The sequence below is a fragment of the Streptomyces sp. NPDC001194 genome (assembly GCF_042896985.1).
Lineage (GTDB): Bacteria > Actinomycetota > Actinomycetes > Streptomycetales > Streptomycetaceae > Streptomyces.
The window spans coordinates 1-41,551 of sequence record NZ_JBIAXU010000031.1; the positions used below are offsets into that span (position 1 = coordinate 1).

Annotated in this window: 32 protein-coding genes and 1 pseudogene; 16 read left to right on the top strand and 17 right to left on the bottom strand. The window is 72.9% G+C overall.

The window, feature by feature from the left end; translation table 11 throughout:
* Positions 1–169: 169 nt before the first annotated feature.
* Positions 170–1,030, bottom strand: a complete 861-nt coding sequence (locus ACFY1T_RS34595) for an SDR family NAD(P)-dependent oxidoreductase (RefSeq protein WP_390791718.1) — start codon at positions 1,028–1,030, stop codon at positions 170–172.
* Between the two features lie 78 nt (positions 1,031–1,108).
* On the opposite strand from ACFY1T_RS34595, the gene ACFY1T_RS34600 reads away from it, so the two are divergent.
* Positions 1,109–1,570, top strand: a complete 462-nt coding sequence (locus ACFY1T_RS34600) for a MarR family winged helix-turn-helix transcriptional regulator (RefSeq protein ID WP_030868513.1) — start codon at positions 1,109–1,111, stop codon at positions 1,568–1,570.
* Between the two features lie 83 nt (positions 1,571–1,653).
* The gene (locus ACFY1T_RS34605) at positions 1,654–2,520 is read left to right on the top strand and encodes a DUF4253 domain-containing protein (protein ID WP_390791719.1); all 867 of its coding nucleotides are present in this window, start codon (positions 1,654–1,656) and stop codon (positions 2,518–2,520) included.
* Between the two features lie 14 nt (positions 2,521–2,534).
* Here the strand turns inward: ACFY1T_RS34605 and tesB are convergent, their stop codons facing one another.
* The 4 genes from tesB to ACFY1T_RS34625 all read right to left on the bottom strand — a co-directional run bounded on the left by tesB (position 2,535) and on the right by ACFY1T_RS34625 (position 6,696).
* Positions 2,535–3,413: an acyl-CoA thioesterase II gene (gene tesB, locus ACFY1T_RS34610; protein WP_390791720.1), complete on the bottom strand. Its 879-nt coding sequence runs from the start codon at positions 3,411–3,413 to the stop codon at positions 2,535–2,537.
* Positions 3,414–3,431: 18 nt separating this feature from the next.
* Positions 3,432–4,589 carry an acyl-CoA dehydrogenase family protein gene (locus ACFY1T_RS34615; protein ID WP_030868521.1) on the bottom strand — a complete coding sequence of 386 codons (1,158 nt, stop codon included), beginning with the start codon at positions 4,587–4,589 and terminating at the stop codon, positions 3,432–3,434.
* A gap of 169 nt (positions 4,590–4,758) precedes the next feature.
* Positions 4,759–5,082, bottom strand: coding sequence for a hypothetical protein (locus tag ACFY1T_RS34620; protein WP_390791721.1), 324 nt, complete (start codon positions 5,080–5,082; stop codon positions 4,759–4,761).
* Positions 5,083–5,247: 165 nt separating this feature from the next.
* Positions 5,248–6,696: a helix-turn-helix domain-containing protein gene (locus tag ACFY1T_RS34625; RefSeq protein WP_390791722.1), complete on the bottom strand. Its 1,449-nt coding sequence runs from the start codon at positions 6,694–6,696 to the stop codon at positions 5,248–5,250.
* A 124-nt stretch (positions 6,697–6,820) separates the two neighbouring features.
* Here ACFY1T_RS34625 and speB point away from each other — a divergent pair, with 124 nt between their 5' ends.
* Together speB and ACFY1T_RS34635 are read left to right on the top strand one after the other, a co-directional pair.
* Positions 6,821–7,786 carry an agmatinase gene (gene speB, locus ACFY1T_RS34630; protein WP_030868531.1) on the top strand — a complete coding sequence of 322 codons (966 nt, stop codon included), beginning with the start codon at positions 6,821–6,823 and terminating at the stop codon, positions 7,784–7,786.
* A 25-nt stretch (positions 7,787–7,811) separates the two neighbouring features.
* Positions 7,812–9,497 carry a thiamine pyrophosphate-binding protein gene (locus ACFY1T_RS34635; RefSeq protein WP_390791723.1) on the top strand — a complete coding sequence of 562 codons (1,686 nt, stop codon included), beginning with the start codon at positions 7,812–7,814 and terminating at the stop codon, positions 9,495–9,497.
* Positions 9,498–9,524: 27 nt separating this feature from the next.
* Here ACFY1T_RS34635 and ACFY1T_RS34640 read toward each other — a convergent pair whose 3' ends face one another.
* On the bottom strand, positions 9,525–9,950 hold the full coding sequence (locus ACFY1T_RS34640) for an ATP-binding protein (protein ID WP_390791724.1): 426 nt from the start codon (positions 9,948–9,950) through the stop codon (positions 9,525–9,527).
* Positions 9,951–10,110: 160 nt separating this feature from the next.
* Between ACFY1T_RS34640 and ACFY1T_RS34645 the strand changes: the two genes are divergently transcribed.
* The 4 genes from ACFY1T_RS34645 (at position 10,111) to ACFY1T_RS34660 (ending at position 16,942) form a co-directional block, all read left to right on the top strand.
* Positions 10,111–10,875 carry a GntR family transcriptional regulator gene (locus tag ACFY1T_RS34645; protein ID WP_390791725.1) on the top strand — a complete coding sequence of 255 codons (765 nt, stop codon included), beginning with the start codon at positions 10,111–10,113 and terminating at the stop codon, positions 10,873–10,875.
* 149 nt (positions 10,876–11,024) lie between these two features.
* Positions 11,025–14,903 (top strand): ABC transporter ATP-binding protein, encoded by a 3,879-nt coding sequence (locus ACFY1T_RS34650; RefSeq protein WP_390791726.1) that lies wholly within the window; start codon positions 11,025–11,027, stop codon positions 14,901–14,903.
* A gap of 172 nt (positions 14,904–15,075) precedes the next feature.
* Positions 15,076–15,423 carry a hypothetical protein gene (locus ACFY1T_RS34655; RefSeq protein WP_390791727.1) on the top strand — a complete coding sequence of 116 codons (348 nt, stop codon included), beginning with the start codon at positions 15,076–15,078 and terminating at the stop codon, positions 15,421–15,423.
* 85 nt (positions 15,424–15,508) lie between these two features.
* Positions 15,509–16,942, top strand: coding sequence for a S28 family serine protease (locus ACFY1T_RS34660; RefSeq protein ID WP_390791728.1), 1,434 nt, complete (start codon positions 15,509–15,511; stop codon positions 16,940–16,942).
* 33 nt (positions 16,943–16,975) lie between these two features.
* Here the strand turns inward: ACFY1T_RS34660 and ACFY1T_RS34665 are convergent, their stop codons facing one another.
* Positions 16,976–18,943 (bottom strand): glycoside hydrolase family 3 protein, encoded by a 1,968-nt coding sequence (locus ACFY1T_RS34665; protein ID WP_390791729.1) that lies wholly within the window; start codon positions 18,941–18,943, stop codon positions 16,976–16,978.
* Positions 18,944–18,952: 9 nt separating this feature from the next.
* Entirely contained in the window at positions 18,953–19,909 is a 957-nt protein-coding gene (locus ACFY1T_RS34670) for a LysR substrate-binding domain-containing protein (RefSeq protein ID WP_390791730.1), read from the bottom strand.
* 111 nt (positions 19,910–20,020) lie between these two features.
* On the opposite strand from ACFY1T_RS34670, the gene ACFY1T_RS34675 reads away from it, so the two are divergent.
* Complete coding sequence (locus tag ACFY1T_RS34675; protein WP_390791731.1) at positions 20,021–20,971, top strand: EamA family transporter; 951 nt, start codon at positions 20,021–20,023, stop codon at positions 20,969–20,971.
* Here the strand turns inward: ACFY1T_RS34675 and ACFY1T_RS34680 are convergent.
* Both ACFY1T_RS34680 and ACFY1T_RS34685 read right to left on the bottom strand, forming a co-directional pair.
* Positions 20,922–21,419 (bottom strand): annotated as a pseudogene (locus tag ACFY1T_RS34680) (GNAT family N-acetyltransferase); the annotation flags it as partial. The gene ACFY1T_RS34675 and the pseudogene ACFY1T_RS34680 overlap by 50 nt on opposite strands.
* Positions 21,420–21,471: 52 nt before the next feature.
* A complete protein-coding gene (locus ACFY1T_RS34685; protein WP_390791732.1) occupies positions 21,472–21,993 on the bottom strand; it encodes a DUF937 domain-containing protein in 522 nt (173 codons plus the stop codon).
* Positions 21,994–22,280: 287 nt separating this feature from the next.
* Between ACFY1T_RS34685 and ACFY1T_RS34690 the strand changes: the two genes are divergently transcribed.
* On the top strand, positions 22,281–24,527 hold the full coding sequence (locus ACFY1T_RS34690; protein WP_390791733.1) for an ATP-dependent RecD-like DNA helicase: 2,247 nt from the start codon (positions 22,281–22,283) through the stop codon (positions 24,525–24,527).
* A 182-nt stretch (positions 24,528–24,709) separates the two neighbouring features.
* Complete coding sequence (locus tag ACFY1T_RS34695) at positions 24,710–25,999, top strand: citrate synthase (protein WP_030161574.1); 1,290 nt, start codon at positions 24,710–24,712, stop codon at positions 25,997–25,999.
* 383 nt (positions 26,000–26,382) lie between these two features.
* Here the strand turns inward: ACFY1T_RS34695 and ACFY1T_RS34700 are convergent, their stop codons facing one another.
* From ACFY1T_RS34700 to ACFY1T_RS34710, 3 genes are all read right to left on the bottom strand, one after another.
* Positions 26,383–28,656, bottom strand: coding sequence for a heavy metal translocating P-type ATPase (locus ACFY1T_RS34700; RefSeq protein ID WP_390791734.1), 2,274 nt, complete (start codon positions 28,654–28,656; stop codon positions 26,383–26,385).
* A 97-nt stretch (positions 28,657–28,753) separates the two neighbouring features.
* Positions 28,754–28,990 (bottom strand): heavy-metal-associated domain-containing protein, encoded by a 237-nt coding sequence (locus ACFY1T_RS34705; protein WP_030868575.1) that lies wholly within the window; start codon positions 28,988–28,990, stop codon positions 28,754–28,756.
* Positions 28,991–29,164: 174 nt separating this feature from the next.
* A complete protein-coding gene (locus ACFY1T_RS34710; RefSeq protein ID WP_390791735.1) occupies positions 29,165–29,896 on the bottom strand; it encodes a TetR family transcriptional regulator in 732 nt (243 codons plus the stop codon).
* Between the two features lie 131 nt (positions 29,897–30,027).
* Between ACFY1T_RS34710 and ACFY1T_RS34715 the strand changes: the two genes are divergently transcribed.
* On the top strand, positions 30,028–32,316 hold the full coding sequence (locus tag ACFY1T_RS34715; RefSeq protein ID WP_390791736.1) for an MMPL family transporter: 2,289 nt from the start codon (positions 30,028–30,030) through the stop codon (positions 32,314–32,316).
* 61 nt (positions 32,317–32,377) lie between these two features.
* On the opposite strand, the gene ACFY1T_RS34720 is transcribed toward ACFY1T_RS34715, so the two are convergent.
* The 3 genes from ACFY1T_RS34720 to ACFY1T_RS34730 form a co-directional block, all read right to left on the bottom strand.
* On the bottom strand, positions 32,378–32,578 hold the full coding sequence (locus tag ACFY1T_RS34720) for an AlpA family transcriptional regulator (protein WP_030868582.1): 201 nt from the start codon (positions 32,576–32,578) through the stop codon (positions 32,378–32,380).
* Between the two features lie 229 nt (positions 32,579–32,807).
* Positions 32,808–33,818, bottom strand: a complete 1,011-nt coding sequence (locus tag ACFY1T_RS34725) for a Gfo/Idh/MocA family protein (RefSeq protein WP_390791737.1) — start codon at positions 33,816–33,818, stop codon at positions 32,808–32,810.
* Between the two features lie 20 nt (positions 33,819–33,838).
* A complete protein-coding gene (locus ACFY1T_RS34730) occupies positions 33,839–34,753 on the bottom strand; it encodes a sugar phosphate isomerase/epimerase family protein (protein WP_390791738.1) in 915 nt (304 codons plus the stop codon).
* Positions 34,754–34,833: 80 nt separating this feature from the next.
* Between ACFY1T_RS34730 and iolC the strand changes: the two genes are divergently transcribed.
* From iolC to ACFY1T_RS34750, 4 genes are read left to right on the top strand one after another with little or no spacing between them, the layout of a single operon-like run.
* Entirely contained in the window at positions 34,834–35,745 is a 912-nt protein-coding gene (iolC, locus tag ACFY1T_RS34735) for a 5-dehydro-2-deoxygluconokinase (protein ID WP_390791742.1), read from the top strand.
* Between the two features lie 20 nt (positions 35,746–35,765).
* Positions 35,766–36,605, top strand: a complete 840-nt coding sequence (gene iolB, locus ACFY1T_RS34740; RefSeq protein ID WP_390791743.1) for a 5-deoxy-glucuronate isomerase — start codon at positions 35,766–35,768, stop codon at positions 36,603–36,605.
* Positions 36,602–38,470 (top strand): 3D-(3,5/4)-trihydroxycyclohexane-1,2-dione acylhydrolase (decyclizing), encoded by a 1,869-nt coding sequence (iolD, locus tag ACFY1T_RS34745; protein WP_390791739.1) that lies wholly within the window; start codon positions 36,602–36,604, stop codon positions 38,468–38,470. Before iolB ends, iolD begins: the two co-directional genes overlap by 4 nt.
* A 12-nt stretch (positions 38,471–38,482) precedes the next feature.
* On the top strand, positions 38,483–39,982 hold the full coding sequence (locus ACFY1T_RS34750) for a CoA-acylating methylmalonate-semialdehyde dehydrogenase (RefSeq protein ID WP_390791740.1): 1,500 nt from the start codon (positions 38,483–38,485) through the stop codon (positions 39,980–39,982).
* A gap of 275 nt (positions 39,983–40,257) precedes the next feature.
* Here the strand turns inward: ACFY1T_RS34750 and ACFY1T_RS34755 are convergent, their stop codons facing one another.
* Positions 40,258–41,295, bottom strand: a complete 1,038-nt coding sequence (locus ACFY1T_RS34755; protein WP_390791741.1) for a WxL protein peptidoglycan domain-containing protein — start codon at positions 41,293–41,295, stop codon at positions 40,258–40,260.
* Positions 41,296–41,551 lie beyond the last annotated feature (256 nt).

The following is a 41,551-nucleotide window of genomic DNA, read 5'->3' on the forward strand; positions in this document are numbered from 1 at the left end:
GCTGCACTGGTACAACTACCACCGTCCCCACACCGGCATCAGCGGCCAGACACCCGCCAGCCGCGCCACCAACCTGCCCGGACAACACACCTAGGCGGTCCGTCCGCTCCGGGAGGTCTCCGGCGGGGCGTCGGCCGCGGCCCCGCCGGCCTGCGAGGTGTGCCGTCGGCTAGGCGAGCCAGCCCGTCATCTCGGTCTGGACGGCCGAGCCGTCCAGGTCGGCGAGCTTCATGCCGACGAAGGTGCGCGCCCAGTCGGAGGTCTGGATCCGGAACGGCATCTTCTCGGCGGTCAGCGCGTCGACGACCGGCGCCGCCGCCTGCTCCGGGGTCTGGGCGGTGTCGCTGCCGAAGGACTGCATGGCGTGGTTGATGTAGCCCTGCAGGGCCGGGGCGTACGGACCCGCCTGGGCGAGCAGCGCCGGGATGTCGAGCCCGACGTTGTTCACGAACTCGCTGGAGACGGCGCCCGGCTCGACGACGGACACCTGGACGCCCATGGTCGCGGCGACCGGGGCCAGGGACTCCATGAAGCCCTCGACGGCGAACTTGGCCGCGCAGTAGGACTCGTTGAACGGCTGGCCGACCACGCCGCCGACGCTGGTCACGGTGATGACCCGGCCGCCCGAGGCGCGCAGGTGCGGGAGTGCGGCGCGGGTCAGCTCGACGACGCCGAAGAAGTTGACCTCCATCACGGACCGGACCCGGTCCATGCCGTGCTGCTCGACGGTGCCCACGAAGCCGGCGCCCGCGTTGTTCACGACCGCGTCGAGGTGTCCGTGCTCGGCGACGACCTCGGCCACGCACGCGGCAACGGACTGCGCGTCGGTCACGTCGAGCCGCTTGACCTGGACGAGCTCGGCGACGCCGGCTTCGGCGGCGGCCTTGGTCAGGGCGTCGGCGCGGGTGGTGTCGCGCATGGTGGCGACGGTGTGCCAGCCGGCCCGGGCGGAGGCGACCGCGGCGGCCAGGCCGATACCGGAGGAGGTGCCGGTGATCAGGACGGTCTTGGCGGCGGTGCTGGTGCTCATGGAAGGCTCCCTAGATTTGTGCGTGCACACACACATTAACGATGTGTGCGTGTGCACGCAACCCGGTATCCTTCCCGTATGGCGCACACGAATCTCAACCTGGACGGTCTCACCCCCCGCGACCACGCCTTCTACGGTCTGGTCTGGGCCGGAACCACCCTCACCGCCCGGGTCGACCAGGCGCTCACGCGCCGGCACGACCTGCCGCTGTCGTGGTTCGAGGTCATGCTGTGGCTGAGCGTCCAGCAGGAGCCGGTCGCCCCTTCCGAGCTGGGCACCAGGACCCTGCTCAGCCGCAGCCAGGTCTCGCGCGTCGCCGATTCGCTCCGCGCCCGCGGCCTGGTCGAACGGGTCCCGTCCCCGACGGACGCCCGGTCCGTGGGCATCACCCTCACCGAGGCGGGCCGCCGCGCCTTCGCCGAGGCCGACGCCACCCGCCGCGAGGCCCTCGCCGAGGTCTTCGACGACCGCCTCGACGACGCGGACATAGCCGCGCTGGAGGCGGTCTGGGCCAAGCTCAAGGCCAAGTCCGAGGCGTAGCCGGCCCCGGCCCGGCCCCGGCCCGGCCCCACCGCCCGCTCTCCGCAAGGGCGTTGTCAGTGCTGGGTCGTAGCGTCGAAGGCGTGACGAAGCCGCCGAAGAAGCAGAACGCGCTGTCCCTCCTGGCAGACGACCCGCAAGGCCTCGCCCTGGGGCTGGAGTTGCCGCCGGGCACGCTGGTCGACCGGCCCCGGGGGCGGTCCCTGCTGCGGTCCGGCGCGCGCCGGGAGCCACTGCTGTGGGTCTCCGACGAGCCCGTCGGCGCCGGCGTGCTCGCCGCCTGCCGCTCCGGCCTGCACCGGACCGGCTCCGGCCTTCAGGCGGTGCTGCTCCAGGAGCGGCGCGGTCTGGAGGAGTGGTGGAACCGCGGCGAGCTGTGCCCCGGCTCGATGTCCGACCCCGACGACCACCACGTCGAGCCGGTGCTGCGCGAGTTCTGGGCCGGCGTCGTCCCCGACCCCGAGGAGGGGGAGGGCCCCGACGGCGCCGGGCTCACGGCCCCCTTCGGCCGCGACTGGCCGGGCCTCGCGGAACACCGGAGCCCGAGGGAGGACCCGGAGGCGGTCGCCCTCGCCCTCGCCGACGACCTGATCCGGGACGGGGTCCTGCCGGGCCCGCGGCTCGCGCTGGTCCCCGCCGCCCGGGCAGCCGACGTACCCACCGCGATGGGCTGGCGGGGGGCGGTGAACCACGAGGGCGACACGGCTCTGCTCACCGCCGTGATGCGCTCGTGGGAGGAGCGGTTCGGTGCCCGCCTCATAGCGCTCGGCTTCGACGAGGCCCACCTGTCCGTGGCCGCCCCGCTCCCGACGGCGGTCGCGGCGCTGCCGGTCGCCGCCGAGCACTTCGCCTTCTGCCCCGACAACGTGTGGCAGGGCTCGGGCAGCGTCCGCGCGTACGCCGACGAGGCCGTGACCGGCTCGGAGCACTGGGCGTTCTGGTGGGACTGAGGAGGGAGCGGGCGCTACGCGCGGGGGACGCGTACGACGCCCTCCTGGATGACGGTCACGGCGAGGCGCCCGTCCTGGGTCCAGATCCGGGCCTGCCCGAGCCCGCGCCCGGCCGCGGCCGAGGGGGACTCCTGGTCGTACAGCAGCCATTCGTCGGCGCGGAACGGCCGGTGGAACCACATCGCGTGGTCCAGCGAGGCGCCCACCACGTCACCGACCGCCCAGCCGCCCCGGCCGTGCGCGAGCAGCACCGAGTCGAGCAGGGTCATGTCCGAGACGTACGTGGCCAGGCAGGTGTGCAGGAGCGCGTCGTCGCTCTCCAGCTTCCCGGCCGTACGGAACCACACCTGCGAGCGCGGCTCGACCGGCCTGCCGACGCTGCCCCAGGGCGGGACGGTCGCGTACCGCAGGTCCACGGCGTCGCGCGCCTCGATCAGCCGCTCCACCGTGCCCGGGTCGCGGAAGGTCTCCCGGTACGCGGGCAGCGCCTCGGCGGCCGTCGGCAGGCTCTCCGGATCGGGCGCGTCCGGCATCGCGGCCTGGTGGTCCAGGCCCTCCTCGTACGTCTGGAAGGACGCGGAGAGGTGGAAGATCGGCTGGCCGTGCTGGACGGCGACGACCCGCCGGGTGGTGAAGGAGCGCCCGTCGCGGATCCGGTCCACCGCGTAGACGATCGGCGCGCCGGGATCCCCGGCACGCAGGAAGTACGAGTGCAGCGAGTGCGCGGTGCGCTCCTCGGGCACGGTCCGCCCGGCCGCGACCAGGGCCTGGGCCGCGACCTGGCCGCCGAAGACGCGCGGTACCAGCGCCGAACGGCTGGTACCGCGGAAGATGTTCTCCTCGATCTGCTCCAGGTCGAGCAGATCGAGGAGCGTCGTCAGTGCCTCGTTCATGGAGTGAAGGCCAGGGCCTTACAGCCCCATCGCCTTGGCGATGATGGACTTCATGATCTCGCTGGTGCCGCCGTAGATGCGGTTGACGCGGTTGTCGGCGTACAGGCGCGCGATCGGGTACTCGTTCATGTAGCCGTAGCCGCCGTGCAGCTGGAGGCAGCGGTCGATCACGCGGTGCGCGACCTCGGTGCAGAACAGCTTCGCGGAGGCGGCCTCGGCGGGGGTCAGCTCGCCGGCGTCCAGGGCCTCCAGGGCGCGGTCCGCGACGGCCTGGGCGGCGTCCACCTCGGCCTGGCAGGCGGCCAGCTCGAACTTGGTGTTCTGGAAGTGCGCGACCGGCTTGCCGAAGACGGTGCGGTCGGTGACGTACTGCTGGGCGAACCGGACGGCCGCGGCGGCCTGGGCGTACGCGCCGAACGCGATGCCCCAGCGCTCGGAGGCCAGGTTGTGGCCGAGGTAGTAGAAGCCCTTGCCCTCCTCGCCGAGCAGGTCCTCGACGGGGACCTTGACGTCGACGAACGCCAGCTCGGCGGTGTCGGAGGTCTTGAGGCCCAGCTTGTCGAGCTTGCGGCCGATGGAGTAGCCCTCGGACTTGGTGTCCACGGCGAAGAGGGAGATGCCGAAGCGGCGGTCGTCCTCGCTCGGGGCGGAGGTGCGGGCGCAGACGATCACGCGGTCGGCGTGCACGCCGCCGGTGATGAAGGTCTTGGAGCCGTTGAGGACGTAGTGCGTGCCGTCCTCGGAGAGCTTGGCGGTGGTCTTCATGCCCGCGACGTCGGAGCCGGTGCCCGGCTCGGTCATCGCGAGGGCCCACATCTCCTCACCGGAGACGAACTTCGGCAGGAAGCGCTTCTTCTGCTCGTCGTCGGCCAGCATCTTGATGTAGGGGAGCGCGAGCAGCACGTGCACGCCGGAGCCGCCGAAGTTCACGCCCGCGCGGGAGGTCTCCTCGTACAGGACGGCCTCGAACTTGTGGGTGTCCAGGCCCGCGCCGCCGAACTCCTCGGGGACGTTGATGCCGAAGACGCCCAGCTCGCCGAGCTTGTAGTAGAAGTCGCGCGGAGCCTGCCCGGCCGCGAACCACTCGTCGTAGACGGGGACGACCTCGGCCTCTATGAAGGCGCGGATGGTCTCGCGGAACGCTTCGTGGTCCTCGTTGAAAACGGTACGGCGCACAGCCGCCTCCTCGATCCTGTCGCCCGTCGCGCTGTCGCGCCGTGTCTAAGCGCTTGCTCAGACTATTAAGTTACCGGTGGGTCGGGTGGGCTGTCCAGAGTCGCGGAGGGGTACCGGGTGTGATGTCCGGCGCGGGCCGGCGGGGCGAGCCGCCGGCCCGCGCCGACTCTCACTTGCCGAGCATCTTGCCGGTCCACTGGCCGGCGGCGCCGTGCATCAGGGCCTCGTTGCTCAGGATCCGGGTGCCGGGCAGGGAGGCCATGCCGATGTCGCCGGCCGGCGCAGCGCCGTTGTGGGAGCCGACCGTGTTGTCGCGGCCGGCGTTGAACACGTCGTCGGCGGCGTTCTGGGTCAGGTCGCCGAAGACGATCGAGTAGGTGTTGTCGACCGGCGCGTACACGGTGAAGGTGTCGTCGGCGCAGGCGGCGGAGGCGCCGGCCAGGATGACGCCGCCGGCGGCGAGGGCGGTCAGGGCGAGGCGGATCGATCGCACGAGGGCACTGCCTTTCGAGGTGGGGGTGGGGGAGCAGTGCGAACGTAGGCCGCCGTGCGCCGCGAGACGGCGAGCCCGCCGCCGGAAGCCCCGAGTCCATCCGTACGGCGCAGCCGCCCCCGAGCCGGTCGGGTCACCGCGGACACGCGCTGGGCGCCGGTCCCGTCAGGGCTCCGGGGCCCGGGTCAGCGCGAACCACAGCTCCATCCGGGTGTCCGGGTCGTCGAGGTCGAGGCCGAGGAGGGCGGCGGCGCGGGCGATGCGCTGGCGGACGGTGTTGCGGTGCACGCCGAGGGCGGCGGCGCTGCGGTCCCAGCTGCCGTGGTGGGCCAGCCACGCGCGCAGGGTGTCCCGCAGGGCCGGGGAGAGCGGGCCGAGCAGGGCCTCGGCGTGGGCGCGGGCTTCGGCCGCGCCCACGAGCCCCGCGAGGCCGGGCTCGGTGTGCCGGGCCAGCGGGGTGCGGGCCGCCTCGGCGCGGTCCAGGGCCCGGCGGGCCTGCGCGTCGGCGGTGGGCAGGGCGTCGGGGCCGGCCGGGGCGCTGACCCCGAGCCGCCACCCGGGCTGCGGGGCGGGCTCCCGGTCGGTGAGGAGCCGTACGGCCGGGCCCTCCGGGTCCAGCAGTACGGTGCCCAGCGCGGCGGCCAGGGCCTGCGGATCGGCGCCGCCGCGGGCGTGGACGGCGTACCAGGGCCCCGGCCCGCCCAGCGCCCCCGCGGCGGAGCCGCCGAGCAGCAGCCGGGCCAGCGCGGCGGCCTCGGCCCCGGCCGGCCGCTCCGCGGTGATCAGGGTCAGCAGGACGGCGGCGATGGAGGCGATGGTGTGGTCGCCGGGAGCCCGGGCCGGGGTGGCCAGCGCCAGCACCCGGCCGCCGCCGACGGCGTAGACGGCGAGGTGCGTTCCGCCGGCGGCGTCGGTGGCGGTGGCCGCCGCTCCGCCCGCCACCCGCCGCGCCAGCACCCGTACGGCGCCGAGCACCTCCTCCCCGACCCCGGCCCCGGCGGCCCGTACGATCCCGGCCCCCGCGGTGTCGGGAGCCGCGGCCGGGCCGCTCGAGGGGGCCGGCCCCGCGGCTCCCGGCCCCGCGGCGGCGGAGGGGGTCAGGAGGGCGGCCCAGCCGCCCAGGCTCGCCGCCAGACGGGCCAGGACCGCCCCGACCGGGTCGGGGCGGGCGGCCGCCGCCGCGAGCGACTGCTGGACCTCGGCGACCCGGCGCAGCTCTCGGGTGCGGGCCTGCGCCATCAGCCGCCAGACGCTCCGGGCGACCGCCGTGAACGGGGTCGGCGGCGGGACCTCCACCAGCGGCAGCCCGTACCGCGCACAGGCCGCCGCCAGCGCCGCCGGCACCTCCTCGTGCACGGGCGCCACGCCGAAGCCGAGTGCGGCGGCACCCGCGGCGACGAGCCGGCTCACGTACCCGTCGGGGTCGGCCCCCAGCTCCGCGCCGGCGGTGAGCAGCAGCTCGCCGCCCAGCAGGTAGGGCGAGGGATCGGCCATCTCGGAGGCGTGCACCCCGTGTACGTCGGCCTCGGCGGGCCCCGCGAGGTGGCGCAGCCCCAGCTCCCGGTCGGCGAGCAGTGCGGCCAGGGGGACCGGTGGGGTGGGCGGGGCCTCCATGGATGCTCCGTACATATCAGAGACGGCTAATGGATGAAACGTACACTTCGCGCCCTCCGGGTGGCGGCTTACGCTCGAAGCACCGCACCAGCACCCCCGCAGGACCTCCGGAAGGGCACCCCTCATGAGCACGCAGCCGCGCGGCCCCGTCGACTCCTCCCGCATCCCGCGCTACGCGGGCCCCGCGACCTTCGCCCGGCTGCCCCGCCTCGACGAGGTCGGGTCGGCCGACGTCGCCGTCGTCGGCGTCCCGTTCGACTCCGGCGTCTCCTACCGCCCCGGCGCCCGCTTCGGCGGCAACGCCATCCGCGAGGCCTCCCGCCTGCTGCGCCCGTACAACCCGGCGCAGGACGCCTCCCCGTTCGCGCTCGCCCAGGTGGCGGACGCCGGCGACATCGCCGTGAACCCCTTCAACATCAACGAGGCCGTCGAGACGGTCGAGGCGGCCGCGGACGAGCTCCTCGGCGCCGGCTCCCGCCTGATGACCCTCGGCGGCGACCACACCATCGCCCTCCCGCTGCTCCGCTCCGTCGCGAAGAAGCACGGCCCGGTGGCGCTGCTGCACTTCGACGCCCACCTGGACACCTGGGACACGTACTTCGGCGCCGAGTACACCCACGGCACCCCGTTCCGCCGCGCCGTGGAGGAGGGCATCCTCGACACCGAGGCGCTCTCGCACGTCGGCACGCGCGGCCCGCTGTACGGCAAGCAGGACCTGGACGACGACGCCAAGATGGGCTTCGGCATCGTGACCTCGGCCGACGTCTACCGGCGCGGCGCCGACGAGGTCGCGGACCAGCTGCGCCAGCGCATCGGCGACCGCCCGCTGTACATCTCGATCGACATCGACGTGCTGGACCCGGCGCACGCGCCCGGCACCGGCACGCCGGAGGCGGGCGGCATGACCTCCCGCGAGCTGCTGGAGATCATCCGCGGTCTGTCCTCCTGCAACCTGGTCTCGGCGGACGTCGTCGAGGTCGCCCCGGCGTACGATCACGCCGAGATCACCTCGGTCGCGGCCTCCCACACCGCGTACGAGCTGACGACGATCATGAGCCGCCAGATCGCTGCCGCGAAGAAGGCGCAGTAGGAACCCGAAGGGCGAGTAAGCGCACGTGACGCACGACCACGACCTGGTACTCCGTCCCACCGAAGCCCAGACGGCGGCCGCGCTCGCGCCGCCGCCGGGGCGGACGGGCGGGGACCTGGTCGTGGAAACGCTGCGCGGCCTCGGCGCGACCACCGTCTTCGGTCTGCCGGGGCAGCACGCCCTCGGCCTCTTCGACGCGGTCGGCCGCTCCGACCTGCGCCTGATCGGGCTGCGTACGGAGAACAACGCGGGCTTCGCCGCCGACGCGTACGGCCGCATCACCGGCGAGGCGGTTCCCCTGCTGCTCTCGACCGGCCCGGGCGCTCTGATGGCCCTGCCGGCCCTGGCGGAGGCGGCCGCCGCCTCGGCCCCCGTCCTCGCCATCGCCTCGCAGGTCCCGGTGGCGGGGCTGGGCGGCGGCCGGCGCGGGCACCTGCACGAACTCCGGGACCAGTCGGCTTCGTTCCGCGACGTGGTGAAGTCCGTCCACACGGCCCGCACGCCCTCGCAGATCCCCTCCGTGATCGCGCAGGCCTGGGAATCGGCGCTGACGGCCCCGCACGGCCCGGTCTGGGTGGAGATCCCCGAGGACGTGCTGCGTACGCAGACGGTGATCCCCCAGGTCACCGGCGTGGACGCGACCCCGCACGAGCTCGCCCCGCGCCCCGAGCTCACCGCGCTCGCGGCGCACTGGCTGGGCCGGGCCTCCCGCCCCGTGATCATCGCGGGCGGCGGGGTGGTCCGCTCGGACGCGGCGGGCAAGCTGCGGCAGCTGGCGGAGCGGCTGAACGCCCCGGTGGTCACCACCTTCGGAGGCAAGGGCGCCTTCCCGTGGACCCACCCGCTGTCCCTCCAGTCCTGGCTGGAGGACCGCCACATGACGGACTTCCTGGAGGACGCGGACGTCCTCCTGGTGGTCGGCTCCGGCCTGGGCGAACTGTCGTCGAACTACCACACGTTCTTCCCGACGGGCCGGGTCGTCCAGATCGAGGCGGACCTCGGCAAGCTGGAGTCCAACCACGCGGCCCTCGGCATCCACGCGGACGCCCGCCTGGCCCTCCAGGCCCTCCTGGAGACGGTCCCGGAACGCCGGGACCCCCAGGCACCGGAACGCGTCCGCCTGCTCCTGTCGGAGATCGAGACCCGCCTGTCGGCGCAGGACGTGGCGCTGGAGCGCGGGCTCCTCACCTCGATCCGCGCGGCGCTGCCCGCCCGCTCCCCGTCCTTCTGGGACATGACGATCCTGTCGTACTGGGCCTGGTCGGCGTTCGACGCGAAGCACCCCAACACGATGCACTCGGCGCAGGGCGCCGGCGGCCTCGGCTACGCCTTCCCGGCGGCCCTCGGCGCCTGCGTCGCGGAACCGGACACCCCGGTCCTGGCGGTCTCGGGCGACGGCGGCGCGATGTACTCGATCGCGGACCTGGCGACCGCGAAGCAGCACGACCTCGACGTGACCTGGCTGATCGTGGACGACGGCGGCTACGGCATCCTGCGCGAGTACATGACGGACTCCTTCGAGGGCCGCACGACGGCCACCGAACTCACCCGCCCGGACTTCACGGCCCTGGCCGAGTCCTTCGGCGTCCCGGCGTCGACGACGTCCCCGGAAACCCTCCGCGAGGACCTGAAGAAGGCCCTGACCACCCCGGGCCCCACGGTCCTGGTCCTCCCGACCACCCTGAAGATGTTCGCCCCGACCCACCTGTAGGCCCATCCCGACCCGGCCCTGCACGGTTCATGTGCCGCCGCCGGGCACGGGAAAATCCGCCCAGACCGTCTTGCCGATGTCGTGGGCGCGCCGCTCCACGCCCCAGCGGGCGGCCACGGCGGCGACGACGGCGAGTCCTCGACCGTTCTCGTCGTCCGGCGGCCGGTGGGCCCGGGGCTCCAGATCCGTCCAGGGGCCGGCGTCGGCGACTTCGACGCGCAGGCACGCGCCGTCCCACAGAGCCCTCACCCCGATCTCGCGGCCGCGGGGTGCGCGGGCGTGCCGTACGGCGTTGGTGACGAGCTCCGACAGCGCCAGCTCGGCCGCCTCGGCGATCTGCGGGGCGACGCCCCAGGAGCGGGCCTGCGCCCGGAAGAAGGCGCGCGCCCAGCCGGGGGTGCGCGGGGTCCGGGGCAGGAGCCAGAAGGCTCCGTCGGCGGGGGCCACGTACATCACCTCACCTATCTAGATAGATTTCCAGTGAAGCGGCGGCCTGCGGGTCGGTCAAGGAGATGTCTAGATATGTCTTCCGGGTGCAGGGAGCCGATGAGCCGCAAGCGCTTCTTGACCTGTTCCGCGCCCTAGGCTGTCCGGAGGTGATCAGGAGGTTCGTATGCCAAGTGGCGCCGAAAAACGGCAGCCCAAGTACCAGCGCATCGCCACCGCGCTGAAGGAGGCCATAGCCGCAGGTCGGTATGGTCCAGGGGACCGGCTGCCCGGCGAGAGCGAACTGATGGGCACGTACGGAGTCGCCAGGATGACCGCCCGTCAGGCGTTCGCCGCCCTCCAGGTCGAAAGGCTGGTGGAGGCGCGCAAAGGCGCCGGAGTCTTCGTGCGCGAGTTCAAGGTCGGCCTGCGCCGCCGGGGGATCCAGCGCCTCTCCGTCGAGGTCTGGGGAGCTGGCGGCTCGATCTGGGCCGCGGACGGCCAGGGGCGCGATCCCCAAGTGGAGTTCCTTGGTGTGTCCGAGGAGCGTGCTCCGGCTGGCGTGGCCGCAACCCTGTGCCTTTCGGTGGGGGAGATCGTCCGTGTTCGCCGGAGGAGGTTCCTCCTCGACGGCAAGCCGGTCATGGCCGCGACCTCGTACCTTGACGCCGCCCTCACCGCCGGCACCGCCATCGCGGAGCCCGACTCCGGCCCCGGTGGCATCTACGCCCGGCTGGCGGACCTCGGCCGCAAGCCGGTGCGGTTCCGCGAGGAGGTCCGTTCCCGGATGCCCACTCCGGAGGAAGCCGACCGGCTCGGTCTCGTGCCCGGGACCCCGGTGGTGCTCGTATGCCGTACCGCCTTCACCGCCGACGGTCGCGCGGTCGAGGTCAACGAGATGACCCTCGACGCCTCCGCCTACGTACTGGAGTACGAGTTCGACGCCCGGTAGCCGGAGCGCGGGGGGCGTCACCCGCGTCACCCGGTGGGGTGAAGCCTGCGCGCGGGGGTCCGTACGCCGGTGCGATTGTTGCAGCGGGATGAAATCCGCCGGTCGGGGCGTTGGGGGAGCGGCAGGACTGGACGAACGGGGAGGACCACGTGGCGGCGGCAGCGACGGCAGCGGGCGAGAAACAAGGCTGGGCGAGGCGGCTGACCGCCTACACCTGGCGGTACCGGACCAATGTGCTGCTCGCCCTCGGCTCCTCACTGGCCGGCATGGCCGTCATGGCGCTCGTACCCCTGGTCACCAAGGTCATCATCGACGACGTCATCGGCGACCACACCAAGCCCATGGGCGTCTGGGCCGGGCTCCTCATAGGCGCCGCGGTCCTCGTGTACGTGCTGACCTACATACGCAGGTACTACGGCGGCCGCCTCGCGCTCGACGTCCAGCACGACCTGCGCACCGACATGTACGACACCATCGCCCGCCTCGACGGGCGCCGTCAGGACGAGCTGTCCACCGGCCAGGTCGTCGGGCGCGCCACCAGCGACCTCCAGCTGATCCAAGGGCTGCTCTTCATGCTGCCCATGACCATCGGGAACTTCCTCCTCTTCGGGATATCCCTCGGCATCATGCTGGCGCTGTCCCCGCAGCTGACCCTCGTCGCGCTGCTCATGGCCCCGGCCCTCTGGTTCATCGCCAAGCGCAGCCGCAAGAAGCTCTTCCCCGCCACCTGGTGGGCCCAGGGCCAGGCCGCCGCCGTCGCCACCGTCGTCGACGGGGCCGTGACCGGCGTCCGCGTCGTCAAGGGCTTCGGCCAGGAGGAGCAGGAGACCGGCAAGCTGCGCGACGCCGGGCGCCGGCTGTTCGCCGGCCGGATGCGGACCATCCGGCTCAACTCCCGCTACACCCCCGCCCTGCAGGCCGTACCCGCCCTCGGGCAGGTCGCCATGCTGGCCCTCGGCGGCTGGATGGCCACCCAGGGGCACATCACCCTCGGCACGTTCGTCGCCTTCTCCACCTACCTCGCCCAGCTCGTCGGCCCCGTCCGCATGCTCGCCATGGTCCTCACCGTCGGCCAGCAGGCCCGCGCCGGCGTCGAGCGCGTCTTCGAGCTCATCGACACCGAGCCCGCCATCGAAGAGGGCACCCGGGAGCTGCCCGCCGACGCCCCCGCCACCGTCGAGTTCGACGCGGTCGGCTTCGGGTACGACCCCGAGCGGCCCGTACTCGACGGGTTCTCGCTGTCCATCGCCGAAGGCGAGACCGTCGCGGTCGTCGGCGCCTCCGGCTCCGGCAAGTCCACCGTCTCCCTCCTCCTGCCCCGCTTCTACGACGCCGACCGCGGCACCGTCCGCGTCGGCGGGCACGACGTGCGCGAGCTGACGTACGACTCGCTGCGCGCCGCCATCGGGCTCGTGCCGGAGGACTCGTTCCTCTTCTCCGACACGATCCGCGCCAACATCGCGTACGGGCAGCCCGAGGCCACCGACGCGCAGATCGAGGCCGCCGCCCGCGCCGCCCAGGCCGAATCGTTCATCAAGGCCCTGCCCGCCGGGTACGAGACCAAGGTCGGCGAGCAGGGGCTCACCCTCTCCGGCGGCCAGCGCCAGCGCATCGCGCTCGCCCGGGCCATCCTCACCGACCCCCGGCTGCTCCTCCTCGACGACGCCACCTCCGCCGTCGACGCCCGCGTCGAGCACGAGATCCACGAGGCGCTGCGCACCGTCATGGCCGGCCGCACCACCCTCCTCATCGCCCACCGGCGCTCCACGCTCGCGCTGGCCGACCGGATCGCCGTACTCGACCGCGGGCGGCTCTCCGACATCGGCACGCACGAGGAACTGGAGCGCCGCTCGCCCCTGTACCGGCGGCTGCTCACCGACCCGGACGCGCTCGGCGCCGGCTCGCCGCGCACGCCCGACGCGCCCGCGATGGCCGAGTTCGAGCGGGACATCGACGGAAGGCTCGAACGGGACATCGAGCTCGAAGCCGAGATCGACTCCGAGCCGGTCAACGCCAAGCGGCGGGTCGTGGACGGGGTGACCCCCGAGCTCTGGCGCCGCCAGGAGGAGCAAGAGGAGGAAGAGGAAGCGGAGGCGGAGGCCGCCGGCCGGACCGCGGCGGCGACCGGCGCGCCCGGAACCGGTGTCCCCGGCGCCACCATGGCCGGCGCCGTGGCCGGCATGCCGGCCACGCCCGAGCTGCTCGCGCAGGTGGCCGCACTGCCGCCCGCCGACGACGAGCCCGCCGTGGACGAGGACCGGGCCGCGGCCGCCGAGGAGAGCTACAACCTGCGACGCCTGCTCCACGGCTTCTGGGCGCCGCTCGCCATCAGCCTCGCCCTCGTCGCCGTCGACGCCGGCTCCGGGCTGCTGCTCCCGATCCTGATCCGGCACGGCATCGACAAGGGCGTCGAACAGGCCGCCCTCGGCGCCGTCTGGGTGGCCGCCGTCCTCGCGCTCGGCGTCGTCGTGGCGCAGTGGGCCGCCCAGTTCGCCGAGACCCGGATGACCGGGCGCACCGGCGAGCGCGTCCTGTACGCCCTGCGCGTCAAGATCTTCGCCCAGCTCCAGCGCCTCGGCCTCGACTACTACGAGCGCGAGCTGACCGGCAAGATCATGACCCGGATGACCACCGACGTGGACGCCCTGTCCAGCTTCCTCCAGACCGGGCTCGTCACCGCCGTCGTCTCCGTCTTCACGTTCTTCGGCATCCTGGTCGCCCTGCTCGTCCTCGACGTCGAGCTCGCGCTGATCGTCTTCGCCACCCTCCCCGTGCTGGTCGTCGGCACGATCGTGTTCCGCCGCAAGTCGGTCGCCGCGTACGAGCTCGCCCGCGACCGGGTCAGCCTGGTCAACGCCGACCTCCAGGAGTCCGTCTCGGGGCTGCGCATCGTCCAGGCCTTCCGCCGCCAGCGGGCCGGCGCCGCCCGGTTCGCCGAGCGCAGCGACTCGTACCGCGAGGCCCGGGTGCGCGGCCAGTGGCTGATATCCGTCTACTTCCCCTTCGTGCAGCTGCTGTCCTCCGGGGCCGCGGCCGCCGTGCTGATCGTCGGCGCGGGCCGGGTCGAGGCCGGCACCCTCACCACCGGCGCGCTGGTGGCGTACCTGCTCTACATCGACCTGTTCTTCGCCCCCGTCCAGCAGCTCTCCCAGGTCTTCGACGGCTACCAGCAGGCCACCGTCTCGCTCGGCCGGATCCAGGGGCTGCTGCGCGAGCCCACCAGCACCCCCCGCCCGGCCGATCCGCGCGCGGTGGAGGAGCTGCGCGGCGAGATCGCGTTCGAGGACGTGCGGTTCGCTTACGGCACGGCCGAGGAGCGCGGCGAGAAGGGTGACGCGCTGGCCGGAATCAGCCTGCGCATACCCGCCGGCCAGACCGTCGCCTTCGTCGGCGAGACCGGCGCCGGCAAGTCCACGCTGGTCAAGCTCGTGGCCCGGTTCTACGACCCGACCTCGGGCCGGGTCACCGCCGACGGCGCCGATCTGCGGGAGCTCGACCTGACGGCGTACCGCCACCGGCTCGGGGTGGTCCCCCAGGAGCCGTACCTCTTCCCGGGGACGGTCCGCGACGCCATCGCCTACGGGCGGCCCGAGGCGGGTGACGCCGAGGTGGAGGCGGCCGCCCGCGCGGTCGGCGCCCACGACATGATCGCCACCCTCGACGGCGGCTACCTGCACACCGTCGCCGAGCGCGGCCGCAACCTCTCGGCCGGACAGCGCCAGCTGATCGCGCTGGCCCGCGCCGAACTCGTCGACCCGGACGTGCTGCTGCTCGACGAGGCCACCGCCGCGCTCGACCTGGCCACCGAGGCCCAGGTCAACCAGGCCACCGACCGGCTCGCCGGCAAGCGCACCACCCTCGTGGTGGCGCACCGGCTGACCACGGCCGCACGCGCAGACCGCGTCGTGGTCATGGACCGCGGCCGGGTCGTGGAGGACGGCACCCACGCCGAACTCGTGGCCCGCGGCGGTCACTACGCCGAGCTGTGGCGCACCTTCGTGGGCGAGGACGAACGCGCCGCCGCCTGACCCGCGCCGCCGCCCCGCACCATCCCGCAGACCCCCCGGATCTTGCTGCAAGCAACCTTCCGGGGGGTCTGCGCGTCGTACGTGCGTACGTGTCACGTACGACCGATCGGGGGACAGGGTGGAGCACGGACGGAAAGGGCGCGGCCGGGGGGCCGCGTCGGCGCGGGTGCTGGTGGCCGGGCTGATGCTGTGCGCGGGCGGGCTGCTCGCGGCGCCTCCGGTGCACGCCGCGACCGGCGGCTGCGGCGGTGACCTGGTCAGGACGCTGCCGCTGCAGGCGGGTGAGGTGCGCGTCTACAAGAGCCGTACGCGGGCCTGTGCGGTGACCGTCGCCAGCGATCCGGGCCGGCGCCGGGCGATGGCGGTGAGCATCCAGCCGCGCGGTGGGGTCCCGGTCCGCGATGCCGGGCAATTCACCCGTTATGCCGGACCTGTCACCGTCGGTGCGATCAGCCGCTGCGTGTATGTAAAGGGGAGCATCGAGGCCGGATCTGTCGATTCCGGCTGGATCCTGTGCTGAACGAGCGGCCCAACTAGGTCTGGTCAGCGGCGCGTTGGCCCCGCTAGGTTCACGGGCGACCGAAGTGAACTCAAGGGGAGGGTGAATGCGCAAGACGCTCGGCTGGCTGCTGTCACTCGTGGTGCTGATCGGCACCATGGGAACAGCCGGCTTCACGGCCCAGGCGGCCACCGCCGCAGGGCCGTCCGCCGCGACGGACATCAAGGACCAGATCCTCGGCATCGCGGGGATGAGTCTGATCGAGGAGAAGGAGTACCCCGGGTACCGCTTCTTCGTACTCAACTACGAGCAGCCGGTCGACCACCGGAACCCGTCGAAGGGCACCTTCAAGCAGCGCCTCACCCTGCTGCACAAGGACGTCTCCCGGCCCACGGTCTTCTTCACCTCCGGCTACAACGTCAACACCAGCCCGCGCCGCAGCGAGCCGACGACCATCGTCGACGGCAACCAGGTGTCGCTGGAGTACCGGTTCTTCACGCCCTCCCGGCCCGACCCGGCCAACTGGGCGAACCTGGACATCTGGCAGGCCGCCAGCGACCAGCACCGCATCTACACCGCCCTGAAGAAGGTCTACACGAAGAACTGGCTGGCCACGGGCGGCAGCAAGGGCGGTATGACGGCGACGTACTACGAGCGCTACTACCCGCGCGACATGGACGGCGTCGTCGCGTACGTCGCGCCGAACGACGTCGTCAACAAGGAGGACTCGGCGTACGACCGGTTCTTCGCCAAGGTCGGCACCAAGGAGTGCCGCGACAAGCTGAACGCGGTGCAGCGCGAGGCGCTCGTACGCCGTGAGCCGCTGGAGGCCAAGTACACGGCCGCCGCCGCCGAGAACGGCTGGACCTTCAACACGGTCGGCAGCCTCGACAAGGCCTACGAGGCCGTCGTGCTCGACTACGTGTGGGCGTTCTGGCAGTACAGCCTGCTGGCCGACTGCGCCTCGATCCCGGCCGCCGCGACCGCGAGCGACCAGGAGATCTGGGACTCGATCGACACGATCTCCGGCTTCTCGGCCTACGCCGACCAGGGCCTGGAGACGTACACGCCGTACTACTACCAGGCGGGTACGCAGCTCGGTTCGCCCGACATCAAGCAGCCGCACCTGGGGGGCCTGAGCCGCTACGGCTACCAGCCGCCGCGCAACTTCGTGCCCCGCGACATCCCGATGACCTTCCAGCCGGGGGTCATGGCGGACGTCGACAACTGGGTGAAGAACAACGCCAACCAGATGCTGTTCGTGTACGGGCAGAACGACCCGTGGGGTGCCGAACCGTTCCACCTCGGCTACACCGTCCGCGACAGCTACGTCATGATCGCGCCGGGCGCCAACCACGGGGCCAGCGTCTCCAAGCTCATGGACGGCGAGAAGGCACTGGCCACGCAGAAGATCCTGCAGTGGGCCGGGGTCGCGCCGACCGCCGCGCTCGCCGACGCGGGCCGGGCGACGCCGCTGGCGAAGCCCGACGCGGTGCTCGACCAGAAGGACCTGGAGCGCGAGCCGCAGCTTCGGCCGTAGCCCCGCCGCGGGGCCGCGGGCCCTCGTACGCGCTCAGTCGTACGAGAGCCCGTGGCCCAGCGGGTAGCGGCCCGGCACCGGGACCGGGAGCCGGCCCGCGGGCCGCACCGCCCCGGTGACCACCCGGGCCGCCGCCCGCATCTCCACGTCCGTCCAGGTGTAGGTCGCCAGCTCCGCCGCGCACGCGGGCAGCCGGGCGCAGTCGTACGGATTGCGGATCGCCACCAGGACCACCGGCACCCCGGTGGCCAGCAGCTCCGTGACGAGCGTGCGCTGCGGATCGTCCCCCTCGGGGACGTTGTACGTGCAGACCAGCACCGCCGCGTTGCCGGGAGCCGCGGCCACCGCCCGGGCGGGCGGCGCGGCCGTCGCCCGGCAGCCCAGGGCGGTCAGCTCCCGGGCCAGTACCGTCGTGGGGGGTCCTGTCGTACCGCTGGGGGAGGCGGGGTCGGTCCCGGTGACCAGCACCCGGGGCGCGGCCGCCGGGTCCAGCGGCAGCAGTTCGACGGGATTGGCCAGCAGGGTCGTCGTACCCGCCGCGATCTCGTCCGCGGCCGTCAGATGAGCCGGGATCCCCACCAGCGCGTCCGTCTGCCCGGCGGCGGTGTGCGCCGCGTCGAACAGGCCCCGGCGGGCCTTCAGTTCCAGGATCCGCAGCACCGACTCCTCGATCCGGGCCTGCGTCAGCTCGCCCGCCTCGACGGCCGCGAGCACGCTGCGGTGCGCGAGGCCCAGGTCCGGCGGGTTCAGCAGCTGGTCGCAGCCCGCTTTGAGGGCCAGTACCGGGACCCGGTCGTCCCCGTACTTCTGGCGCACCCCGGCCATGTCGAGGGCGTCGGTGACCACCACCCCCCGGAAGCCGAGGCGTTCGCGCAGGATGCCCGTCACGATCGGCCGGGAGAGCGTCGCCGGGTCCCCCGAGGGGTCGAGCGCGGGGAAGACGATGTGCGCCGTCATCACGGCGTCCACGCCGGCCTCCACCGCCGCCCGGAACGGCGGCTCGTCCAGCTCCTCCCACTGGGCCCGGCTGTGCCGCATCACCGGCAGCCCGACGTGACTGTCGGTCTCGGTGTCCCCGTGGCCCGGGAAGTGCTTCGCGGTGGCCGCGACCCCGGCGCCCTGGTAGCCGCGGACCTGGGCGGCGACCAGGGCCGCCACCGCCTGCGGGTCGGAGCCGAAGGACCGTACGCCGATCACCGGATTGGCCGGGTTGACGTTCACGTCGGCCACCGGCGCGTAGTCCTGCCGGATGCCCATCGCGGCCAGCTCGGCACCCGCGATGCGCGCGGCGCGCCGGGCCTCGGCGGTGGCCGCGGAGTCGGTGTCGGAGCCGGAGCCGGAGCCGGAGCCGGTGTCGGATCCGGCACCGGCGCCACCCGCGGCCGTGCCCGTACCGCCTGCCCCGCCCGTACCGCCTGCCCCGCCCACCCCGTGGCGCGCCCCCAGGGCCATCGCCCCCGGCAGCAGCGTCGCGGGCTTGCCGATGCGCGCCACGGCGCCGTGCTCCTGGTCCGTGGAGAGCAGCAGCGGGACGCCGGAACCGGTTCCGGCCGCCGCCCGCTGGAGGGCGGCGGACAGCTCCGCGATCTGCTGCGGGCCACGGGTGTTGTTGGCCCAGGCGAAGTAGATGATCCCGCCGAGGTGGTAGCGGGAGACGAGCTCCGCGGCCGTGCGCACCCCGAACAGCTTCAGGTTCTGCTCGGCGTCCGCCGGGTCCGGATCGGTCGCCGAGTGCCCGTACGCGCGCGATACGAAGAGCTGCCCGACCTTCTCGGCCAGGCTCATCCCGGCCACCAGCCGGCGAAGCCCGGCCCGGTCGGGGGCCCCGCCCGGCGGCCGGTCGCCGGGCCGGGCGTCGTCGGGGTGCGGCCCGGCGGGACGCGGCCCGCCGCCCTCGCCGTCCGGCCCGCCGACCGCGGCGTACGAGGCCACCCCGGCGGCCGTGACGGCGGCCAGGGCGGCCGCGGTGAGCAAGGACCTGCGGGACGCTTGGTACGACACGGCCGGACCCTACTGCCGCACCGCGCCCGCGCCGGGGCGGACACTCGGGAGGTCCCCCGGAAGGGGTGCCGCGTACGCCCAGTGCTCCTGCAGGGTCCGTACGGCCTCGGTGATCGCCGGCCGGCGGGCCGCCCCCGTCCGCCACACGGCGTACAGCCTGCGTACGGGGCCCGGTTCCAGCGGCACGGCCACCGCCCCCGGCGGCAGCGCCCCCGTGCCCAGCCGGGGTACGACCGCCACCCCGAGCCCGGCCGCGACCAGCGCGACGATGGTGTGGTTCTCCTCGGCCACGTGCGCGATGTCGGGCTCGAACCCGGCGGCGCGCAGCGTCCGCATCAGCCAGTCGTGGCAGACCCGGCCGGGCGGCTGGCAGACCCAGCGCTCGCCGCCGAGATCCGCCCGGCGGATGACCGCGCGCCGCGTGAACGGGTGGTCCTGCGGTACCACCAGGTCGCAGCGGTCGTCCCCGATGACCGCCTGCTCGATGCCCTCCGGGGCCGGCAGCGGGGCGATGTCCCAGTCGTGGGCCACCGCCAGGTCGGTGACCCCGCGGGCCACCAGGTCCACCGACAGGTGGGGGTCGACCTCGGTGAGGCGTACGTCCAGCGCGGGATGGCGGCGCGCGAGATCGGCGAGCACCCCGGGCATGAGCCCGCGCGCCGCCGAGGCGAAGGCGGCCACCCGCAGCAGCCCGCTCGGCTGCCCGCGGCGCTCCTCCAGGGTGGTCTCGGCGCGCTCCACGATGGACAGCAACTCCTGCGCGGTCTCGGCGAGATGCCGGGCCTCCTCGGTGAGCGCGACCCCGCGCCCGCGCCGTTCCAGCAGCGTGGTCCGGGTCTCCCGCTCCAGCTTGGCGATCTGCTGGGACACGGCGGAGGGGGTGTAGCCGAGGGCGGCCGCCGCGCCCGCGACCGAGCCGTGGACGGAGACGGCGTGCAGGGCGCGCAGCCGGGAGAGGTCGAGCATGCGGCCCATCGTAGGCACCGCCGGGCCGCGGGGCACGCGTAAGAGATGCTTCATCCATCCCGGAAGAGATCCGCGCTGGTGCTACATGGTCACCGCGCCGATGCTCGAAGCATGCGTCCCGTTCACACCGCACTCGCCGTACTCGTCGCCGCCGTCTGGGGCTTCAACTTCGTCGTCATCGAGATCGGCCTCGGCCACTTCCCGCCGCTGCTCCTGTCCGCCCTGCGCTTCCTCGTCGCCGCGCTGCCCGCCGTGTTCTTCGTCGGCCGGCCCAAGACCGCCTGGAAGTGGATCATCGCGGTCGGGGCGGCCCTGGGCATCGCCAAGTTCGGCCTGCTGTTCACCGGCATGGCCGCCGGGATGCCCGCCGGACTCTCCTCGCTCGTGCTCCAGGTGCAGTCCGTCTTCACCGCGGTCCTCGCCTCCCTCGTCCTGCGCGAGCGGCCCGGGCGGGTCCGGATCGCCGGCATGGCCGTGGCCCTCGCCGGGATCGCCGTCGCCGCCGTGGACGGGGGGACCTCCGGGCCCGTGCTCGGCTTCACCCTGGTCGTCGCGGCCGCCGCGTGCTGGGGCGTCTCCAACGTGCTGACCCGCAAGGCGTCCCCGCCCGACGCGCTGAACTTCATGGTCTGGGTGTGCACCGTCCCGGTGCTGCCGCTGTTCGCCCTCTCGCTGCTGCTGGAGGGGCCCGAGCGCGACCTGGCCGCGCTGCGCGGGCTGGACTGGTCCGGGGCCGCGGTCATCGCGTACGTCGCCTGGGTGTCCACGGTGTTCGGGTTCGGCGCCTGGAACCACCTGCTCAAGCGCTACCCGGCCTCGTCGGTCGCGCCGTTCTCGCTGCTGGTGCCGGTGTTCGGGATGTCCTCGGCGGCGCTGGTCCTGGGCGAGAGCGTCTCGGGGCTGCGGTGGGTGGCGGCGCTGCTGCTGGTCGGCGGGGTGGGCATGACCTCGCTGGCCCCCGCCCGCGCGGGCGCCCGTACGAAGGCGGCGGCGGAGGGCGGTGCGGCGGCCGTCAGTGCGGGGAGTCCTCCTGCAACGGCAGCCGCCAGTCCTGCCCCGTGAGGCTGACGCCGTACGAGCGGTGCGGGCGCTCGGCCACGAGGGTGAACCCGGCGCGCTCGTAGAGGGAACGGGCCGAGGTCAGCACGTCGTTGGTCCACAGCACCAGCTCGCGGTAGCCGACCGAGCGGGCGAACGCGACGACCGCTTCGACCAGGAGGGAGCCGACGCCGTGGCCCCGGCCCCGCGGCTCCACGAGCAGCAGCCGCAGCCGCGCCGTGCCGGGCGAGCCGTCCTCGCGGACGCACATCACCGACCCGACCGGGCGGCCGTCCAGTTCGGCGATCCAGACGCGCTCCAGATGCGGGTCGTGGTCCTCGGCGAAGTCCGCGACGATCCGGGCCACCAGGCCCTCGAAGTCGGTGTTCCAGCCGTACTCGGCGGCGTAGAGCGCGCCGTGGCGCTGCACGATCCAGCCCAGCTCCCCGGGCTCGGGGTCCCGCAGCCGTACCGCTGCGGGGGAGTTGTCGGCAGGGGGCTCCATGGCGCCCCAGGGTAGCGGGCTACTTCCTGCCGCCGCCCAGGATCTGGCCGAGCAGGTCGCCGAGTCCGCCGCCCTCCGCCGACGCGGCGCCGGGCGCCGCGCCCGGGGCTCCGGCGGCCGCTCCCTTGCCGGCCGCCGCGCGCTTGGCGAAGACCGCCAGGAGGACCGGGATCAGCATCTCGATGACGCGGGAAACGGTGGCCGCGGGGATGCCGGTCTTCTTGGCGACCGCCGCGGCGACCGGCTTGCTCACCTTGGCGAGCACCCCGGCCATCAGGCCCCCGCCGAGCAGCCCGCCGCCGAGGGTGGCCACGCCCTGCAGCGGGGGTTCGGCCACCTCGGCGACCGCCTGGCGGACCTCGTCGCCGTCCTCGTCGTCGGCGTCGGCCTTCTCCTGGAGGCCGCCGGTCATGGCGCCGACCGTGGTCGCGACGGTGTCGCGGGCCCCCGCCTCGTCGGTGCCGAGCAGGCCGGCGATCTCGTTCAGCCGGTCCGGGCCCAGCTCGCCGAGCACGTCGTCCTGGAATGAAGATTCGCTCATGCCTGAAACGCTACTTCTGCGGTGATTCACCGGCACTTCGGATGGGCCCCGGATCCCACCAAGGTAATGGAAACGTAAAGTTCCGATTCCGCGTGCAACCCCGGGGCGGGACAGTGGGTCGTATGGTGCGTCGGCACTTCCGGGGAGGGATCTGGGGGGATCGGGAAGTCCGACACGGGAGGGGTAACCGTGAGGGGGTCCGGCCGCGAGGCCGGACCCCCTTCTGGGTTCCCGGGGGTTGTCCACAGGCCTGACGGGCTGTCGGCGCCGGGCGGTAGCTTCGTGCCATGACAACCAACGGGGCGGTGCAACTCGCCGTGGTCGAGGGGGTGCTCGAGCGCATCACCTACGCCAACGAGGAGAGCGGGTACACGGTCGCCCGCGTCGACACCGGTCGCGGCAGCGGGGACCTGCTCACGGTGGTCGGCTCCCTGCTCGGAGCCCAGCCCGGCGAATCGCTGCGCATGGAGGGCCGCTGGGGATCCCACCCCCAGTACGGCAAGCAGTTCACGGTGGAGAACTACCGCACGGTGCTCCCCGCGACCATCCAGGGCATCCGCCGCTACCTCGGCTCCGGCCTGATCAAGGGCATCGGGCCGAAGATCGCCGACCGGATCGTGGAGCACTTCGGCACCGACACCCTCGACGTGATCGAGGAGGCGCCCAAGCGGCTGATCGAGGTGCCCGGGCTCGGCCCCAAGCGGACCAAGCTGATCGGCGCCGCCTGGGAGGAGCAGAAGGCGATCAAGGAGGTCATGGTCTTCCTCCAGGGTGTCGGAGTCTCCACCTCCATCGCGGTCCGGATCTACAAGAAGTACGCCGACGCCTCCATCTCGGTGGTCAAGAACCAGCCGTACCGCCTCGCCGCCGACGTGTGGGGCATCGGCTTCCTGACCGCCGACCGGATCGCCCAGGCCGTCGGGATCCCGCACGACAGCCCCGAGCGGGTCAAGGCCGGGCTCCAGTACGCCCTGTCCCAGTCCACCGACCAGGGGCACTGCTTCCTGCCCGAGGAGCGGCTCATCGCCGACGGGGTCAAGCTGCTCCAGGTGGACACCGGGCTGGTCATCGAATGCCTGGCCGAGCTCGCCGCCGATCCGGAGGGCGTCGTACGGGAATCCGTACCGGATCCGCAGGGCGGGCCGGACCCGCTGACCGCCGTGTACCTGGTCCCCTTCCACCGGGCCGAGTTGTCACTGGTCGGTCAGGTGAGGCGGCTCCTGAACGCCGAGGGCGACCGGATGCCGGGCTTCCAGGACGTGGACTGGGACAAGGCGTTCGGCTGGCTGGCCGGACGCACCGGGGCCAAGCTGGCCCCCGAGCAGCGGGACGCCGTCATGCTGGCGCTGACCCGCCGGGTGGCCGTCCTGACCGGCGGGCCGGGCTGCGGGAAGTCCTTCACCGTCCGCTCGATCGTGGAGCTGGCCCGGGCCAAGAAGGCCAGGGTCGTGCTCGCCGCGCCCACCGGCCGGGCCGCGAAACGGCTCGCGGAGCTCACCGGGGCGGAGGCCTCCACCGTGCACCGGCTGCTGGAGCTCAAGCCGGGCGGGGACGCGGCGTACGACCGCGAGCGCCCGCTGGACGCGGACCTGGTCGTCGTCGACGAGGCTTCGATGCTGGACCTGCTGCTGGCGAACAAGCTGGTCAAGGCGGTGGCACCGGGTGCGCACCTGCTGCTCGTCGGGGACGTGGACCAGCTGCCCTCGGTCGGCGCGGGCGAGGTGCTGCGGGACCTGCTGGCCGAGGGCGGCCCCGTCCCCGCGGTCCGGCTGACCCGCATCTTCCGGCAGGCCCAGCAGTCGGGCGTGGTCACCAACGCCCACCGGATCAACACCGGGGTGCCGCCGATCACCGACGGGCTGCCGGACTTCTTCCTGTTCCCGGAGGAGGACACTGAGGAGGCCGGGCGGCTCGCCGTGGACGTGGCGGCCCGGCGGATTCCGGCCAGGTTCGGACTCGACCCGCGCCGCGACATCCAGGTGCTCGCGCCCATGCACCGCGGCCCGGCCGGCGCCGGGAACCTCAACGGACTGCTCCAGCAGGCCATCACGCCGGCCCGGCCGGACCTGCCGGAGAAGCGGTTCGGCGGCCGGGTCTTCCGTGTCGGCGACAAGGTCACCCAGATCCGGAACAACTACGAGAAGGGCGCCAACGGAGTCTTCAACGGCACGGTCGGCGTGGTCACCGCCCTCGACGTGGACGAGCAGCGGCTGACGGTCCGCACGGAGGAGGACGAGGAGGTCGGCTACGAGTTCGCCGAGCTGGACGAGCTGGCGCACGCGTACGCCGTCACCATCCACCGCTCCCAGGGGAGTGAATATCCGGCCGTGGTGATCCCTGTCACCACCGGGGCTTGGATGATGCTCCAGCGCAACTTGCTCTATACGGCGGTGACCAGGGCGAAGAAGCTGGTCGTGCTGGTCGGCTCCCGGAAGGCCCTCGGCCAGGCCGTGCGTACCGTTTCCGCAGGTAGGAGGTTCACGGCGGTCGCGCCCAGGCTGTCCGGCCGGATACCGGTGGGAAACATCACCTAAATGATCGATCATTTTGGGTTCCCGCACCGGTGCGGAGGGGGCAGGATGAGCAGGTTGAAGGCACTCAGTGCCGTCAAAAGGACCAAAGGCCGACCCCGAGTGCACTCTCCTGCGCCAAATGGGGGAAGGTAGAGGCAGTCAGGGCACCTCGAAGAAGAGGCACTACGTCGGTGAGGGATGACGTGAGCGACAACTCTGTAGTACTCCGGTACGCGGACGGTGAATACACCTACCCGGTGGTCGAAAGCACCGTCGGTGACCAGGGCTTCGACATCTCGAAGCTGAGGGCCCAGACCGGGCTCGTCACCTTGGACAGCGGCTACGGCAACACCGCCGCCTACAAGTCCGCGATCACCTACCTCGACGGTGAGCAGGGCATCCTGCGTTACCGCGGTTACCCGATCGAGCAGCTGGCCGAGCGTTCGACCTTCATCGAGGTCGCGTACCTGCTGATCAACGGTGAGCTGCCGACCGTCGACCAGCTCGCGTCTTTCCGCAACGAGATCACCCAGCACACGCTGCTGCACGAGGACGTGAAGCGCTTCTACGACGGCTTCCCGCGTGACGCGCACCCGATGGCGATGCTGTCCTCCGTGGTCAGCGCGCTGTCGACGTTCTACCAGGACAGCCACAACCCGTTCGACGAGAAGCAGCGCCACCTCTCGACGATCCGCCTGCTGGCCAAGCTCCCGACGATCGCGGCGTACGCGTACAAGAAGTCGGTCGGCCACCCGGTGGTCTACCCGCGCAACGACCTCGGCTACGTCGAGAACTTCCTGCGCATGACCTTCTCCGTGCCGGCCCAGGAGTACGACCTGGACCCGGTCGTGGTCTCCGCGCTCGACAAGCTGCTGATCCTGCACGCGGACCACGAGCAGAACTGCTCGACCTCCACCGTGCGTCTGGTCGGCTCCTCGCAGGCGAACATGTTCGCCTCGATCTCCGCCGGCATCTCGGCCCTGTGGGGTCCGCTGCACGGCGGCGCCAACCAGTCCGTCCTCGAGATGCTCGAGGGCATCAAGAACGACGGCGGCGACGTCGACGCCTTCATCCGAAAGGTGAAGAACAAGGAAGACGGCGTCCGCCTCATGGGCTTCGGGCACCGCGTCTACAAGAGCTTCGACCCCCGGGCGAAGATCATCAAGGCGGCGGCGCACGACGTCCTCTCCTCGCTCGGCAAGAGCGACGAGCTGCTCGACATCGCGCTCAAGCTGGAAGAGCACGCGCTGGCCGACGAGTACTTCGTCTCGCGCAACCTCTACCCGAACGTGGACTTCTACACCGGCCTGATCTACCGGGCCATGGGCTTCCCCACCGAGATGTTCACCGTGCTCTTCGCGCTCGGCCGCCTTCCCGGCTGGATCGCCCAGTGGCACGAGATGATCAAGGAGCCGGGTTCCCGCATCGGCCGCCCGCGCCAGATCTACACCGGCGAGGTCCTGCGCGACTTCGTCCCGGTCGAGGCCCGCTGACCCGAGGCACCTCGCAGCAAGCGAAAAGCGCCCCGCCGTCGATCCCCCCACGGGTCGACGGTCGGGGCGCTTTCCTGTCCCCGGAACGGATTCCCCCCACGGGACCCGAGCCGGGGTGTCGGCGAGGAGCGCACGCGCGGTGCGCTCCGGTTGGGTGTCTGCCGGGACCCGTACGGGTCGGGAGGGCCGCTCAAAGCACCCCGTTGGGCACGCGTCCCGGCCGGCTGATGCCCCGGACGTCCCCCAAGACCCCCGTGAACGTCCCCCAAGACGTTCCCGGCATCGCCCCATTAGACCCACTGCAGTGCCGGATGGTTACGTTGCAATCACTGTGATCTGCGTCTCCCGTGAAGAAAGTGTGGTCAAGCTGGGGAGAAGATCCATCAGCGGAAGGTTCGCAACCGGAGGCTGTTGCTCACCACGAAAACGGAGGAGAACGCCATCGCGGCCCCCGCAATCATCGGGTTGAGCAGGCCGGCGGCCGCGAGCGGCAAGGCCGCCACGTTGTAGCCGAAGGCCCAGAACAGGTTGCCCTTGATGGTGGCCAGGGTCCGGCGGGAGAGCCGGATCGCGTCCGCCGCCACCCGCAGGTCCCCCCGTACGAGGGTCAGGTCTCCCGCCTCGATCGCGGCGTCGGTGCCGGTCCCCATGGCCAGGCCCAGATCCGCCTGCGCCAGCGCGGCCGCGTCGTTGACCCCGTCGCCCACCATGGCCACCGTCCGGCCCTCGGCCTGCAGCCGGCGTACGACGTCCACCTTGTCCTGCGGGAGGACCTCGGCGATCACCTCGTCGATGCCGACCGCGCGGGCCACGGTCTCGGCGACGGCCTTGTTGTCGCCGGTCAGCAGGATCGGGGTCAGGCCCAGCGCCCGCAGCCGCGAGACCGCCTCGGCGCTGGTCTCCTTGACGGCGTCGGCGACGGTCAGGACCCCGCGGGCCGCCCCGTCCCAGGCCACCAGGACGGCGGTGCTGCCCGCCGCCTCTGCGGCCGCCTTGGCCTCGGCGAGGCCGGCGGGCAGTTCGATCGACCAGTCCGCCAGCAGCCGTTCGCGGCCGACCAGGACGGCGTGCCCGTCGACGACGCCCTGGACGCCGAGGCCGCCGAGGTTCTCGAAGCTCTCCGGGACCGACAACCCCCCGGCGAGCTCGTTCGCCGAAGCCGCCACCGCCTGGGCGATCGGGTGCTCCGAAGCGTGCTCCAGCGAGCCCGCCAGCCGAAGGAGCTCGTGGGAGTCCACGCCCTCGGCGGGGACGGTGCCGGTCAGGGTCATCCGGCCGGTGGTGACCGTACCCGTCTTGTCGAGCACGACCGTGTCCACGCGGCGGGTGGACTCCAGGACCTCGGGCCCCTTGATCAGGATGCCGAGCTGCGCGCCCCGCCCGGTGCCGACCATCAGTGCGGTCGGCGTGGCCAGGCCCAGGGCGCAGGGGCAGGCGATGATCAGGACGGCCACGGCGGCGGTGAAGGCGGCGGTGGGGTCGTCGGTGATCAGCAGCCAGGTGACCCACGTGCCGAGCGCCAGCACCAGCACGACCGGTACGAAGATCCCGGAGATCCGGTCGGCGAGGCGCTGCACCTCGGCCTTGCCGTTCTGCGCGTCTTCGACGAGCCGGGCCATCCGGGCGAGCTGGGTGTCGGCGCCGATCCGGGTGGCCTCGACGACGAGGCGGCCCGAGGCGTTGACGGTGGCGCCGGTGACGGAGTCGCCCACGGCGACCTCGACCGGTACGGACTCGCCGGTCAGCATCGAGGCGTCCACGGCGGAGGCGCCCTCGACGACCGTGCCGTCGGTGGCGATCTTCTCCCCGGGCCGGACGACGAACCGGTCGCCGACCGCGAGCTGCGCCACCGGGATCCGGACCTCGGCGCCGCCGCGCAGGACGGCGACGTCCTTGGCGCCGAGCTCGAGCAGGGCCTTCAGGGCGGCGCCCGCCTTCCGCTTGGAGCGGGCCTCCAGGTAGCGGCCGAGCAGGATGAAGCTGACGACTCCGGCGGCCACCTCCAGGTAGATCGAGGAGGAGCCGTCCGTACGGGAGACGGTGAGGTCGAAGCCGTGACGCATGCCCGGCATCCCGGCGTGGCCGAAGAACAGGGCCCACAGCGACCAGGCGAAGGCGGCGAGCGTGCCGACCGAGACCAGGGTGTCCATGGTGGCGGCGCCGTGCCGGGCGTTGGTCCAGGCGGCCTTGTGGAAGGGGAGGCCGCCCCAGACGACCACGGGGGCCGCCAGGGTCAGCGAGAGCCACTGCCAGTTGTCGAACTGGAGGGCCGGGATCATCGAGAGCAGGACGACGGGCAGGGCCAGGGTGGCCGAGACCAGCAGCCGCTGGCGCAGTGCGGCCGGTTCGGGGTCGCGCGGGGCCCCGGTCGCGGGCTCGGGGCGCCCGGTCTCCGGCTCCGGTGGCGGGGGTTCCTCGGCGGTGTACCCGGTCTTGACGACGGTCGCGATCAGGTCGGCGACCTGGACGCCGTTCCCGTACGAGACGCGCGCCTTCTCGGTGGCGTAGTTCACCGTCGCGGTGACCCCGTCCATCCGGTTCAGCTTCTTCTCGATGCGGGCGGCGCAGGAGGCGCAGGTCATCCCGCCGATGGTCAGCTCGACCCGGGCGGCATCGGCCGCCGCTATGGGCCCGTCGTGCACTGTGCTGCTGCTCATGTCCGGCTCCAGGGGGAGGGCCGGGTCGTACGGAACCAGTATCAGCTGGCCGGCACGGCCCGGCGGGGTACTGCTGAGGAGTAGGGGCGCAGGGCGCTCAGCCGGCCTGGCCGGCGAACTCGTAGCCGGCCTCGTCCACGGCGGCGCGCACGTCCTCCTCGGCGAGCGGGGCGGCGGAGACCACGGTGACCTCGCCGGTCGCGGCGACGGCCTTGACCGAGCTGACGCCGGGCAGGGCGGAGATCTCGGTGGTCACCGCGCCCTCGCAGTGGCCGCAGGTCATGCCGGTCACCCGGTAGACGGTGGTGGTCTGGGTGTCCGTCTCGGCGGTCATGTCGTTCTCCTCTTCAAGGGCGTGTCCGGTCGCCGGGGAGCGGCGGTGACGCGGATGGTCTCGCTCCACCGTCCTCCCGACACTCGAAGACTATACCCCTAGGGGGTATCAATGCGAGTGTGCGGGGCGGTGTCGGGGGCGGTGTCGGGAGCGCCGGCCGGGCCGGAGGCCGGGTCAGCGGGGGCGGGGGGCGGCGAGCATCGGCTCCAGGTAGCGCAGCAGTACGGTCTTCAGCTCGGCGACGTACGCGGCGCGCTCGGCGCCCTCGCTCGCCAGGATCAGGTCGAGGGCCGCCTTGAAGATGCCCAGGATCATGCCGGAGACGCGGGTGAGCTCCTCGGGCGGGCCGTCCGGGCAGAAGGTGCGCAGGATGCCCTGGACCCGCTCCAGCAGGCCGGCGTGGAGCTCCTCGCGCTCCTGGGTGATGCCGGGGATGCCGGAGCCGTGCATGAGGGCCCAGAAGGCCGGGTTCTCGCAGTTGAAGGCGATGACCGGGTCCAGGACGGCGTCGAGCAGCTCGGGCAGGGGCTTGTCCAGGTTCTCGGGGAGGAAGGCCTGGCCGTGCATGTGGCGGGCGCGCCGGAGCAGCTCGTCGCCCAGGTGGACGGCGATGGCCTCCTTGTTCGGGAAGAACTGGTAGAGCGTGCCCGGCGAGACCTCGGCCTCGCGGGCGATGGCGTTGGTGCTGGCCGCGGCGTAGCCGGTGCGGCAGAAAACGCTGGCGGCGGCGTCCAGGAGCTGGGCGATCCGGCGCTCGCCGCGGGCCTGCCGACGCGGGGCGGCCGTCTTCTTGGCGGCGCTCCCGGCCGTCTTCCCGGCGGTCTTCCCGACCGTCTTCCCGGCCGCTGTGCCCTTGGTGGCCTTTGGGGCCTTCGCGGCGTTTTCGGCCTGGGGCCTCTCGGGCATGTCCCGTCCTTCGCTTCCCGTGGGTGATTGACAAATGCGAGAGGTCGCTCGCATTCTTGGAAAACGCGAGCGAGTGCTCGTGTTTGCCAGTTTAAGTCGTCTGGCAATCACGGTGAAGGGGACACCGAGTCATGTCCGAAGTCAAAAGACCGCCGTCGTCCGGGGAGAGCGGACGGTGGACCCGGATCGTCACGGCCCGGCCGCGGCTCTCGCTGCTGCTCGCCCTCGTGGTCACGGCCCTGGCCGTCCTCGCGGGCGGTGGCGTCGCCGACCGGATGGGCAGCGGCGGCTGGGAGGACCCGGACGCCCGGTCCACCTACGCCGCCAAGGTCCTGGAGCGAGAGTTCCCGGGCTCACAGCCGAACCTCCTCCTGCTGGTGGACGCCGCCGGACCGGGGGCGGCCGGGGTGGACGATCCGGCCGTCGCGGCCGAGGCCGAGCGGCTGACCGCCCAACTCGCCTCCGAGCAGGGGGTGGCCGGGGTCGGCTCCTACTGGCGCACGCACCTGCCCGCCCTGCGCTCCGAGGACGGCCGGCAGGCACTCATCGCCGCCCGGGTGCTCGGGGACGAGAAGGCCCGCGCCGCCGTGCTGGAGCGGATCGCCCCGCGCTACCGGGGCGGGCACGGGCCGGTGAGCGTCTTTCTCGGGGGGCCGGTCGCCGTCCAGCGCGAGGTGACCACCACCATCCAGGAAGACCTGCTCCGTGCCGAGGTGATCGCCCTGCCGGTGACCCTCGTCCTGCTCGTCATCGTCTTCGGTAGCGCCGTGGCCGCGCTGCTGCCGCTGGGTGTGGGCATCGTCGCCATCCTCGGCACCAATGCCGTGCTGCGCGGTCTCACCGAGTTCACCGACGTCTCCGTCTTCGCCCAGAACCTGACGACCGCGCTCGGCCTCGGTCTCGCCATCGACTACGCCCTGTTCATCGTGCGGAGGTTCCGCGAGGAGCTCGCCGCCGGGCGGGATCCGGTGGCGGCCGTGGGGGCCACCTTGCGCACCGCCGGGCGCACGGTGCTGTTCTCGGCGCTGACGGTGGCCGTCTCGCTCTCGGCGATGCTGTTCTTCCCGATGTACTTCCTGCGCTCCTTCGCCTACGCCGGGGTCGCTGTGGTCCTGCTCGCCGCGGCCGCCGCCCTCGTCCTGCTGCCGGCGGCGCTGGTGCTCCTCGGCGAGCGGGTCAACTCCCTCGACCTGCGGCGGCTGTGGCGGCTGCGGCGCGGCCGCTCCGGGGCGGGCGCCGGGAAGCCGGACGCGGCCCCCGGGGCCGGGACGGGTCGGGGCTGGGCACGGACAACCGCGCTGGTGATGCGCCGGGCCCCACTGTTCGCCATCGCCACCACGGCCGGACTGCTGCTCCTCGGGCTGCCCTTCCTCGGGGTGAAGTTCGGCACCGTGGACGACCGGCAGCTGCCGGAGACGGCCAGCTCGCACCTGGTCCAGCAGCAGATCCGCGACGGATTCCCGGGCAGCCCCGGGGCCGGGCTGACCGTGCTGGCCGAGGGCGCGGCCGGCCCCGCCGACCTCGCCGCCTACCGGGAGCGGCTCGCGGCCCTGCCCGGGGTGCGGGTGGACGGGCCGGTCGCCTCCCCGGCCCGGCCGGGTTACGCGTACTTCTCGGTGGTCACCGACGGCGAGCCGGTGGGGCAGCAGGCCCAGGACCTCGTCGGCGTGGTGCGGAAGGTGGACGCACCCTTCGACACCGCGGTGACCGGCCAGGCCGCGGTCCTCGTCGACGCGCAGAAGGCGATAGCGGAGAAACTGCCGGCCGCGCTGGCCCTGGTGGTCCTGGCCACGCTGCTGCTGGTGTTCCTGCTCACCGGGAGCGTGCTGATACCCGTCCAGGCGGTCCTGCTCAACGCGCTGAGCCTGACGGCGATGTTCGGGGCGGTGGTGTGGGTCTTCCAGGACGGACACCTCTCCGGACCGCTCTCCTTCACCTCCACCGGGGACATCGAGACCACCCTGCCCGTGCTGATGTTCTGCATCGCCTTCGGACTCTCCATGGACTACGGGGTGTTCCTCATATCCCGCATCAAGGAGGAGTACGAGCGGACCGGGGACCACGAGGGGGCCGTGCGGACCGGGCTGGTCCGCACGGGCGGGCTGATCACCGCGGCGGCCGTGATCCTGGCGGTGGTGATGGTGGCCATCGGCAGCTCCCGGGTCACCAACACCAAGATGCTGGGGCTCGGGATCGCGCTGGCCGTACTGATGGACGCCCTGGTCGTACGGAGCCTGCTGGTGCCGGCGGTGATGAAGCTGACGGGGAGGGCCACCTGGTGGGCGCCGGGCCCGCTGCGGAGGCTGCACGAGCGGTTCGGGCTGAGCGAGGGGGAGTCCGCGCCGGCAGCGCCGCGGGCGGCGGGGGAGGTGCCGGGGGAGACCCCCGAGCCGGACCGCGTACCGGCGGGCAGCCGCTAGCCCGGGGCCGGCCCCGGCGACCGCGATCGCGTCCGGGGCCGGGCCGGGCCGGGGCCGGGGGTCAGTCGTCGCGGCGGCCCCGGTTGCCGGGGCGGCGGGCCACCCAGGTGCGGATCGTGTCGGCGTACCAGTAGGGCTTGCCGCCTTCCACGTGGTCGGGGGCGGGGAGCAGCCCGTGCTTGCGGTACGAGCGCACCGTGTCCGGCTGGACCCGGATATGGGCGGCGATCTCCTTGTACGACCACAGCTGTCGGTCGCTCATCCACGACACCTCCTTGTCCACGCCGCGGGGCCGGCCGGGAGGCCGTCGGGGGAGCCGACGCGTGGACAGTGACGATCAATCGGGTTGTGCCCGGAGAACGACAGAGGGTGAAGGCGGGAGGGGTCTTGTCGACGGGCTGTGACGGAATGCCCGCGTAATGGGGATATGCGTGACACAAGGGCGACGGCTGTGACACATGCGGCACAACGGGGAGGAGTGGGGGGAGGGTTCAGCGGTAGAGGGCGGGTCGCTCCACCAGCTCCACCGGGGTCCGTACTCCGCTGTGTGCGGCGGTGAGCCCGGCCGCGGAGACGGCGGCCGCGGCGTAGCCGTCCCAGGCGTCGGGCCCGTCCACCCGGCCCTGCGCGGCCGCGTCCACCCAGCGCCGCAGCTGGCGGTCGTAGGCGTCGGCGAAGCGCACGGTGAAGTCCTGCGCGATCTCGCCGGAGCTGCGGCCCGCGGAGCGGACGACCATCGACCGCCCCTCACCGATCTGGGCGGTGCCGGACTCGCCGACCGCCTCGCACCGGACCTCGTAGCCGAAGCCGCAGTTGACGAAGATCTCCACGTCGACGATGGCCCCGCCCGCGGTCTCCAGCAGGACCAGCCGGGGATCGCGCAATCCCTCCGGGGCCGCCGAGCTGGACGCGGGCGAGAGCACGGACACGGCCGTGATCTCCTGCCCGAGCAGCCAGCGCGCCGCGTCGACCTCGTGCACGACGGAGTCGCTGATCAGCATGTCGCTGGTGAAGAAGGAGGGCGAGGCGGCATTGCGGTGCCGGCAGTGCAGGAAGAGCGGCCGGCCGATCCCGCCCGCGTCCAGCAGCTCCTTCAGCCGCTCGTACTCGGCGTCGAAGCGCCGCATGAACCCCACCTGCACCAGGCGCCGGCCCAGCCGCCGCTCGGCCTCCATCACCCGCAGCGCCCCCGCCGGATCCGGGGTCAGCGGCTTCTCGCACAGCACCGGCAACTCCCGCTCCAGGGCGTGCAGGATCGCTTCCTCATGGGCGGGCCCGGGGGAGGCGATCAGTACGGCCTGCACTCCGGGATCCGCGATCGCGGCTGCCGGATCCGTGTACGCGCCCGCGCCCTCCAGGCCCGCCGCGACCGCCTTCACCCGGTCCCCGTCAGGATCGGCCACGGCCACCACCCGGGCGCCGCCCACCGTCCGCCCGATCCGGCGGACATGGTCGGCGCCCATTTTCCCCGTCCCGATGACGGCGATGCCCAGCGTGCTCATGTCGTGTTCCCTCCGGGGATTCAGCGGGCGCCGCAGGAGCGCAGGTAGGCGCGGGTGCGGCGGGCGATCGGCAGCGGCCGGTCGGGCGGGCACGGGTACATGTCCTGCTCCACGATGGCGAAGAGGTCCACACCGAGCCGCTGGGCGGCCGCCAGGACGGGCTCCAGCGCCGGCACCCCGGCCGGAGGTTCGCACATCACCCCGCGGGCCACCGCCGGCCCGAAGGGCAGCTGCTCCGCGCGGACTTCGGCGAGGATCCGCGGGTCGACCTGCTTGAGGTGGAGGTAGCCGATCCGCTCGCCGAAGGTCTCGATGGCCTGGACGCTGTCGCCGCCGCAGTAGGCGTAGTGCCCGGTGTCCAGGCACAGGGAGACCAGGTCCGGGTCGGTGGCGTCCAGGAAGCGGGCCACGTTCGAAGGGGTGTCGACGTGGGTGTCGGCGTGCGGGTGGACGACGATCCTCAGCCCGTACCGGTCCTGCACCTCGCGGCCCAGGCGTTCGGTCTGCGTGGTCAGTTCACGCCACTGTGCGGGGGTGAGGGTGGGGTCCTCCAGCATCTTGCCGGTCTTGTCGTCGCGCCAGAAGGACGGGATGACGACGAGGTGGCCCGCACCCATGGCCTGGGTGAGCGCCGCGATCCGCGACACGTGCTCCCAGGTCTGCTCCCAGACGGCGGGCCCGTGATGGAGTCCGGTGAAGACGGTGCCGGCGCTGACCCGCAGACCCCGTTCGGCCGTTTCCGCGGTGAGGCGGGCGGGGTCGGTGGGGAGGTAGCCGTACGGGCCGAGCTCGATCCACTCGTAACCGGAACCGGAGACCTCGTCGAGGAACCGCTCCCACGGGGTCTGGAGCGGATCGTCGGGGAACCAGACACCCCAGGAGTCCGGAGCCGAACCGACGCGGATACGGGTCAACGCGGGTGGGGAGGACGTCATGACGGTCACCTTAGGGTGCGAGACGAGTGGGAGGACTGCCTGTGACGACCGCGGACGATGTCGCGTTCGACGTGATCACCATGGGGCGGATCGGGGTGGATCTCTACCCGTTGAGAACGGGCGTACCGCTGGCGGAAGCCGACACCTTCGGGAAGTTCCTGGGCGGCTCGCCCACCAACGTCGCCGTCGCGGCGGCCCGGCTGGGCCGGCGCGTGGCGGTGATCACCCGGACCGGAGCGGACCCCTTCGGCGCCTATCTACGGGCTGAGCTGCGCGGATTCGGGGTGGACGACCGGTGGGCGGGGGAGGTGGCGCGGTATCCGACCCCGCTGACGTTCTGCGAGATCTTCCCGCCGGACGACTTTCCGCTGTACTTCTACCGGTTGCCGAAGGCCCCTGACCTGGAGATCGAGCCGGAGGAGCTGGACCTGGCGGCAGTACGGGCCGCGCGGGTGTTCTGGATGACGGGGACGGGCCTGAGCGCCGAGCCGAGCCGGTCCGCGACCCTCGCCGCGCTGGAGGCGCGCTCGAAGTCCGGGATCACCGTGTTCGACCTCGACTGGAGGCCGATGCTGTGGGAGGGGGAACCGGACAAGTCCTACGCGCAGGCGCTGGCCCTCGCGACCGTGGCGGTCGGCAACGCGCAGGAGTGCGCGATCGCGACCGGCGAGTCCGAACCGCGGGCCGCGGCGCGGGCGCTGCTGGCGGCGGGGGTGGAGCTCGCGGTGGTGAAGCGAGGGCCGGAGGGGGTGCTGGCGATGCGGCGGGACGGGACGGTGGTGGAGGCGGCGCCGGTGCCGGTGGAGGTGGTGAACGGCCTGGGGGCCGGGGACGCCTTCGGGGGCGCGCTGTGCCACGGGCTGCTGGCCGGGTGGGATCTTGAACGGGTCCTCCGCTTCGCCAACGCGGCGGGGGCGATCGTGGCTTCGCGACTGGCGTGCTCGGCGGCGATGCCGTACGCCGAGGAGGTGGAGGAGGTGTTGGGTTCGTGACGCTGATCGCTTCGCACGAGATGGGGTTCGCGGCGCTGCGGGTGCTGGAGCTCGGGCCCGGGGAGGCGTTCCCGTACGCGTGCGGGGACCGTGAGTGGATCGTCCTCCCGCTGGCGGGGGGTTGCACGGTCCGCTGCGGGGAGGGGACGGGTCCCGCGGGGGCCGGGCCGCGGGTGTTCGAACTCCGCGGCCGGGAGAGCGTGTTCCGCGGCGTGAGCGACTTCGCGTATCTGCCCCGGGACGGGCGGGCGGAGATCGCCTCCGCCGCCGGAGGGCGGTTCGCGCTCGTCGGGGCGCGGTGCGAGAACGTGCTGCCCGCCCGGTACGGGGCTGCCGAGGGCGTCCCCGTCGAGATCCGCGGCGCCGGCCACTGCACGCGGCAGGTCAACAACTTCGCCGCCGCCGACGTCTTCGACTGCGACCGGCTCATCGCCGTCGAAGTGCTGACCCCCGGCGGGAACTGGTCCTCGTACCCGCCGCACAAGCACGACGAGTTCGACCCCGGCCACGAGTCCCGGCTCGAAGAGGTCTACTACTTCGAAATCGCCCCGCACGGAGACACGCCCGGCATCGGCTACCAGCGTGTCACGCCCTCCCCCGCGGGGAAGACCGACATCCTCACCGAGGTGAGGACCGGGGACGCGGTGCTCATCCCGGACGGCTGGCACGGGCCCTCCATCGCCGCCCCCGGGCACGACATGTACTACCTCAACGTCATGGCCGGCCCCGCGGGCCAGCCCCGCGAGTGGCTGATCCGGGACCATCCCGACCACGCCTGGATCCGGGACGCCTGGAGCGGCCAGGACGCCGACCCCCGGCTGCCCTTCCACCGACAGCGAGCGGAGGACGAGACCCCATGAGGCTCACCGTCGCCCAGGCCCTCGTACGGTTCCTGGCCGCCCAGTACACCGAGCGCGACGGGCACAGGCAGCGGCTGATCGCCGCCACCTGGGGGATCTTCGGGCACGGGAACGTCGCCGGCATCGGGCAGGCCCTCCTGGAGAGCGGTCCGGACGCGATGCCCTTCCTCCAGGGGCGCAACGAGCAGGCCATGGTGCACGCCGCCGTCGGGTACGCCCGCCGGAGCGGGCGGCTCTCGGCCCATGCCGTCACCACCTCGATCGGGCCCGGCGCCACCAACCTCGTCACGGGGGCCGCCCTCGCCACCATCAACCGGATTCCCGTACTCCTCCTGCCCGGAGACACCTTCGCCACCCGGCCCGCCGACCCCGTCCTCCAGCAGCTGGAGGTGCCCTACGCCGGCGACGTCTCCGTCAACGACACGCTCCGGCCCGTCTCCCGCCACTTCGACCGGATCACCCGCCCCGAGGCCCTGATCCCGGCTGCCCTCCAGGCGATGCGGGTGCTCACCGACCCCGTGCAGACCGGCGCGGTCACCCTGGCACTGCCGCAGGACGTCCAGGCCGAGGCGTACGAGTGGCCGCCCGGGTTCTTCGCCGAGCGCGTGTGGACCGTACGCCGGCCCCGGCCTGACCGGGACGAGCTCGCGCGGGCCGCCGAAGCCGTCCGGGGCTCCGCGCGCCCGCTGATCGTCGCCGGCGGCGGGATCCGGCACAGCGCGGCCCAGGCCGCGCTGGCGGAGTTCGCCGGGGCCACCGGTATCCCGGTGGCCTCGACGCAGGCGGGCAAGGGGGCGCTCCCGTACGACCACCCCGCCGATGTCGGCGGCATCGGGCACACCGGCACGGCCACCGCCGACGCGCTGGCCCGCGACGCCGACCTGGTCGTCGCCGCCGGGACCCGGCTGACGGACTTCACCACCGCCTCGGGGACCCTGTTCCAGAACCCCGCCGTCCGCTTCCTCGGGCTCAACCTCGACCCGTACGACGCCCACAAGCTCGCCGCCCGGCCGGTGGTCTGCGATGCGCGGGCGGGCCTGGAAGAACTGCGCGCCGCGGTCGCCGGGTACCGCGTGGACCCCGGGTACGAGACGGCGTACAAAGAAAAGAAAGGCAACTGGGAGCTGCTGGTCGACCGGGCCTACGCGACCCCCGACGAGGACGCCGCCCCGACACAGGCCCAGGTGCTCGGACTGCTCGACGCGGTCGTCGGGGCCGACGACGTCCTGATCAACGCCGCCGGCTCCCTCCCCGGAGACCTGCACAAGCTGTGGCGGGCCCGCTCGCCCGAGCAGTACCACGTGGAGTACGGGTACTCCTGCATGGGCTACGAGATCCCGGCCGCGATCGGGGTCGCGCTCGCCGCCCCAGGCCACCCGGTGTGGGCGCTGGTCGGCGACGGCACGTACCTGATGAACCCGACCGAGCTGGTCACGGCCGTGCAGGAGGGCCTCCCGATCAAGGTGGTGATCCTCGACAACCACGGCTACGCCTCCATCGGCGGCCTCTCCGGGGCCGTCGGCGCGGAGGGCTTCGGGACCGCGTACCGCTTCCGGGCGGACGACGGTTCGTACACCGGCGCCCCGCTGCCGGTGGACCTCGCGGCCAACGCGGCCTCCCTCGGGATGGCCGTGATCCGCGCCCGCACCATCAGTGACCTGCGGAAAGCCCTCGCCGAGGCGCGTGCGGCGGACCGTCCCACATGTGTCTACGCACAGACCCGAACACCCGACACTGTGTCGGGCCCGCCCCCGGCACAGGCGTGGTGGGATGTTCCTGTGGCCGAGACCGCGACACGGAAACCCGCGGCCGCGGCCCGCGAAGAGTACGACCGGCAAGCCGCGCAGCGACGTCGCCATCTGTGAAGGAGCAAGGCAATGAAGACCGTCAACCACTGGATCGGTGGCAAGACCGTCGAGGGCGCGTCGGGCAACTACGGCCCGGTCACCGACCCGGCCACCGGCGAGGTCACCACGCAGGTCGCGCTGGCCTCCGCCGAAGAGGTCGACGCGGCCGTACGCGTCGCCCGGGAGGCCTTCCAGAGCTGGGGCCAGTCCTCGCTGGCCGCCCGTACCAAGGTGCTCTTCGCCTACCGCGCCCTGCTGGACGCCAACCGCGACGCCATCGCCGAGCTGATCACCGCCGAGCACGGCAAGGTCCACTCGGACGCGCTGGGCGAGGTGGCGCGCGGCCTGGAGATCGTCGAGCTGGCCTGCGGGATCACCACGCAGCTCAAGGGCGAGCTGTCGACCTCGGTCTCGAGCCGGGTCGACGTCTCCTCGATCCGCCAGCCGCTGGGCGTGGTCGCGGGCATCACCCCGTTCAACTTCCCGGCGATGGTGCCGATGTGGATGTTCCCGCTGGCCGTGGCCTGCGGAAACACCTTCATCCTCAAGCCGAGCGAGAAGGACCCCTCGGCCGCCAACAAGCTGGCCGAGCTGGCGACCGAGGCCGGCCTGCCGGCCGGTGTGCTCAACGTCGTCCACGGTGACAAGGTCGCCGTCGACGCGCTGCTCGCCCACCCGGGCATCGCCGCCGTCTCCTTCGTCGGCTCGACCCCCATCGCCCGGCACATCCACACCACGGCCTCCGCGAACGGCAAGCGGGTCCAGGCGCTGGGCGGCGCCAAGAACCACATGCTGGTGCTGCCGGACGCCGACCTGGACGCGGCCGCCGACGCGGCGGTCTCGGCCGCCTACGGCTCGGCCGGCGAGCGCTGCATGGCGATCTCGGCGGTCGTGGCCGTCGGATCGATCGGCGACGCGCTGGTGGAGAAGATCCGCGAGCGCGCCGAGAAGATCAAGATCGGCCCCGGAAACGACCCGACCTCCGAGATGGGCCCGCTGATCACGGCCGCCCACCGCGACAAGGTCGCCTCGTACGTGAAGGGCGCGGCCGACCAGGGCGCGGACGTGGTCCTGGACGGCACGGGCTACACGGTCGGCGGGTTCGAGAAGGGCCACTGGATCGGCCTGTCGCTGCTGGACAACGTGAAGACCGACTCGGACGCGTACCGCGACGAGATCTTCGGGCCGGTGCTGTGCGTGCTGCGCGCCGAGACCTACGAGGAGGGCGTGGCGCTCATCAACGCCTCGCCGTTCGGCAACGGCACCGCGATCTTCACCCGCGACGGCGGCGCGGCCCGCCGCTTCCAGCTGGAGATCGAGGCGGGCATGGTCGGCGTCAACGTGCCGATCCCGGTGCCGGTGGGCTACCACTCCTTCGGCGGCTGGAAGGACTCGCTCTTCGGCGACCACCACATCTACGGGAACGACGGCATCCACTTCTACACCCGCGGCAAGGTCGTCACGACCCGCTGGCCGGACCCGTCCGAGGCGCCGGTGGGCGTGGACCTGGGCTTCCCCCGCAACCACTGACCGACCTGCCGACTGACCGACCTGCCGACCGATCGACTGAGCGACCGACCCGCCGGCCGATCGACTGACTGATCGGCCGGCAGGTCGGCTGCGCGACGAGCTCGCCTCCCGCACCCCTCACGCGGGAGGCGAGCTCGCGTTTCGTCGCGCGCGAGGGCGGCCCCGGCCGAGTGGCCCGCGTACGCGTACGGCAGTTCCCGTACGGAATCCACCGCGCGCACCACCCCGGCCCGGTCCCGGCGGTGCGCCGCGAGCCCCGGGGGACACCTCGCCCGTCAGCGGGCCGCGGCCAAGTCCGGGGCGGGTGCCGTCTGTTCCGCGCGGGGACGGCGGCGGCGCCGCAGGACCAGGAAGGTGAGGGCGGCGCCCGCCAGTACCAGCAGCGCGCCGAAGGCGAGCCAGGGCACTGCGATGAACTCCGCCTCGGACGCGGAGGTGAGGTCCGGATAGGCCGTCGCCCCGGCCGAGACCCGTACGGTCACCCAGTCCGACTGCGGCGCGTCCGCCCACGGTTCGGTCAGCTCGATCCGCTGGCCGGGCAGCAGCACCAGCTTCAGCTCGCGCGCCGGCCGGTCCAGCACAGTACGGCCGAACAGGCCCTCCGCGGAGACCGCCACCTTGGGCTCGACGACCACGTTGCCCCGGTTGACCAGCGTGTACGAGACCGTCGCGCGGGCGTTCTTGATCCACGGCAGCAGCGGCGCGGACCGGCTGACCTTCACGTCCTCCACGCTCAGCCCCGGCGTCACAGGCCCCGGCACCCTGAAGTAGAGCCGCGAGCCGACCTGTCGCTTCACCCCGACCTGGACCTTGCCCTCCTGCCGGATGCCCTCCACCGCGGTGTTGAGGGCGACGATCCCGCCGACGTGGTCGCCGGGCGTCGCGTCCTCGGGGACCTTCACCGTGAACGGGATGTCCTTGCGGCCCTTGGGCGGGACGGTCACGGTGGTCGCCGCCTCGGGCGCCAGCGCGATCCATGCGCCCACGTCCTTGGGCTTCTGCTCCACCGGCAGCAGTGCGAAGGCGCCGCCGGCCGGGGTGTTCACGGCGTCGGTGGCGAAGACCTGGAAGGTCAGCTCCCGGTCGGAGGAGTTCAGGAGGGTCACGCTGTCGCTGATCGTGGTCCCGGCCGCCCCCTGGTGGAAGAAGTACGCGCGGTCGGTCATCGCGGCGCCGGCCGCAGGGGTCGGGAACACGCCCCAGGTGCCGTTGTCCGCGGCCGCCGCCGTCGCGGCCGGCAGCAGCAGGCCCGCGACCAGCAGCAACAGGGTGAGGAGCGGACCGTACGCGGCGGTGCGGGGGCGGGGGCGCATGGGCGGTTCTCCAGTCGGCGCGAGGAGTCGGGGCGGGGAGCGGCGCGGGGGAGCGGTGTGGGGGAGCGGTGTGGGCAGTCGGGGAGGGGAGCGGCGTGGGAGGTCGGGCGGAAGCCGAAGGGGTGGTGGGGGGCCGGGGGGCCCCCCCCCCCCCGGGGGGGGGGGGCCAGTTACTGGCCGGGGCGGGGAGCGAGTAGGGTTCCTCCCAGGGGGATGTGGGGGGGGACAACAAAGGCGGGGGGTGGTGCAAACCCCC

Bases quoted from the DNA above. Each gene is read 5' to 3' on its own strand.
- ACFY1T_RS34595 (WP_390791718.1), bottom strand. From the start codon at position 1,030: ATGAGCACCAGCACCGCCGCCAAGACCGTCCTGATCACCGGCACCTCC.
- ACFY1T_RS34600 (WP_030868513.1), top strand. From the start codon at position 1,109: ATGGCGCACACGAATCTCAACCTGGACGGTCTCACCCCCCGCGACCAC.
- tesB (WP_390791720.1), bottom strand. From the start codon at position 3,413: ATGAACGAGGCACTGACGACGCTCCTCGATCTGCTCGACCTGGAGCAG.
- ACFY1T_RS34625 (WP_390791722.1), bottom strand. From the start codon at position 6,696: ATGGAGGCCCCGCCCACCCCACCGGTCCCCCTGGCCGCACTGCTCGCC.
- speB (WP_030868531.1), top strand. From the start codon at position 6,821: ATGAGCACGCAGCCGCGCGGCCCCGTCGACTCCTCCCGCATCCCGCGC.
- ACFY1T_RS34640 (WP_390791724.1), bottom strand. From the start codon at position 9,950: ATGTACGTGGCCCCCGCCGACGGAGCCTTCTGGCTCCTGCCCCGGACC.
- ACFY1T_RS34645 (WP_390791725.1), top strand. From the start codon at position 10,111: ATGCCAAGTGGCGCCGAAAAACGGCAGCCCAAGTACCAGCGCATCGCC.
- ACFY1T_RS34660 (WP_390791728.1), top strand. From the start codon at position 15,509: ATGCGCAAGACGCTCGGCTGGCTGCTGTCACTCGTGGTGCTGATCGGC.
- ACFY1T_RS34670 (WP_390791730.1), bottom strand. From the start codon at position 19,909: ATGCTCGACCTCTCCCGGCTGCGCGCCCTGCACGCCGTCTCCGTCCAC.
- ACFY1T_RS34675 (WP_390791731.1), top strand. From the start codon at position 20,021: ATGCGTCCCGTTCACACCGCACTCGCCGTACTCGTCGCCGCCGTCTGG.
- ACFY1T_RS34685 (WP_390791732.1), bottom strand. From the start codon at position 21,993: ATGAGCGAATCTTCATTCCAGGACGACGTGCTCGGCGAGCTGGGCCCG.
- ACFY1T_RS34690 (WP_390791733.1), top strand. From the start codon at position 22,281: ATGACAACCAACGGGGCGGTGCAACTCGCCGTGGTCGAGGGGGTGCTC.
- ACFY1T_RS34700 (WP_390791734.1), bottom strand. From the start codon at position 28,656: ATGAGCAGCAGCACAGTGCACGACGGGCCCATAGCGGCGGCCGATGCC.
- ACFY1T_RS34705 (WP_030868575.1), bottom strand. From the start codon at position 28,990: ATGACCGCCGAGACGGACACCCAGACCACCACCGTCTACCGGGTGACC.
- ACFY1T_RS34710 (WP_390791735.1), bottom strand. From the start codon at position 29,896: ATGCCCGAGAGGCCCCAGGCCGAAAACGCCGCGAAGGCCCCAAAGGCC.
- ACFY1T_RS34715 (WP_390791736.1), top strand. From the start codon at position 30,028: ATGTCCGAAGTCAAAAGACCGCCGTCGTCCGGGGAGAGCGGACGGTGG.
- ACFY1T_RS34720 (WP_030868582.1), bottom strand. From the start codon at position 32,578: ATGAGCGACCGACAGCTGTGGTCGTACAAGGAGATCGCCGCCCATATC.
- ACFY1T_RS34725 (WP_390791737.1), bottom strand. From the start codon at position 33,818: ATGAGCACGCTGGGCATCGCCGTCATCGGGACGGGGAAAATGGGCGCC.
- ACFY1T_RS34730 (WP_390791738.1), bottom strand. From the start codon at position 34,753: ATGACGTCCTCCCCACCCGCGTTGACCCGTATCCGCGTCGGTTCGGCT.
- iolC (WP_390791742.1), top strand. From the start codon at position 34,834: ATGGGGCGGATCGGGGTGGATCTCTACCCGTTGAGAACGGGCGTACCG.
- iolB (WP_390791743.1), top strand. From the start codon at position 35,766: ATGGGGTTCGCGGCGCTGCGGGTGCTGGAGCTCGGGCCCGGGGAGGCG.
- iolD (WP_390791739.1), top strand. From the start codon at position 36,602: ATGAGGCTCACCGTCGCCCAGGCCCTCGTACGGTTCCTGGCCGCCCAG.
- ACFY1T_RS34750 (WP_390791740.1), top strand. From the start codon at position 38,483: ATGAAGACCGTCAACCACTGGATCGGTGGCAAGACCGTCGAGGGCGCG.
- ACFY1T_RS34755 (WP_390791741.1), bottom strand. From the start codon at position 41,295: ATGCGCCCCCGCCCCCGCACCGCCGCGTACGGTCCGCTCCTCACCCTG.